Consider the following 57,671-nt stretch of genomic DNA (forward strand, 5'->3'; position numbering starts at 1 on the left):
CGGGGAGGCGGGCGCCGTCGCGTTCCGGGGCCGGGCCGCGGAGGGGCCTGCGCCCGCTCGTGCTCTGCCCCGCGGGTGGGGGCAGAGCACGAGCGCCGGCAGGAGGAGTCCCGCTGGGCGCCCACCCGGGCCCGGGTGCCGTCCCGGGTGGACCCGTGCTCTGCACCCACCCGTGTGCAGAGCACGAGCGCGTGACGGGGAGGTGGCGCCCCCGCGGGGAACGGCACCGGGAACGACGGAGCCCGCGTCCCCTCGAACGGGACGCGGGCTCCGGGCCTGCGGGGGAGCGGGACTCAGAGCGCCCCGGGGCGGGCGGCGATGCCGGCCAGGGTCTCGTCCATGTCGCGGTCGCTGTCGGCCGTGCCGGCGTGCACCAGCAGGATCGGCGTCAGGTCGTCGGCGGCCGGGACCGGACCCGCACCGGCCGGGGCGAGCAGCAGGGCGGGCAGCGTCTCGGTCTCCGCGGCGACCTGGACGCCGGCCTTGCGCAGCGAGTCGGCCACGTTGCGCCGGACGCCCCGCCGGCCCTCCGCGGCCCGCAGCTGCAGCGGCACCCGGCGACCCACGGCGGCGTGCGCGGCCAGCCGGAGCGCGGCCCGCCCGGAGGCGTCGCCGTCCTGCAGCACCGCGACCGGCCCGCCCGGCTGCAGGCCCGCCTCGCCCAGCTCGCCCGAGACGGTGACCACCGAGCCGCGCAGGGACGGCGGCCAGGGGGTGCCGGCGCCGTCTGCGGCGAGCGCGCCCTCGACGATGCCCCAGCCGCTGCGGACCAGGACGACGTCGGCCTGGCTGCTGCCGGCCAGGTCGGCCACCTCCGCCCACGGGTCCTCGCTGAACCGCGACGCGACCGATGCCTTCAGCCCTCGCGCCTCGACGATCCGGGCGAGGGTCCGCAGCTCGTCGGCCACGGTGGCCATCAGCTCGAGGTCGGCGCCGAGACCGGTGGACACCTCGGGCTTGGGACGGGACCGGCGGACCACGCGGGTCAGCACGACCTGCGCGGGCGACTCGCGGCCCACCAGGTCGCAGGCCAGGTCCACCAGGGCGGCGTCCCGGTCGGGCTCGTCCACGACGACCAGGACGGTGTAGGCCTCGGTGAGCCCCAGCTCGGCCCGCTCGGCCGCGGCGATGTCCCGGTCGAGGATGCGCTTGGGGTAGACGAGGTTGAGCAGCGGCGTGGCCATGCCCGTCGTCACCAGCGCCATGATCACCATGAGCGTGAACATCTCGCCGTCGAGCACGCCCTGCTGGACGCCGATGTTGAGGATGACCAGCTCGGTCAGCCCGCGGGTGTTCATCAGCGTGGCCAGGGCGGTGGACTGGCGCCGCGGGACCCGCATCGCCCGGGCGGCGGCGAACGCGCCGACGAACTTGCCGGAGATGGCGACCAGCAGGATGAGGCCGAGCTCGCCGAGGCCGGCCAGGTCGATCGCACCGACGTCGACGTTGAGGCCGGTGATGACGAAGAAGACCGGCAGCAGCAGGAGCACGCTGACCTGCTCGAGCCGGTCGATGATCTCGTGGTTGAGCCGGGCGGCGCCCTTGCGCGGCATGACGACGCCGAAGAGGAACGCGCCGAAGATGAAGTGGATGCCGATCTCCTCGGCCACCCAGGCGCTGGCGAGGATGCCGATGAGGACGCCGGCGAGCATCTCCGGGGTGAGCTGCCCGAGCCGCTCGTAGCGGGTGACGAGGACCCGCAGCAGCGGCTTGACCACCAGGAACATCACCAGGGCGAACGCCACCGACAGGCCGAGGATCAGCACCACGCCGCTGAACGAGGAGGCGGCCACGATCGCCACGACGACGGCCAGCAGGCACCAGGCCAGGACGTCGTCGACGGCGGCGCAGGCCAGCGCGAGGACGCCCGTGGGGACGCGGTGCATCTGCCGCTCGGCGAGGATCCGCGCGAGCACGGGGAACGCGGTGATGGACATGGCCACGCCCATGAACAGCGCGAACCCGAGGAAGGGGATCACCGAGGTCGACCCGTCGGTGGCGGTGAAGACGTCGTGCTGGGTGTGCAGGTAGGTCGCCAGCAGCACGCCCAGCGCGAACGGCAGCAGGATCGACGCCAGCGACACCGACACGGCCACCTTCTCCCGGCCGCGCATGAACGACAGGTCCACCTCGAGACCGACCAGGAACATGAACAGCACCAGGCCGAGCTGGGCCAGCACGTTGAGGAAGGGCCGGATGTCGGTCGGGAACAGCAGCAGGTCCAGGTCGCCCGGCAGGGCGCCGAGCAGCGTCGGGCCGAGGAGGATGCCGGCGACGATCTCACCGACGACGGCCGGCTGACCCACCTTGACGGCCAGCCGCCCCATCAGCCGGGCGATGACCATGATCACCGCGAGGTCGACGAAGACGTAGGCGATGATCTCTGCGACGGGGCGCGCTTCCACGTGTTCTCCGGGCGTAGCTGTCCGCGCCGCGTGGGACCGCGCGGGGGTCGGGTGGGATGGCGGGAACCGGGCACCCGGGGCCACGCCGGGCGCGGATGCTAGCCGCGGCGGTCCGGCAGTAGGGGTCCCGCGCGCGCGGCTTCTCGGCAGGCGCGAACCGGTTCCCGGACGGCGGGTCCCCCGGCACACTGTGCCGCTGCCGCGCACCGCGGCGTCCCGGCGCGGCCGGGGAGACAGCGTTTCAGGAGGACATGCATGGATGCCGTCGGCCTGGTGGGCGCGGCGCCTGCCACCATCGCGGACTACCAGGTGGTCCGCGTGCTCGGTGAGGGCAACAACGGCCGCTTCTACCTCGCCCGCCCACCGGCACGGCTCGGCCTGCCCGACGAGTACGTCGCGGTCAAGGTCTTCACCGGCACCCACAGCGAGCAGGCCTACGAGCGGGGCGTGCGGGAGCTGCGCGCGTTCGCGCAGGTGGCCTCGCCGTACCTGGTCCGGGTCTACGACGCCGTGCTGCAGGACAGCTTCCTGTACGCGATGGAGTACTGCCCCCTCGGCTCGCTGGCCGCCCCGGCGCGGCCGCTGAGCCGCGGCGAGGTGCTGCGCGCGGTGGCGCACGCCGCGCACGCCGCGCACGCGCTGCACGAGGCGGGCCTGACCCACGGTGACATCAAGCCGGCCAACGTCCTGCTCACCGAGGACGGCGGCAAGCTCTCCGACCTCGGCCTGGCGCGCTACCTCGCGCCGGGCGTCACGCTGACCGGCATGGCCAGCGCCGCCTCGGTCGAGTTCCTGGACCCGGCGCTGCTGCGCGGCGACCGGCCCTCGCGGGCGACCGAGGTGTTCGCGCTGGGCGCCACCCTCAACCGGGCGCTCACCGGCACCGGCCTGTACGGCGAGCTGCCCGACGGCGAGCCGCTGCTGGCCATCCGCCGGGTGATGAGCGCCGAGCCCGCGATCGCCCCCGGCCTGACCGACGAGGAGGCCGCGCTGGTCTCGGCGTGCCTCGCCCCGGTGGGGCAGCGCCCGGTGACCGCGCTGCAGGTGGCCGAGCGGCTGGACCGGATGGCCGCCGAGGCGCTGGGCGCCGCCCGCGCCTGACCGGTACCCGACGCGACGAGGGTCCCGTCCCCACCGGCCGGTGGGGACGGGACCCTCGTCGCGTGCGGGGCCGGGAGCCGGTCAGCGCTGCGTGAAGTCGCTGTGCGTGCTGTCGGTCCACCAGGCGTACAGCGTCCCCAGCCCGGCCTGGCCGCCGTTCTGGATGGCCACGATGCCCTCGGCGGCCAGGTCGTCCTGCGTCCAGTACAGGATCGCGTTGTTGTCGCCGTCGACGAAGCAGCCGAGCCGGCCGGCATCCACCCCGTTGATCGTGTACTCGTCGTAGCCCTGCCCGGTGGCACAGTCCGGCTGTCCGGTGAAGGCGCTGACGCCCTCGCGCGTCATGTCCGCGAGGAAGACGGAGTCGACGGTCGCAGCGTCCTCGTACAGGTAGAACGACGACGCCTCGGGGCCGGGCTGGGTCGCGGCGGCGCCGCAGTTGACCGCGGCGACGTCGCCGTCCCCGGCCGGGTCCGCGGCCTCGCAGGCCGCCGGGTCGAAGTCGCCCGGGATGATCGCCAGCAGCTGGTCCTGGGCGTCCGTGGAGGTCCCGCCGCCGGTGCTGCCGCCGGAGGTGTTCCCGTCCGACGTGTTCCCCGTCGACGTGTTCGCGTCGGAGGTGTTCCCCGTCGAGGTGTCGGTGTCGTCGGCCCGGACGTCGTCGCCGCCGCTGAAGCCGCCGGCCAGGGCGATGACCCCGACCACGACCGCGATCAGCGCCACCGCGGCACCCACGATCAGCAGTGGCAGCTTGCTCGAGCCCCTCGCGCCGCCCGAGGCCGAGGAGCCGGCCGGCGGCGGGAACCCGGGCCCGGCCGGCGGCGGGAAGCCGGTGGGCGGGCCGGGGTTCGACGGCGGGCCGTAGCCGGTCGGCGGGCCCGGGTTCGACGGGGGGCCGTAGCCGGTGGGCGGGCCGGGGTCGGACGGCGGGCCGTACAGCGCCGCGGGCGCGCCGGGGTGCGACGGCGCCCCGTAGCCGCCGGCGGGACCGGGGTTCGAGAAGCCCACGGTCTGCGGGTGGACCGGCAGCGGGGCGACCGACGTCGGCGGCGCGGCCTCGGACCGCACCGTCACGCCGGCCGAGCTCAGCGCCGCCCGCGCGGCCGCGGCGAACTCGCCGCACGTCGCGTACCGCTCGTCGGGCTCCTTGGCCAGGCCCTTGAGGACGACGTCGTCCAGGCCGCGGGGCAGGCCCGGCCGCAGCGCGGACGGCGGCTGCGGGGTCGTGTTGAGGTGCGCGTACATGAGCGTGGCCAGGCCGTCGCCGGTGAACGGACGCCGGCCGGTGAGGCACTCGAACAGCACGCACGCGAGGGCGTAGACGTCGACGCGCTGGTCGATCGGCTTCTCGAGGAACCGCTCGGGCGCCATGTAGTCGAAGGAGCCGAGCGCGGCGCCGGTCTGGGTCAGCGCCGGACCCTGTGCGTCCGACGTCGACCGGGCGATGCCGAAGTCCACCAGGTAGACGAACTCGTCGTCGCCACTGCCGGTCAGCAGGACGTTGGAGGGCTTGACGTCGCGGTGCACCAGGCCGTCGGCGTGCGCGGCGTCGAGGGCCCGGGCGGTCTGGCTGACGACGCCGACCGCCCGCTCGGGGCTCATCGGCCCCTCCTCGGCCAGGACCGCGGCGACGTCGCGGCCGGGCACCAGGCGCATGTCCAGGAACAGCCGGCCCTCGATCTCGCCGTAGCGGTGGATCGGGACGATGTGCGGCTCGTTCAGCCGCGCCGCCAGGTGCGCCTCGCGGCGGAAGCGCTCGCGGTAGCCGCGGTCCGCGGCCAGGTGCTCGGAGAGCACCTTGAGCGCGACCGTGCGGTCGTGCTCGGTGTCGAAGGCGCGGTACACCTCTCCCATCCCGCCGCGGCCGAGCAGCGCCTCGATGCGGTAGGGGCCGAACTGTTGCAACTCCACCGGTGATCCTCCGTGTGCCGCAGCCCGGGGCGCTCGTCGGAGCCGGGGCCGGGTGCGGGTCGACGGCGGAGTCTAGGGACGGGTCCGCGACCCGACCAGCGTCTCGGCCGTGGCTCGTCGGCCGGAGGGACGGGGCGGACGCCGGGCGGCGGACCGTGACCGGCGCGTGACCCGGCCGCGGAACTGCCGCGCGCGAACCTGTGGTCGGGACGGCGGAGTCTCCCTATCTTCCTCTCGCTCTCGGGCCCCCAGCGCCCGTCCCCACGAACGGAAGAAGCAGATGAGTCAGCCCCCCGGCCAGTACGGCGCGCCGAGTCAGTACGCGCAGCCCGGTCAGTACGGCGCGCCCGGTCAGTACGGCGCCCCCGGCGGCTACGGCGCGCCGGGCGGCTTCGGCCCGGGCGGCGGCCCCGGCTTCGGCCCCGGCGGCTACGGGCAGCCGCCGCAGAAGAAGAGCGTCCTGCCCTGGGTGATCACCGGGCTGGTCGTGGTGCTGGCCGGCGTCGGCGTGCTCCTCTTCTTCCTCCTCCGCGGCGACGACACCCCCGCCCCGGCGGCGCAGGAGTCCTCGACGTCGGCGGACGCCTCCGACGACGGCGGTGAGGACGGCGACGAGGGCGCGGACGGCGGCTCCGACACCGGCTCCGACACCGGTGCGGACACCGGCTCGGGCATGGGCATGGACATGGGCGGCCCGGTCGGTGTGCCGCCGGGCGCCGGCACCCCCGGCAACGGCGGGGGCGGCAGCACCGGCACCCCGATGGGCAACGACACCGGCGGCGCCGACGCCGGCCAGATCCCCGGCTCCTCCGACCTCGCGCTCGCGTGGGTCCAGGCGGTGTACGACTTCGACTACGCCACCGCCTACGGCCTGTCCTGCGCCGAGCTGCAGGCCGCGGCCCAGCAGGGCTCGGCCGGCACCGAGTACGCCCCCGACGAGTACCTGACGCTGTACTTCTACAGCCAGGTCCTGGGCGGCCACACGATCGCCGAGGGCGGCCTGGTCAGCATCGAGTACGACGCGGCCAACGCCGTCGACGTCGCGACCTTCGAGCTGACCCTCGACGACGGCACCACCCAGAGCGTGCAGGTGTGGGTCGGCCAGGACCTCACGGTCTGCAACTTCGGCTGACGCACCCCTCCGACGGCCGGTCCCCGCAGCGTGCGGGGGCCGGCCGTCGGCGTCCGTGCCGCCGGTCGTGCGGCACGATGGGCCGGTGTTCGCGGTGACCCGGCTGCGCGTGCCCGAGACCGAGGCGGCCCGCCTCGCCGACGCCGTCGACGGGCTGCTCGCGGCGCTGACCGCCCGGCCCGGCTGCCGCGGCGGGGAGGCCGGCCGCTGCGCCGACGACCCGACGCTGTGGGCGCTGGTCACCCGCTGGGAGGGCGTGGGCGCCTACCGCCGCGCGCTGTCGGCCCCGGAGGTCAAGGTCGCCGGCGCGCCGGTGTGGGTGCACGCCCTCGACGAGCCGGGCGCCTACCTGCCCGCCGACGGGCCCGGCGCGCGCCCGGCCGCGCAGGTCCCGGGTGCGTAGCCTGCGCGGGACAGTCCACACCGGGCCGGGAGGGGCGCGATGAGCCAGCCGCCGCAGGACGACGGGACGCCGCCGCCCGACCGCACCCGCGAGGTGCGCCTCCCCCCGCCGCCCCCGCTGCCGCGCCCGGACCAGCCCACCGGGCCGGTGTCCGGCGGTCCGGTGCCCGGCGGTCACGACCAGCGCGACCCCACCCTGCGGCTGGGCGCCCCCGGCCAGCAGATCCCGCAGCAGCAGACCCCGCAGCAGCAGACCCCGCAGCAGCCCCCCTACGGACAGCCGCCGTACGCCCCGCCCCCGTACGGACCGCCGCCCCAGGGCCGGCCCCAGCCCGGCTACGGCCAGCCGCCCCCGTTCGGACAGCCGCCCGCCGGTGCGCCGGGGTACGGGCCGCCGGGCTACGGGCCGCCCGGCTACGGACCACCCGGGTACGGCGCCCCGCCGCCGCCGCCGCGGAGGAGCCGGGGCCCGCTGGTCGCCCTGCTCGCCACGCTCGCCGTCCTCCTGGTCGGTGGCGGTGTGCTCGCCGCGGTCCTGCTCTCCCGGGACGACGACGGCGACGGCCCGGCCACGACGGCGACGTCGGCGAGCACGTCGGCGTCCACCCCGTCCTCGTCCACCTCGTCCTCGTCGTCGCCCTCGTCCTCCTCGCCGGGGTCGTCGTCCGGTGAGGGCGGCTTCGGCGGCGGCGCCGGCACCCCGACCGGAGGCGGCGGCGGAGGAGCGGGCGGGGACCTCAACGTCCCCGGCAGCCCGGAGTTCGCCGCCTCGTGGGTGCAGTCGGTGGTCGACCGCGACGCGGCCGCGGCCTACGACGGCCTGTGCGCCGACGGGCAGGGCCAGTTCCCCGACGGGCAGGCGGTGCTCGCCGACTTCGACACCTTCCTCGGCGGCCGGATCACCGAGGGCTCGGCCACCGGCGCGACGGCGGCCGACGACGTCGACGAGGTCACCTTCGAGGTGACCCTCGACAGCGGCCAGCCGGCCACGTTCGTCGTCACCGTGGTGGACGAGGGCGGGCCGGCCGTCTGCGGCTACACCTCCCCGTAGGCAGGGCGGCCGCCGCGGCCGGGGGCCGCTCAGGCGGGGCGTCTACCGTGGGCGGGTCAACCGCCGACCGCCAGCCGGATGGAGCACCGAGCTCGTGAGCGCCAGCAACACCACGCACGACCCCGCCCGCCTCGACAAGGTGGTCAACCTCTGCAAGCGCCGGGGGTTCGTCTTCCCGTCGGGGGAGATCTACGGCGGCACCCGCTCCGCCTGGGACTACGGGCCCCTGGGCGTCGAGCTCAAGGAGAACATCAAGCGGCAGTGGTGGCGCACCGTCGTGCAGAGCCGGGACGACATCGTCGGCCTGGACTCCTCGGTGATCCTGCCGCGGCAGACCTGGGTCGCCTCCGGTCACGTCGGCGTCTTCACCGACCCGCTGACCGAGTGCCAGAACTGCCACAAGCGCTTCCGGGCCGACCACCTCGAGGAGGCCTTCGAGGCGAAGAAGGGGCGGCTCCCGGAGAACGGCCTCACCGAGGTCACCTGCCCCAACTGCGGTGTCACCGGCCAGTGGACCGAGCCGCGCGACTTCAACATGATGCTCAAGACCTTCCTCGGCCCGGTCGAGGACGAGTCGGGGCTGCACTACCTGCGCCCGGAGACCGCGCAGGGCATCTTCGTCAACTTCGCCAACGTCATGGGCGCGGCGCGGAAGAAGCCGCCGTTCGGCATCGGCCAGATCGGCAAGTCCTTCCGCAACGAGATCACCCCGGGCAACTTCATCTTCCGCACCCGCGAGTTCGAGCAGATGGAGATGGAGTTCTTCGTCGAGCCGGGCAGCGACGAGGAGTGGCACCAGTACTGGATCGACGAGCGGACCCGCTGGTACACCGACCTGGGCATCTCCCCGGACAACCTGCGGCACTTCGAGCACCCGAAGGAGAAGCTGTCGCACTACTCGAAGCGCACCGTCGACATCGAGTACCGCTTCGGCTTCCAGGGCTCGGAGTGGGGCGAGCTCGAGGGCATCGCCAACCGCACCGACTTCGACCTGTCCACGCACACCGAGCACTCGGGCGTGGACCTGTCCTACTTCGACCAGGCCAGCAACACCCGCTGGACGCCGTACGTCATCGAGCCGGCGGCCGGCCTCACCCGCTCGCTGATGGCCTTCCTCGTCGAGGCCTACACCGAGGACGAGGCGCCCAACGCCAAGGGCGGCGTCGACACCCGCACGGTGCTGCGGCTGGACCCGCGGCTGGCGCCGGTCAAGGCCGCCGTCCTGCCGCTGTCGCGCAACGCCGACCTCTCGCCCAAGGCGCGTGACCTGGCCGCGACGCTGCGCCGGAACTGGAACGTCGACTTCGACGACGCCGGCGCCATCGGCCGCCGCTACCGCCGCCAGGACGAGATCGGCACGCCGTTCTGCCTCACCGTCGACTTCGACACCCTCGACGACGACGCCGTGACCGTGCGGGAGCGCGACTCGATGGGCCAGGAGCGCATCGGCCTGGACCAGGTGGAGTCCTACCTGGCCGCCCGGCTCCCCGGCTGCTGAGCGCACACGTCCGCGGAGGTGCCCGGGGCACCTCCGCGGACGGGCGCGACGGAGGAACGCGGGCCGGCGCCGGCCCGGGCGGCAGCGCGCCCCCGCGGGTGACCCCGGCCACCGGGCGCGGCCACCTACCCTGGACGGCGTGACGAGCACCCTGGCGCCGGCGGTCGCCCCGCTGCGGCTGGGGCCGCTCACCGTGGACCCCGCGGTGGTCCTCGCGCCGATGGCCGGCATCACCAACCCCGCGTTCCGCACGCTGTGCCGCGAGTTCGGGGCCGGCCTCTACGTCTGCGAGATGATCACCACGCGGGCGCTGGTCGAGCGCAACGAGAAGACGCTGCGGATGATCCGGGCCACGCCCGAGGAGGCCGCCGCCGGCTTCTCCGTGCAGCTCTACGGCGTGGACCCGGCCACCGTCGGGCGCGCGGTGGAGATGCTCGTCGACGAGGAGGTCGCCGGCACCCGACCGGCGCACGTCGACCTGAACTTCGGCTGCCCGGTGCCCAAGGTGACCCGCAAGGGCGGCGGGTCGGCGCTGCCGTGGCGGCGGGTGCTGTTCCGCGACATCGTGCGGGCCGCCGTCCGCGCCGCCCGCGACGTGCCGGTGACGGTCAAGACCCGCATCGGCATCGACGCCGGCCACGTCACCTACCTCGACGCCGGCCGGATCGCGCAGGACGAGGGCGCTGCGGCGATCACCCTGCACGGGCGCACCGCCGACCAGCTCTACAGCGGCACCGCGGACTGGGCTCCGATCGCCCGGCTGGTGGAGACCGTGGACATCCCGGTGCTCGGCAACGGCGACGTCTGGGAGGCCGACGACGCGCTGCGCCTGGTGCGCGAGACCGGGTGCGCCGGCGTCGTCATCGGCCGCGGCTGCCTGGGCCGGCCCTGGCTGTTCGGCGACCTCGCCGCCGCCTTCGCCGGGGAGTCCCGGCGGGCGCTGCCGACGCTGCGCGAGGTGGCCGCGGTCATGGTCCGGCACGCGCAGCTGCTGTCGGAGGCGCAGGGCGAGCTGCACGGCTGCACCGACTTCCGCAAGCACGTCGCCTGGTACCTCAAGGGCTTCGCGGTGGGCTCCGACGTCCGCCGCGCCCTGGCGATGGTCAGCTCGCTGGACGAGCTGGCCGGCCTGCTCGACCGGATCCCCGACCAGCCCTACCCGACGGCCGTCCTCGGCGGCCCGCGCGGCCGCACGAGCAGCCCCCGGCCGGTGGCGCTGCCCGAGGGCTGGCTCGACGACCGCGACGACCCGCGCCCGCCGGCCGGCGCGGAGCTGGAGACGAGCGGCGGATGAGCGGCCCGTACCTGTACGACGAGGGCCCCGAGGCGCTGCACACCGGCACCCCGCGGCGCCGCAACGGCCTGCTGCTGGCCGTCTTCGGCGGCACGGCGGCACTCGCCGTCGCCATGGTCGTGGCCCTGCCGCTGGTGAAGGGCACGGGGGAGGAGCAGGCCCGCGAGGCGGTCGGGGTCTTCCTGGCCGCGCTCGAGGCCGGCGACACGGGGACCGCCGGCGACCTGCTGTGCCAGGCCGAGCGCGACCGCGGCGACGTCGGCGACGTCCTCGCCGGGTACGAGCACCCCGGCGACGCGGAGGTGGTCGGCGTCGCGGAGGGCCGGCTCGGGGACCAGGACAGCCAGGAGGTCCGGGTCCGCCGGGACGACGGCACGGAGGCCACGCTCACCGTGGTGCTGGAGGACGGCCCGCGCGTCTGCGGCACCTCCGGCTGAGCGCGCGGGCGCCGCGAGCGGATCCCTTCTCGGAGTGCCACCGGGCTGTCACCATGTGCGCCGCCCGGCTGGAGGTCCACCGGGCCAGCCCGAGAGGAACCGCGTTGACGCAGCCGCCCCACCCGCCCGTCGCCCCCGCCGCGCCGTACGCCCAGCCCGGGCCCTACGCCCCCGCCGCGCCCTACGCGGCCGCCGGTGCCGTCCCCGCCGGTGCCGTGCCGGCCGGTGTCGCGCCCGCCGCCGCCCCGGCCCCGCAGCCGGCCGCGCCCACGCAGGTGGCCTTCCCCGGCCAGGTCCAGCTGCCGCCGCAGCCGCAGTTCGCGCCCACCCCGCAGCAGGCCGCGCAGGTGCAGCGCGGCGCGCTGGCCAGCGGCTTCCCGCGCTACGTCCCGCCGCCGCCGTCGCCGGTCAACCGCACCGGCCTCTACGTCGGCACCCTCGTCGTCGTGCTGACGCTCCTGTTCGCGGTCCTCGGCTTCGTCCTCGTCTCCTGACTCCCGCCGCCTGACCCCCGGCCGGCCCGGCCCCCTCTCCCGCCGGGCCGGCCGTCCGCTGCGTGAGGCCGCTCACCTCCGTGTCCCACGACGAGACACGGGCTGGCGTGTCCCCGTCCGGTGAGTGACGATCGCTGCCTGGCTCCGGGTGGACGTATGAGACGTCTACCCCCCACCGGGGACCCGGGGCCGCGCTCGCCGGAGCGGCCGACGGGGACCCCGCGACGCCGCCCCGGCAGCGGACGGGCGGCCGGCGAGACGAGCGCGGAGGTGCACGGTGGGCAGCGTCACGAGCACGACCACCTGGGTCTACGACTTCAGCGAGGGCAACAAGGACCAGAAGGACCTGCTCGGCGGCAAGGGCGCGAACCTCGCCGAGATGACCAACCTCGGGCTGCCCGTGCCGCCCGGGTTCACCATCACCACCGACGCCTGCCGCCACTACCTCGAGCACGGCAGCACCCCGCCCGACCTCGCCGACCAGGTGACCGAGCACCTGACGGCGCTGGAGAAGGCGATGGGCAAGACCCTCGGCGACCCCGCGGACCCGCTCCTGGTCTCGGTCCGGTCGGGGGCCGCGGCCTCGATGCCCGGGATGATGGAGACCGTCCTCAACGTCGGCCTCAACGACGAGTCGGTGCAGGGGCTGGCCGCCCAGTCCGGCAGCGAGCGCTTCGCCTGGGACTCCTACCGCCGGCTGATCCAGATGTTCGGCAAGACGGTCCTCGACATCGACGGCGAGCACTTCGAGGACGCCCTCGACGAGGCCAAGCGCGAGCAGGGCACCGACCTGGACCTGGACCTCGACGCCGAGCACCTGCGCGACGTCGTCGGCCGGTTCAAGGCCATCGTCCGCGAGCACACCGGCCGGGACTTCCCGCAGGACCCGCGCGAGCAGATGGACCTGGCGATCAACGCCGTCTTCGACTCGTGGAACAGCCCGCGCGCGATCCTCTACCGCCGCCGCGAGCGCATCCCCGGCGACGCGGGGACGGCGGTCAACGTCTGCTCGATGGTGTTCGGCAACCTCGGCGCCGACTCGGGTACCGGCGTCGCCTTCACCCGCGACCCGGGCAGCGGCGCGCAGGGCGTGTACGGCGACTACCTGCAGAACGCGCAGGGCGAGGACGTCGTCGCCGGCATCCGCAACACCGTGCCGCTGACCGAGCTCGAGCGCATCGACCGCGGCGCCTACGACGAGCTCATGCAGACGATGGCCCGCCTGGAGTCGCACTACCGCGACCTGTGCGACATCGAGTTCACCGTCGAGCGCGGCAAGCTGTGGATGCTGCAGACCCGGGTGGGCAAGCGCACCGCCGCGGCCGCGTTCGTCATCGCCACCCAGCTGGTGGACGAGGGCCTCATCGACATGGACGAGGCGGTCCGGCGGGTCACCGGCGACCAGCTCGCCCAGCTGATGTTCCCGCGGTTCGTCTCCGGGGGGGACGCCACCCGGCTGACCCAGGGCATGAACGCCTCGCCGGGTGCGGCGGTCGGCAAGGCGGTGTTCTCCTCCGAGACCGCCGTCCAGTGGGCCGACCGGGGGGAGAAGGTCGTCCTCGTCCGGCGCGAGACCAACCCCGACGACCTCGCCGGGATGATCGCCGCCGAGGGCGTGCTCACCAGCCGCGGCGGCAAGACCTCGCACGCGGCCGTCGTCGCCCGCGGGATGGGCAAGACGTGCGTGTGCGGCGCCGAGGAGCTGCAGGTCGACACCGCGAACCGGCGGTTCACCGCGCCCGGCGGCGTCACCGTCGAGGAGGGCGACCTCATCTCCATCGACGGCTCCACCGGCCGCGTGTGGCTCGGCGAGGTGCCGGTGGAGGACTCCGCCGTCGTCCGCTACTTCGAGGGCGAGATCGGCCCGGACTCGCCCGAGGCCGACGACCTCGTGCGCAGCGTGCACCGGATCCTCACCCACGCCGACGAGGTGCGGCGGCTGGACGTGCGGACCAACGCCGACACCCCCGAGGACTCCGCCCGCGCCCGCCGCTTCGGCGCCCGCGGCATCGGCCTGTGCCGGACCGAGCACATGTTCCTCGGCGACCGCCGGCAGCTGGTGGAGAAGCTGATCCTCGCCGAGACCGACGAGGACAAGCAGGCGGCGCTCGACGCGCTGGCGCCGCTGCAGAAGCACGACTTCGTCGAGATCTTCGAGGCGATGGACGGGCTGCCGGTGACCGTGCGGCTGCTCGACCCGCCGCTGCACGAGTTCCTGCCCGACCTCACCGACCTCTCGGTGCGGGTGGCCGTCGCCGAGGCGCAGGGGCACCCCGACGAGGCCAACCTGCGGCTGCTGGCCGCCGTCCGCCGGCTGCACGAGCAGAACCCGATGCTCGGGCTGCGCGGCGTCCGGCTGGGCCTGGTCGTGCCGGGGCTGTTCGCCATGCAGGTGCGGGCCATCGCCGAGGCCGCGTGCGAGCGCAAGTCGGCCGGCGGGGACCCGCGGCCGGAGATCATGATCCCGCTGGTCGGCGCGGTGCAGGAGCTCGAGGCGATCCGCGAGGAGTCCGAGCAGGTGCTCGCCGCGGTGTTCGAGGAGTGCGGCGTCGACCTCGACGTCCTCATCGGCACGATGATCGAGGTCCCCCGGGCGGCGCTGACCGCGGAGGAGATCGCGCAGTCGGCCGAGTTCTTCTCCTTCGGCACCAACGACCTCACCCAGATGACCTGGGGCTTCTCCCGCGACGACGTCGAGGCGGCGTTCTTCCACGCCTACCTGGACAAGGGCATCTTCGGCGTCTCCCCGTTCGAGTCGCTGGACCGCCCCGGCGTGGGCCGGCTGGTGGAGGTCGGCGTGCAGGGCGGCCGCGCGGCGCGGCCGGACCTCAAGCTCGGCGTCTGCGGCGAGCACGGCGGCGACCCCGACTCGGTGCACTTCTTCCACGAGGTCGGCCTGGACTACGTGTCCTGCTCGCCGTTCCGGGTGCCGGTGGCCCGGCTGGAGGCCGGCCGGGCGGCGCTCGGCGGGGAGCGCGCCGGGTCCTGACGGCGGCGCGGCACGCCCGTCCCACCAACCACACCCGGCGCACGGCCCGTGTCATCCTCGACCGGTGACGCGGGTCGGGGCACTGGTGACACGGGTGTTCGGCGCCGTCGTGCTCGCCGCCCTGCTGCTGGTCGCCTCCACCGCCGCCGCCATCTGGTGGACCGCGCGGCAGGACGCGCGGCCGGCCTCGGACGCGATCGTCGTGCTGGGCTCGGCTCAGTACAACGGCGTCCCGTCGTCGATCTTCGAGGCCCGGCTCGAGCACGCGCTGTCGCTGTGGGAGGACGGCGTCGCGCCGGTCGTCGTCACCGTCGGCGGCAAGGCGGCCGGCGACCAGTTCACCGAGGCCGAGGCCGGGCGCGACTACCTGCTGGGCCAGGGCATCCCCGAGGAGTCGCTGCTCGCGGTGCCCGAGGGCGTGGACACGCTGGAGAGCATGCGGGCGGTCGGGACGGCGTTCGGCGAGCGCGGGTGGACCAGCGCCGTCGTGGTCACCGACCCCTGGCACGCCATGCGCGCCGAGCGGATGGCCGAGGACGCCGGCATCAGCGCCGAGAGCTCGCCGACCCGGCAGGGCCCCGCCGTGCAGACCCGCAACACCCAGTTCCGGTACATCCTCCGCGAGACCGCCGCCTACCTGCTCTACCGCGTGACCGGGGAGAGCGTCGCCGGCGCGCCGGGCATCGGCTGAGGAGGGCGCATGCTGGAGCCGGGGAGGGCGGGGGAGCGCGGGACGGCGAAGGGCGAGGTGCCCGTCCTGCGCGACGGCGCCGTCGCCCGGCTCCGCGTCAGCGGCTGGAAGGAGGCCGCCACCGCCGTCGTCGGGGACCGCGAGTGGGTCCTCGGCCGGCGCAGGGGCGGGGTGCTCGCCGGCCGGTGGGCGGCCGAGCCCGCGGACGCCGCCCGCTTCACCGCTCGGCAGGTGTCGGTGTGGCGCGGCACCTGGCGGGTCGACGCCGACGGCACCGCGGTCGACGTCGTCCCGGCGTCGTGGTGGCGGGGCACCTACCGGTTCGCGGTGGGGGAGCGGGTGGTGGCCGGGAGCGGCTCCACCGGCGGCTGGTCACCCCGGCCGACGCTGACCGCGGACGACGACCTGCCGCTCGACGTCCAGGTCCTGCTGCTGTGGCTGGTCCTGGTGCTGCAGCGGCGCACCTACGGCGCGGCGGTGGTCGCCGTCGCCGCCGGCGGCGCCGCGGCCGCGGGCAGCGGCTGAGCCCACAGCGGGCGAGGGCCACCACTCGCCGTCGTCGCGACGGGGGATGATCGGTGCGGGACGCGCACGGGCGTCCCGGCAGCAGCACGACGGAGGAGGCCCATGGCCGGCCGGGGACGCATCCGAGCGGCGGACATCGCGCTGGTGCGCGAGCGCAGCCGGATCGACGAGGTGGTCGGCGAGCACCTGCAGCTCAAGCGCGCCGGGGGCGGCAGCCTCAAGGGCCTGTGCCCGTTCCACGACGAGAAGTCGCCGTCGTTCCACGTCACCCCCTCGAGGAACCTCTACCACTGTTTCGGCTGCGGGGCCGGGGGCGACGTCATCAGCTTCGTCCAGCAGATCGACCACCTGAGCTTCACCGAGGCGGTCGAGCGGCTGGCCGCCCGCGCCAACATCGACCTGACCTACGAGGACGACGGCGGCCGGCCCACCGGGGCGCCGGACCGGGCGCAGGCCGGGCAGCGCGCCCGGCTGGTCGCCGCGAACACCGAGGCGGCCAACTTCTACGCCGAGCAGCTGCGCAGCCCCGAGGCGTCGCCCGCCCGGCAGTTCCTCGCCGACCGCGCCTTCGACCGGCAGGTCGCCGTCGACTTCGGCTGCGGGTACGCCCCCGGCGGGTGGGACGCGCTGACCCGGCACCTGCGCGCGAAGGGCTACAGCCAGCAGGAGCTGGTGACGGCGGGGCTGGCCAAGGAGTCCTCGCGCGGCACGCTCATCGACCGGTTCCACCGCCGCCTGGTCTGGCCCATCCGCGACATCACCGGCGACGTCATCGGCTTCGGCGCCCGCAAGCTCATGGACGACGACCCCGGCCCCAAGTACCTCAACACCCCCGAGACGCCGCTGTACAAGAAGAGCAGCGTCCTCTACGGCATCGACCGGGCCAAGCGGGACATCGCGAAGAAGCACCAGGCCGTCGTCGTCGAGGGCTACACCGACGTCATGGCCTGCCACCTGGCCGGGGTGACGACGGCGGTGGCGTCCTGCGGCACCGCGTTCGGCCCCGAGCACATCGGCGTGCTGCGCCGGCTGCTCATGGACCAGGACGAGTTCCGCGGGGAGGTCGTCTACACCTTCGACGGCGACGCCGCGGGCCAGGCCGCCGCGCTCAAGACGTTCAAGGAGGACCAGCGCTTCGTCGCGCAGACGTTCGTGGCCGTCGAGCCCGACGGGCGCGACCCCTGCGAGCTGCGCCAGGCGCACGGCGACGCCGCCGTCCGGGACCTCGTGGCCCGGCGGACCCCGCTGATCGAGTTCGTCCTGCGGACGACGCTCGCCGAGTACGACCTGGACACCGTCGAGGGTCGGGTCGCCGCGCTGGACCGGACGGCGCCGCTGATCGCCCAGGTCAAGGACCACGCGCTGCGCCCGGCCTACGCCCGCCGGCTGGCCGGGCTGATCGGCGACACCGACGAGGGCGAGGTGCTCGAGCGGGTGCGCCGGATCACCGGCGGGGAGGTGGCGTCCTCGCGGTCGCGGCCGCGGGTCCCCAAGCGCACCCCGGACGACGCCGCGCTGGCCGTCGAGCGGGAGGCGGTGAAGGCCGCGCTGCAGGTGCCCGAGATCGCCGGGCCCTCGTTCGACGCGATCCCGCCCGAGGCCTACACCGACCCGGACTACGCCGCCGTCGCCGCGGCCGTGATCCAGGCCGGGGGCGCGGCGGCCGCGCAGGTCACCGGGCCGGAGTGGCTGGACCTGGTGGCGGCGCACTGCGAGCGCGAGACCGCCCGCGCCCAGCTCACCGCGCTCGCCGTCGAGCCGCTGCGGTCGGTGGGGGAGGGCGACGCCGGCTACGTCTCGGCGGTGCTGGCCCGGCTGCAGGAGATGGCCATCGTCCGGCAGGTCACCGCGCTCAAGGCCAGGCTGCAGCGGATGAACCCGGTCGAGGAGGGTGACGCCTACATGCGCGCCTTCTCCAAGCTCATGGCGCTGGAGCAGGAGGCCATCTCGCTGCGGCAGCGGGCGATCGGCGGGCTCGCGTGAGCCTCGCCTCCGCCCTGCGCCGCCGGTTCACCCGCCCACCGGAGCCGGTGCGCGCCGTCGTGCAGGCCTCGGCCGACCCCGACGAGCGGGTGCTGGCCTGGGGCGCGCTGGTCCGCGGGCAGGGCTGGCTGGTGGCCACCAGCCGCGGGCTGCGCGTCGTCCCCGCGGACCTGCCGCTGGACGCGGCCGGCGACGTCGGTGTGCTGCGCTGGCACGAGGTCGGCTCGGCCCGCTGGGCGGCCACCAACGACGGCGGTGGCAGCTTCACCGTCAGCGCGCTGACCGAGGTGGAGCCCGGCGTGCAGGCGCGTGAGCCCGCGCAGCGGCACGCGCTGAGCGACGCCGGCGACCTGCCCGCCGTAGTGCGCCGCCGGGTGGACCAGACGGTGGTGGCCAGCCGCCGCTCGCCGCTGCCGAACGGCGGCGGGGTGGTGCTGGTGGCGCGCCGGGTGCCCGGTCAGGCGGCGCGGGAGTGGACCGTCGTGTTCGACGACGACGCCGACCGCAGCGACCCGGAGGCGCGCGAGGTGGCCCGCCGCAAGCTCGAGGAGGCGCTGGCCGCGGAGCAGCCGGGCTGAGGTCGGCTGCTCCGCGGCCGGTGGTCTCAGCCGACCGGCGGCGGGTCGACCGGCAGCGCGGTCAGGTCGGGCGACTCGGTGGCCGTGGTCGGCGGCGTCGTCGTGGTGCCGGTGCTGCGCGGGGACGCGCCGTTGGAGCCGGTGTCCCGGCCCATCCTGGCCTTCACCGAGCTGACGACGTCGTCGGCGCGGGCCTGCGCCATGCCGGCCAGGCCCTGCAGCTGGGGGTTGTCCTTGGCGTCGGACCACAGCCCGCGGATCTGCTCGTAGCGCTCGCGGCCGGCCCGGGCGCCGAGCACGTATCCGGCGCCGAAGCCGAGGAGGAAGGAGAACTTGGCCACGGGGACCTCCGGGGTCGCGGGGCGGACAGGCTTCGTGATCACGCTACGGGGGGACGCGATCGTCCGCGATCCGGAGGGCCTGCGCAGGGCGCCGGAGGGCGTGAGGTACATTCGTGAGGCGCGCGGGTCGCACCCGCCCATCCCCCGTAGCTCAATTGGCAGAGCATGCGACTGTTAATCGCAGGGTTATTGGTTCGAGTCCAATCGGGGGAGCAACACCGCAGGTCAGCGGGCTGGCAGGCGACCCGAGCCCCGGCCGACGACCAACAAACCACTGGGCGGCGTTCCCCCGTCGGCTCGGCCGCGGGCAGCCCCACGTCGCCGTGCCCTAGGGGACCCGGGACCTCGTCACGTCGGGTCATACCGGTACCGCAGGACGCGGTCGAGGGCTGAACGATCCGAGCACCGCGAGCGCTGGTGTCCCTGAAGGCGGCTCCAGAGACACATGGCGTGCGGACGGGACGGCTCACAGTGTGGCTGTCCTGGACCGACGGCGTGTCCTGGTGGGATGTCTGGGCCGCTCCGGGCTACGCGGCAGGGCCGCGCTCGCGATGGTCCCCTGCGGCGACGAGGCGGTCACTGCTCTGCGCGAGCAACGGCGCCGGCCGCTCGATGCGACCTGTCCCTCACACAGGCGCCGGCGCGCTGCCGGGCGCCTCGGCCCGGACGAGCTGCGCGCGCAGCGCGGCCATCGGGAAGTAGGCGCGCAGCGCGGTGATGAACCCGCCCGCGATGTCGTAGGCCATGGCATAGGGGAACCGGACATCGCGGCCGCTGGCCGGCACGCCCTCCCACGTGTCGACCTGCCGACCGATGAAGACGGCCTCGAGCATCGCCGCACCCTCGCCGGTCAGGAGGCTGACCAACTCTGGGTGGGCGTCGAAGGACCGGGTGTGCATCGCGACGATGTGTTCGCGGACGGCCTCCCGACCTCGGATCTGCACGCCGGTCTCCATGGTCGTCCAAACGACGTCCGGGGCGAAGGACTGGGCGAAATCCCTGCCGTTCCGCAGTGCGTCAAGGTAGCGGTCCATGACCTCGCTGGTCTCGGTCATCGCAGGTCCCCCTCCGTGAGGCTGCTCCGACCACTGCCATGATCCTCAGGGCGGTGACGGCCGACTAGAGTCCCGCGGCCCTCCCGGCGGTTCAGGCGAGACGTCGGCCCCGACCGATCTCGTGGGCCGTGTCCCTTGGTGGGCCGCTCAGGGGCACAGGGCGGTCGCTCGCTGCGAGCCCCTGGCAACTGCTCACGGCAGGCATACGGGCTTAGAAGTCGTTGCATTGGTTCGTCGGGAGGCGTCGGGCGCAGATGAGCGTGACTGCGAGCCGGGCCAGGACGGTGATGCTGACGGCGGTGCGGTCGTGACGCAGGGCCAGGCGTTTGTTGGACAGCAGCCAGCCGAGGGCGCGTTCTACGACCCAGCGGTGCCGGCCGAGTCGGGCTCTGGGGTCCCGGCCGATGCGGGCGGCGATGCCGCGGCGGCGCAGGTAGCGGCGTACGCGCGGGTTGTCGTAGCCCTTGTCGCCGTGCAGCTTGACCGGCCGCCGCCGTGGGTGGCCGCGGTCGCCGCGGTGGATCGCCGGCATGCCGTCGAGGATCGGTTCGACGAAGAGGCTGTCGTGCCGGTTCGCGGCCGAGACCAGCACGTTGAGCGGCAGCCCAGCGGGTCGACGAGCAGGTGGTACTTGCTGCCGGCCTTGCACCGGTCGGTGGGGTTGGGCCCGGTCAGCGCACCCCCTTTTCGCCCGGAGGCTGACCGAGTCCGGGCTGGCCCGCGACCAGTCCAGCCGGTCCTGCTCACCGAGCCGGTCGAGCACCGCCTGGTGCAGCCGGTCGAAGACGCCGGCCTCGGCCCACTCGTGCATCCGGCGCCAGCAGGTCCAGCCCAAGCCATAGCCGAGCTCGGCAGGGAGCTCGGCCCAGCCGATGCCGGTGGTGAGCACGAACGCGATGCCCTCGAGCACGTCCCGATCGGAGGCCCGGGGCCGGCCGGTGCGGCCGTGCACCGCCGGCGGCCGGGGCGGGATCAGCGGCTCGCCCAGTGCCCACAGCTCGTCACTGATCAGCCGCGGCGGCGGGGAAGACGCCGGCAAGGACATGCGCCGCAGCCTGCGGCGGCCCGTCACGACGGAACAGGACCCCACGACCTACTCTCGCACCGTCCTCTAGACCTCGTGTCGGAATGATCCCCTTCTCAACCGCGAGCGCATCCCCGCGCTGACAGGGCAGTGTGCTGACGCCGACCGCGAGGACGTGCACCGGCTGTTGCCACTGACCGACCTACGCGTGCCGGGCATCCTCATCTGTTGCCCTGCAGGGCACTTCTCGCCGCCGCTCCGTCCACCCACGCCGGACGGGGCGCAAATCGTCGTGGGCCCGCACGTCTCAGGTGGGACTGAACGTCTCCGCCGACCCGGGAGGAGCCGACGGTGGCTCCATCGCCCCTCCACCAGCGAGCAGGACGCGTCCGTCGGCGAGCAGGGCCGTCGCAGGAGACCTGCGGGCGACGCGCATGTCGTTGGTCCGGGTCCACGTGCCCGTCACTTCGTCGTAGAGCTCGGCGTAGGCCACTGCGCCCCAGTCGTCGCGTCCACCAGCGATGAGGATCCTGCCGTCGAGTAGCGGCACCAGGTCGAATCCGCTGTCTCGGCCGAAGACCAGGTTCCCGGTCGCTGTCCATGTCCCGGTGGCCACCCGGTACACCTCGGCGCTGCTCAGCACGCTGCTCGGTGCGCCCGCTGGGCTGGAGCCGCCGGCGATCAGGACGTCACCGCTGGGCAGCCGTGCGATGCCGGGGCAGCACACGTCGTCGTCCGATCGTCCGTCGCTCATCGGACCGGTGGTCGTCCAGGAGCCCGTAGTGGGGTCGTACAGCTCGGCGCTGGTGAATCCGTCTTGCCCGGCGTCTCCGCCGACGGCGAGGACGCGGCCGTCGAGGAGCCGGATGGCGCTGTGCTTGGTGCGGGCTGTGGCCAGTGAGCCGGTCGTCGACCACTGACCGGTTGCCGGGTCGTAGAGCTCGGCGGAGGCGAGTGTGGCCAACCCGGTCGACGTGCTCGTGACACCGCCGGCGACGAGAACCCGGCCGTCGGCGAGCAGCACGGCTGTGTGCCCGTACCGGGCGGTGCCCATCGCGACGGTCGGCGTCCACTGACCGGTCGTAGGCGAGAAGAGTTCCGTGGTCGCCAACGGTGTGGACGATGCAGTGAACCCGCCGGTACGCAACACCCGGCCATCGGGAAGCAACGTGAGCCCGAAGTGGGACGCAACGGCGCCGATGGCCTCCACCGACGTCCAGGTAGACGTCACCGTGTCGTAGACCTCGCAGACCGACAGGCCCGAGCCGCTCGCGCCCGGGGCGACTCCGCCGACGACGAGCACCCGGCCGTCGTGCAGCCGCACGCTGGTCGCCTGTTCGCGATCGGTCGGCATGGGAGTCGTCAGTGCCCACCGGTTCCCGAGGGTCGGCGCCTGAGGCGTGACGGGAACGGAGGGCGACGACGACGGGCCGGCCCCGGCGCCGTTCACCGCGGTGACGGTGAAGGAATAACTCTGGCCGTTGACCAGGCCGGTCACGTCGATCCGTCCGTCAGGTCCCGCCGGGCGGATCTGGCCGTCAGACCCGACGACGACGTGGCTGGTCACCTGGGCGGCACCGTCGTCGTCCGACCACGTGAGGCGAACGCTCGCAGGACTGGCGATCGCGCGCAGCCCTGTCGGCGCCGACGGCACCGCCAGCACGTTGGCAGCGGGGACATCGGCGCTGGGGGTGTCAGCCGCTGGGACATCGACACAACTGCCCGAGGTGCCCGAGGTCATCGGTCCTCCATGCTGCTTGTTCGAGCGGCGGTGCCGCTGTGTGGATTGTCATCGCGACTGTCGGTCGCCCTGGACTGTGCGAGGCTCTGCTGCCGCGCCGGATCACTGCCCGTGGTCGTGAGGCGATCGCCAACGGCGACGCCGTCGCCCACCGACGACTCTTCGCCCCATGCGTCACGGCGGCATCACGTCAATGTCACGGGCTGGGTGCCCACCTGGGGGTGCCCCCTGTCCGCCCCGCCGCGGCAGGCCGCACCCCCTTGCTGGTGACCGCGCCGGCTTGAGCTGCGCCAGTGGTTGTGCTGACGGCCCCGTGCCGCCCTCGTCCGCACGAGGCCGGGCTCGCGACGGCGCAGAACAGGAGCCTCGCGCCTGCCAGGCAGGATGTGCAGCACCGTGCGGCTAGCTCACGACGACGGTTCCGGGGACCCGGGGCGTCGGGCGGCCGGATCCGGCCCGCCTCATGACCATCCGTGGTCACCGAACACGGTCTGGCCACCGGAGCAGGCGGGCGCTCACCGCTTCCCCGCTGCGCACCGCGCCTTCCATGTAGCCGTTCCATTCGGGCGCACACTCAGCGCCCGCCCAGTGGATGCGGCCCACCGGCGCGCGCCACGCCTCGCCGTAGGACGTCCAGACCCCGGTCGTGAAGTGGGCGCCGTAGCAGCCGCGGGTGAACTCCTCGGCCATCCAGTCACGCTCCACATACCGCGTGGGATGTGCGGCCTGGGGACCGAAGTAGCGCGCGAAGCAGCCCAGGACCTGTCGTCGTCGTTCAGCCTCGGACAATCGCGCGGTCAGCCGCGCCCCCCTGCCCTCGAGAAAACCCATGAGCACTCCGGGACGCCCGGCGGGCGGGGAGTTGTCGAAAGTGATCTTGAGGAGCAGTACCGCAGGTCAGGGCTCTGTGGTCGGGATGCTTCACTGAGTCAGCCTTGACGAGCCCTGACCTCGCGGGTCAGGCGCCCGGCGAGCACGTGAGGCCCCTCCCGCGCTGCCCCCCGCCGGTCGCGGGCCGAGGAACACCCCCCGGTTCCGCTCCTGCGGCTGGGGCGTGGTGACGCGGTGGTGACGCCCCTGCCGCTACACCTCGACCCATGCCGCTGACCTCTCGGGTGGGAGCTCTCAGACTGCGACGGGCGACGACCGACCTGGCCGCTGAGGACTCTCTCCCGGTCGAGCCGGCCTTCCCGGTCGGTGCGGGCGAGGGCGCGCAGGCGAGTTCGGTCCCGTCGCGTGGGTTCGTCGCGGCGACGGGGACGTTGACCCACGCCGAGCCTGACGCGCTGGTGGATCAGGTGCCGGTGCTCTCGGGGGACAGACGCGTCCCCCTGCAGCTGGGGTCGTCGATGCACGCGGCATCAGCACGCCCCGAGGCGTCGGGTCGCCGTGCCGGCGCCCGGCCGCGACTGCGGCGGCCACGGCCGGGGTGATCGCATGTCGAAGTCGCGTAGAGGGATCGTGTGCATGGCCGCGGCGGTGCTGGTGGCCGTCGCCGGTTGCGGCGGTGGCGGGGACGACGGCGACCCGGGTGCCGCTCCGGCCACGACGACGTCATCCGCGCCGGCTCCGACGACCGCGCCGACACCGACCGATCCGGGATCACCTCCGTCCGAACCCACAGCCGACCCGGACACCCCCGGCCCGGACACCCCCGAGCCGGAGACACCGGGGGAGTCGCCGACCGGACCGGGTGCTCCGGCGCCGGACTCCCCGCAGCAGCCGACCGAGCCGGGCTCGTCGGCGCCTCCGGCTCCCCAGACGACCACTCCGTCATCACCCCCGCTGTCGTCGCCGTCGCCTCCGCCGTCGCCTCCGCCGCCGCCTCCGCCGCCTCCGCCGCCTCCGCCGGCTGAACCCCCACCTGAGCCGGCAGCGCCTCCGCCTCCCCCCGAGCAGACGGGTCCGGAGGCCCCGGAGTCGCCGGCGGAGGAGGAGCCAGAGGCCCGGACGGTCGGACTGCCGATCGGGGGCCAGCCGGAGGAGGACGGCACGGAGGAGAACGGCACGTCGGATCTCTGTGTGCCCGTGAGCTACCTGGGCACGCAACTCCCGCCCGGCGTCCAGATCCAGGCCGGCACTCCGGTCGTCACCGACGAGTCGTTCACCGTGAAGGAGGGCGGGTGCTCGAACACAGGAGGCCCGCTGTGCGAGGGGTTCGTCTTCACCCCCGAGAACACGGACCCGAACGATCGGGAGACGTGCCTCGTCGCCGTCCGCTACGACGCCCCAGTAGTTGACGAGCCGGCAGAGCCGGCAGAGCCGGCAGAGCCGGCCCCGGAACTGGACTCGGCGCTCCTCCGGCTGAGCGGTCGCCTGCACTGTCCGGCGGACCTGGATCCACCCTGCACGGCACTCGCCCTCAGCATCGATGGGGACGACCAGGACATCAGGCTCGAGCCGCCCGAGCCGCCGGAATGACCACCCCGTCCCCTGATCCGGCCTCGTCCCTCGGCCGGCTCGGGCAGGTCGCGGGGTCGGTCGCGCAGGTCGTCGCGCCGCTCAGCGTCCTCACCGCGCTGCTCTTCTACTTCGGCTACGCCTCCTCACGGGCGCGGTACCTGTACTTCGGCGTCGACGTCGACACGATCGGGCTCAGCACGCAGGACTACGTGATGCGCAGCCCGGAGCCGCTGCTGACCCCGCTGCTGGTCCTGGCGCTCCTGGCCGTCCTCGTCGCGGTCGTCCACGAGCGGGTGCACCGTCGCGTGCAGGCCGCCCTCGCAGAAGCGAAGGACGCCGACCCGAAGGTGGCCGCGCGCGGGCAGGACCGCGTGGACCGGGGGAGTCGGAGAGCACGCGCCGCCGTCGTCACCGGAGACGCCGTCCTGCTCGTGGGCGTGCTGCTCCTCCTCGCCTTCCCGCTGTTCGGTGACTGGGCGTACTACACGCTCGTCACGCCGCTGCTCATGGCGGCCGGCACCGGACTCGCGCTCTACGGACGGCGGATCACGCGGATGTTGGAGCCGGGGAGGGCGCCGTCGGGGCTGGTGACCGTCGTCCTGTCCGTGCTCCTGGTGATCAGCGTCTTCTGGGCGACGGCGACCTTCGCGGAGTGGTCCGGACGGGGCGCGGCGCGTGAGGTGGCGCGGCACATGGACCGCCTCCCGGCCGTCATCCTCGACACCACCGAGCGGCTGCACCTGTCCTCCAGCGGCGTCCGCGAGACGGCGCTGGATCCGGGCGAGGGGCAGACGTTCCGCTACCGGTACCGGGACCTGCGGCTGCTGATCCAGGGCGAGGACCGGGTGTTCCTCGTCCCCGAGACGTGGGACGCGAGCAACTCCACGCTGATGGTGCCCCTGGACGACTCGGTGCGGCTGCAGTTCCGCTTCCTCAACGACCCGCCGTGAGGACGGACCACTCGGAGCAGCGGTGCCGTCGCGTCGGCGGGGAACGGCGCCCGGACCCCTCCCAGCTGCACGGCGAACGGTGACGCTCCGGTGACGGAGGAGACGGATGCTTCTCCACCGCCGACCGGTGCCGGAGGGTCGGCGACCGGTGGCTGACATCGGTCGGTGCTTCGAGGAGGTGGCACCCCGATGAGCTCCCCGCCGAGCGACGGTGCCGGTCCTGGACCGGAGGACCCGCAGGAGGCACCCGCGCAGGAGGCTCCGGCACAGGGCTCGTCGGCGGAGGCGGGCCCGCCGGGTGGGGACGCCCCGCGGCCGGGACCCGAGGACGGGGAGGGCCCGGCCCCGACGCACGGGTGGACGCCGTTCTCCGCGGAGCTGACCACTCGGGCATGGCGGGAAGAGGCCCTCGCGCGGGCCACCGAGGTCGAGACCCTGTCGAGATGGATCTGCCACCTCCCGCGGAACCGGCGGGGGGTGTGCGACGACGAGGCCGATCGTCACCTCGCCGTGGCGATCGAGGCCCACGTCCGGACCGTGCGGTCGGCCGCTCGGTCCGGTGGCCCCCTGATGCGCAACGGGGCCCGCCTCGGACGGGTCGCGAGCAACCTCTCTGCCGCGGAGGTCGACCTGCTGCGTCGCGCGCCCTCGGAGTACGTGTGCGGGGAGGTGCCGAGCCTGGAGGCCCACGTCCGGCGGCACCTCCCGGTGGACGACCCGCGCCGTGTCCGCATGGAGGCGATCGCCCGCGAGGTCACGGACCGCAGGGCCACGGGACGGGGCGACGGGGGAGGACTGGACCAGGAGGACCGCGAGACCGTGATCGCTGCCACGCGGGCCGCGAGTTCGGCCGCCGAGCGCGAGCAGCAGCGGATCCGGAGCTTCCGCACCATCGTCGCCGTGGCGACCCTCTTCCTGCTCGTCATCGCCGGTCTCGTCGCGCTGCTGGGAGCACTCCGCCCGACGCTGATCTCGCTGTGCTTCACCCCGCAGCCCTCCGGGCCCGACCAGGTGCCGCTCCTGGTCTGCCCCACCGGGCAGACCCCGCTCGGCGGCCGCGACGTCGACGACGTCATCCGGGACACCGTCAGCTCGTGGGACGTCCTGCTGATCGAGATCGTCGGCGTGGTGGCGGCCGGGGTCACGGGCGCCGTCGCCCTGCGCCGGCTCCGAGGGTCCTCGACGCCGTTCGGCGTGCCCGTGGCGCTGATCGCCCTCAAGCTCCCCACGGGGGCCCTGACGGCCTTCCTCGGCCTGCTCCTCATGCGGGGTGGGTTCGTCCCCGGGCTGACGGCGCTGGACACGACACCGCAGATCATCGCCTGGGCGGTCGTCTTCGGTGGCAGCCAGCAGCTGTTCACCGGGCTCGTCGACCGGCAGGCGCAGACCGTCCTGAACTCGGTCGGTGGCAAGACCTACGCGCCCACCGGCGGAGGGTGATCGCGCTGCGAGCCGGCCCGGCCGGCCCGCTGGTCGCGTCGGCCGCCCCGGATCCCGGGAGGCCGTGACCACGCGCCCGGCACCGCGGCCGCCGCTGGTCCTCCGCCCGGGTCCTGGGGCTCACCCGCCTCCGGCCAGCGCGATCGTGACCAGCAGGTCCCGGGCCAGCGCGGGACGGTCGATGAAGGGGTTGCGGTTGCCCTGGCGGTCGAAGACGGCGGCGTTGCGGTGCCGCTCCCACTCGGTGACCGGCTCCTCCTCGTGCCAGGCCAGCAGCACCCGCCGCCGCGGCAGTGGCATCTCGCCGGGCTCGACCTCCCCGGGATAGCGGAGCAGGAAGTAGAAGACGGCCCGCGCGGCCGCGCCCTTGCCGTGCGCCGGCTCGAACCCGCCGGCCTCGCTCTTGCCGCACTCGTCCCGCACCGCCCGCGGCGGCGCGCTCGGCGTGGTGGGCTCGGGGAAGTCCGCGAACTCGGCGAACGGGGTGTTGCCGCGGAAGCTGTTGCAGCGGGCCTCGCAGGCGAACAGGTGGTGCAGGTCGCCGCGCATCGGCTCCCGCTTGGCGAACCAGCTCTGCGGGACCACGTGCTCGCAGTTGAACGGCAACGCCGCCTCCACCGCGGCCGCCACCTCCGCATGCGTCGTGGCGTCGGCCGGCGTGCCCAGTTCGGCGAGCCGCGTGGCCAGCTCCCGGGCGCGGGCCCCGGCGATGGCCAGATCGGCGCGGATCAGCGCCTCCGGCTCCCACTCGTGGCCGGTGTACAGGCTGCGCAGCATCCCGGAGGGCTGCAGGTCCACCCACGGGTACAGCTCCCGCGCCGGCTTGTACGCGGGCCGGCGCGCGTGCGAACGCGTCACCAGGTCGGCGTACTCCCCGAGCGCGACCCCGCCGTAGTAGGCGTCGGCGGCCGCGGCGTCGGCCTCGGCGTCGTAGTAGACCCGGTCGCGGGCTCCCGCGAGCTCGGCCAGGGAGGCCTCCACGTCGGCCGCCGTCAGTCCCGACACCTCGACGCCCGCGTCCGTGCTCACCCGACACCACCTACACCCGGCCCGTCACCGCGGTGTCACCGCGCACCCCGCGACCGGGGACGTGCCGGCCGGGTGGGACCCGGTCGTGGTGACGCCGCGGTGACGCCCCTGCCGCTACACCTCGACCATGACGCAGACCTCCCGCGTGGCCGTCCTCCGACCGCGACAGGCGATGGACGACGTGGCCGCTGACGACGCCCTGCCGGTGGAGCTGACCATCCAGCTCGGTACGGGCGAGGCCGCGCTGGCGGGCTCGGTGCCGTTGCACGAGTTCATCGCGACGGCGGGGACGCTGACCCACGCCGAGCGCGTCGTGCTGGTCGACCAGGCGCTGGTGCTGATGGAGGACAACTACGTCCACCTGCCCCTGAAGTCGGCGATGCACGCGGTGGACCCGGTGCAGCGGTTGCGCCTGCTGCGGGCGCGGCTGGGGCAGCAGACGGACGCCACGATGGATCCCGAACGGGTCTTCCACGCCGAGCTCACGGAGGTCTTCCACTCGGTCCGCGACCTGCACACCAACTACCTGCTGCCGGCGCCCTTCACCGGCCAGATCGCCTACCTGCCCTTCCAGGTCGAGCGGTGCGTCGACGGGACGCGGCGGCAGTACGTCGTCAGCAAGCTGGCGGCGGGGATCAGCGACCCGACCTTCCGGGTCGGCGTGGAGGTCCTCCACTGGAACGGCGTCCCGATCGAGCGGGCGGTGGCGGTCGCCGCCGACCGCTTCGCCGGCAGCAACCGCGCCGCGCGCCTGGCCCGCGGCATCGAGTCGCTGACCATCCGGCCGCTGAAGCTGCACCTGCCGCCGGACGAGGAGTGGGTCACCGTCACCTACCTCGACGCCGGCGGCGGGCGCCGCGAACTGCGGGTGCCGTGGCTGGTGGCCCCCAACGTCCCGCCGATGGCCGACGCCGACGCCGTCACCCCGGCCGCCGCGTCCCTGGGCCTGGACCTGCTCACCGACGAGGTCGGCCGCGCGCAGGCGCTGCTCTACGCCCCCCGGGCGGTCGAGCAGCAGTTCGGTGCCGAGGGCGTCGACCTGTCGACCGAGCCGGCCGCGCCCGGGAGCGACGTCCCGACGTCCATGCCGCTGGTCTTCAAGGCCCGCAGCGTCGTCACCGGCTCCGGCACCTTCGGCCACCTGCGCGTCTTCCGGTTCAACGTCCCGGACCCGGACGCCTTCGTCGCCGAGTTCGTGCGCCTGGTGGAGCTGCTGCCGCAGGAGGGGCTGATCCTGGACGTGCGCGGCAACGGCGGCGGGCACATCTTCGCCAGCGAGTTCACCCTGCAGACCCTCACCCCGCGGCGGATCGCCCCCGAGCCGGTGCAGTTCATCTGCACGCCGCTGAACCTCGCGATCACCCGCCAGCACGCGACCAACCCCATCGGCATCGACCTGGGGCCGTGGGTCCGTTCCATGGAGCAGGCGGTGCAGACCGGCTCGATCTTCTCCGCGGGGTTCCCGATCACGCCCGAGGCCGGTGCCAACGCGATCGGGCAGCGCTACTTCGGGCCGGTGGTGCTGGTCACCGACGCCCGCTGCTACTCGGCGACCGACATCTTCGCCGCGGGCTTCCAGGACCACGGGATCGGGCCGGTCCTCGGGGTGGACGACAACACCGGCGCCGGCGGGGCGAACGTGTGGACCCACGGACTGCTCAAGCAGTTGCTCGACCTGCCGGCGCCGAACCCGGAGAGCCCGTACGTCGCGCTGCCGAAGCAGGCGGACATGCGCGTGTCGATGCGCCGCACGCTGCGGGTCGGGGCGCTGGCGGGGACGCCGGTGGAGGACCTGGGCATCACGCCGGACGAGCGGCACGAGATGACCCGCCGCGACGTGCTGGAGGGCAACCCCGACCTGATGGAGCACGCCGCGGAGATCCTCGCCGGCCTGCCCCGTCGCCGGCTGGACGTCGCAGCGTCCCTCGCCGGCGGCACGCTCACGCTCGAGGTCGACGTGGTCGGCGCGGACCGGCTCGACGTCCACGTCGACGACCGGCCGCGGGCCAGCACCGACGTGTCCGACGGGCACCGGACGCTCACGGTGGACGGCGTCCCCGGCGCACGGGTCGTGCGGGTCGAGGGGTTCGCCGCCGGATCCCTGGTCGCCGCCCGGACGCTGCGCGCCTGAGGGACGACGTCGCCGGTGACCACCGGATCGTGAGGGTGGACGTGGACCAGCTGCTCGTCGTGCTCGAGTCGTCGGAGCCGGACCTGACGCGCGCCGTCACGGGTCTCGCCGTCGAGCTGGAGGGACGCGCGACGGTGTTCGTGCCGGTACCCGCCGTCCGGCCCGAGGCGCGGACGGCGCCGGTCTCGCCTCCCGTCGCCGTCGTCGCGCTCGACGACCGCGGCGCGGGCGCCGACCTGGGGGAGTGGGTCGGCCGCTACCTCGACGGGACGCCCGCGGCGACCCTGACGTGCTCGGCGGGCGGGAGGTCCGTGCGGCTGGACGGCGCCACGCGGTCCTCCGCACGCGACGCCGTCACCGACCTGCTCGGCACCTGACCCACCGGGGGGCGACATGGAGCACCTGATCACCGCCGCGGCGGCCCGCCCCGTGCCGCCCGGCCGCCGTGGTGTGCACCGGACCGTGTTCGGCGACCGCGTGCTGTGGTGGGGACCCGACGGGGCGCTGGGCACGGCGGCACAGCGGGCGGCCGGGGAGCTGCGGCTGGTCACCCAGCTCGGCACCCTGTTCCTCGACGACCACCCGGACGTGCCGGTGGTGCTCGACGCCGGCCGCCACCTCGTCGTCGACGTGCCCGTGGCGTGGCCCGATCGGCCCGACCCCACCTGCGGCTACCGCGTACAGCCCCTGCCGGTCGACGCCGCGGTCGTCGCCCGGCCCGCGGCCCCCGCCGCACGGCGCGCCCCGCTGCCGTGGGTCGCCGACCTCGTGCAGCGCGTCCACCCGGGCGCCCTCGGGGCCGACATCCGGACGCTCGCGGCCCTCCCCACCCGGCACTCGACGAGCCCGGGCCTCGCCGAGGCGACCCGTTGGGCGCGGGCGCGTCTCGACGCCCTGGGCTACCGCACCGCCGTCGTCCCCGTGCCGCTGCCCGGCGGAAGCGACACCGTCTCGCTCGTCGCCGACCGCGACGGGACGGGCCCGGCACCGCGGCGGGCCGTGCTCGCCACCGCGCACCTCGACTCGGTCAACACCCGCGGTGGCCCCGCCGCGCCGGCGCCGGGAGCCGACGACAACGCGAGCGGCAGCGCCGGGGTCCTGGAGATCGCCCGCGTCCTGCACGACCACCCGGCGACCCACGACCTGCGGCTGGTCCTGTTCGGCGGCGAGGAGCAGGGCCTGCACGGCAGCACCGCTTACGTCGCCTCCCTCGACCCGGCCGAGCGGTCCCGCATCGCCGCCGTCGTCAACATGGACATGGTCGGCTGCCGCAACACCCCGGAGCCGGGGGTGCTCCTGGAGGGCGCCGCGCCGGCGCAGTCCCTGATCGACCGGCTGGCCGAGGCGGCCGCCGCCCACACCGGACTGACGGTGCAGACGTCGCTGGACCCGTTCGCCAGCGACCACGTGCCCTTCCTCAGGGCGGGCATCCCCGCCGTCCTCACCATCGAGGCCTCCGACCGGGCCAACGCCGCCGTGCACACCGCCGCCGACACCGACGACCGCATCGACGTCGGACTCGCCACCGAGATCGTGCGGATGAACGTCGCCGCGATCGCCACCGAGCTGGGCAACGAGGGAGGACCGACCATGACCACGTCCACCGAACTCCAGGAGCTCGGGCTCCTCGAGTCGTCACCGGGGCCGCTGCCGCGGCAGCTGTCGGGCCGCTACGCGTTCAACGGCGGTGTCGCCGACCGTGCCGAGCCCGAGGACGACACGCAGCCGGTCCTCACCGACCTCGCGTTCGACCGCGAGGGCCGGCAGCAGCTGCGCAGGCCCCGGTTCACGCTGCACGTCGACGTCGACGGGACCGACCCGCTCGAGGTGGTCAGCGGGACCGTCCTCGTCAGCGCCGCGGCACCGGGCCCACCCGCCCACTTCATCGGCCGGGTCACCTCGCAGACCCCGGGCCTGCACCGCCACGACCTCGTGGTGACCGACCTCGTCCTGCCCTGGGGGGCGCTGGTCGTCGACCGCATCGAGATCGGTCTCCTCCGGCACCCGCCGGCGGCGCCCCCGGTGGCCGAGGTGGTCTTCGTGGCCGCCACCGGCACGAGGTTCGGCCCCTACCGGGCCCGGCAGGTGTCCCGGTGGTTCCGCGAGGTGGAGGTCGAGGTCGACGTCGAGGACGGCGCGGTCGCCGCGGAGCCCTACGACACCCACCTGCACCCCGACCGCCCCGCCGACCTGCCGCGGGAGGACCTCACGCTGGAGCGGGCCTTCGCCCGTGCCGGCATCCGCATCACCCGGTCGAACGGGTCGAACACCATCGACACGTCGACCGCGGGCGCCAACGGGCGGTGGAACTACCAGGAGCTCCACGACGCGATGGCCTCGCACTGGAGCGCGTACGCCGACGTGCCCCAGTGGAAGATGTGGGTCTTCCACGCCGAGCTCGCCGACAGCGACGGCCTCGGCGGCGTGATGTTCGACGGTGACATCAACGAGCCGGGCGGCGTCGACCGGCAGGGCACCGCGCTGTTCACCCGCAGCCCGCACTTCCACACCGAGGGCGGCGCCTATCCCCAGGCCAACCCGCCCGCGGCGCAGGCGGCGCGCCGGGAGCTGTTCTTCGACCTGGTGCACGAGACCGGGCACGCGTTCAACCTCGCGCACTCGTTCCAGAAGCAGGCGGTGCTGGGTGAGCCGGGCAGCGGGCCCTGGCCGGCGCCCTCCTGGATGCCGCTCGTCGACGCCCCCCAGTCGCCGTCCTGGATGAACTACCCCGACCTGGCCAGCCCGGGCGGAGGGCTGAACGCCACCTGGTTCTACGACCGGTTCCGCTTCCGCTTCGACGACGGGGAGAACCTCTTCCTCCGCCACGCCCCCGCGCGGTTCGTGCAGATGGGCAACGAGGCGTGGTTCCACAACCACGGGCGGGCCGGGCGCGGGACGCTCGACACGCGGCTGGAGCTGGCCCTGCGCCTGCCGAGCAGTGCGGTCGAGTACGGCGAGGCCGTGTTCTGCGAGCTGCGGCTGCGCAACGTCGGCGACGAGCCGGTGCCGGCGCGCACCGACCTCGATCCCGCCGAGGGCACGGTGGAGCTGGCGGTCACGGGTCCGTCGGGCGAGCGGCGTCCCTTCCTGCCCTTCTACCGGGCCTGCACGCGGCCGCGGATGGAGGTCCTGGCCCCGCAGGAGTCCCGCTACGCGTCGGTGAACCTGACGATGGGGCAGTTCGGCTTCCCGTTCAAGGAGCCGGGCAGGTACCGGATCGAGGCCTGCTGGGTCAACCGGGACGGGTCGACGGCGCCGGCGGTCACCACCCTCACCGTGCGGCCGCCGCGCTCCGAGGAGCACCGTGCGGCGGCCGGGAGGCTGTTCACCGCCCCGGTGGGACGGGTCCTCGCGGTCGGGGGCACCCGCACGATCGACGACGTCGACGCGCTGCTCGGCGAGGTCGCCGACGACCTCGGCGTCCAGCACCCGGTGTCGCTCTACCTCAGGACCGTGCGGACCGTGCCGCTCGCCCGTCCCTTCAAGGTGCTCAGCGCCGACTCGGCCGCGGTCCGGGTGCTCGACCCCGAGCCCGACGAGGTCGAGCGGGGGCTCCGGCCGGTCGTGGAGCAGTTCGAGGCGGCGGCCGACGCCCTGGGCCACATCCAGTACGAGCGCGTCGCCGACGTCTACAGCGCCTGCGCCGTCGAGATGGGCAAGCGGGCCGACGCGCGCACGGCGCAGGACAACATGCTCAAGCTGTTCCAGGCGCGCCGGGTGGTCGAGCCGGTCCTCGCCAAGGTGGAGGCCCGGGTGCACGAGCTGACCTGATCGGTCCCACCGCGCGGGGGCGTCGACGGTGGGCCGGGCCGGCCGCGGGACGGCCCGGCGTGGTCCCGGGTCCAGGCGTCGACCTGCGCGTTGACGCGGGGGTGACGGCACGGTGATGCCCCGCCCCTACCGTCCGCGACCACGGACGGCCGCGCCGCAGACGCCATGGGGAGGCACCGTGACCGAACCCCCGCGCTGGGACGGCGTCCCGCAGTTCCCGGCGGAGTACGGCCCGGTCCGGGATCCCGCCGACGACGCCGACCGGTACGTGCCCGGCACCCCGGGGGCCCGCACGTGGCAGGTGCCGACGTCGCCGGAGCTGGTGATGGACTCGGTGGTCTCCAAGCCGCTGCGGGAGCTGATGGACGGCGGGGGCCCGATCGGCGTGATGATCGAGCTGCGCACCCGGTACGAGGGCGGCATCCCCGCGGCCCGCACCCGGGTCACCCAGCTCCTGGCCGAGCTGGCCGGCGTCCGCGAGGACCAGATCGCCCACAACGGCAGCTACCTCACGGTGACCCTCCCGGCGTCCGTGATCGAGGAGCTCGTCCGGTTCGACGCCGGCCCGGCGGACTCACCGGACGAGCCGGGCCGGGCGCCGCGCGGGGCGATCCACCGTCTCTGGCCCAACTTCCAGATCTCCGCCCTCATCTACCGCTCGGTCGTGACGACGAAGGCCCAGGCGGCACAGCGCTCGTTCCGGGCGACCGGCCGGGGCCTGGTCTGGGCCGTCCTCGACTCGGGCATCCAGGGCGACCACCCGCACTTCGCCCTGCACCGCAACCTCGAGGGGCTGCCGCACAAGTCCTTCGTGGACGCCGACGACAAGATGGCCCTCGTCGACGAGGCGGGCCACGGGACCCACGTCGCGGGGATCCTGGCCGGGGAGGTGGTGGCGCCCGAGGGCGGCTCCGTCACCGCCACCACCTGGTACCGCGACAGCGCCGGCAGCGTGCAGGTCGCCCCGCTCCGGCTGCCCTCGATCGCCGGCATGGCACCCGAGTGCCGGCTCCTGTCCTGCCAGGTGCTGCGGCCCGACGAGTCCGGCGACATCACCGGGCTGATCGCCGCCCTGCAGTACGTCAACACGCTCAACGACGGCGGCCGCGACCTCGTCGTCCACGGGGTGAACGTCTCCGTCGGCCACCCGTTCGACCCGACCTGGTTCGCCACCGGGCTCACGCCGGTGTGCCGGGAGGTCGACCGGCTGGTCCGGTCCGGGGTGGTCGTCGTGGTGGCGGCGGGGAACTCCGGCTACGGCTACGCGCGCGACCCCCGGAACAACGTGTTCCGCCTCGGGTTCGACATGACGATCAACGACCCGGGCAACGCCGCGCTCGCGATCACGGTCGGGTCCACGTCCTGCTCCCCGCACCAGAACGGCGTCTCCTACTTCTCCTCGAAGGGACCCACCGGGGACGGGCGGATGAAGCCGGACCTGATCGCCCCCGGGGAGCGGGTGGTCAGCGCGGCCGCGGGGAAGCTCGCCGTCCGGGCACGGGAGGCGCTGCCGGACTCGGCGTACATCGAGAACTCCGGCACCTCGATGGCGGCTCCGCACGTGTCCGGTGTCGCGGCCGGCTTCCTGTCGGTCCACCCCGAGTTCATCGGCCACCCCGAGCAGGTGCGCGCCGCGCTGATGGACACCGCCACCGACATCGGGCGGTCGAAGCACTTCCAGGGCGCCGGCCTGGTCGACGCCATGCGCGCCATCCAGTCCGTCTAGACCCGGACCGAGCGTCCCGAGGGGGATCCCGTGGAGTGGCCCTACGCACCGGTCGAGTTCACGAAGCAGGGCGCGGTGGCCCACGACGCCCAGGTCGACCGGGCGCTGCGGCTGGTCCGGTCCGGCCGCCACCCCGCCACCGACGTGCTGCTGATCGCGCACGGCTGGAACAACGACGTCGCCGGCGCCGAGCGCCTGTTCACCGAGCTCGCCGACAACGTCGCCGACCTCGCCCGCACCCGCGCGCCGGACCGGCGGTGGGTGGTCGTCGGCCTGCTCTGGCCCTCCGTGCAGTGGGCCGACGACGACCGGGTCGCCGGCGGAGGACTGTCCGCCGCCGGCGAGCTGCCCGCGCTCCTCGACGCGATCACCGAGCGGGTAGAGGACCAGGCCGCCGCCGACGAGCTCCGGGAGCTGGCCGGCGCGCTGGACGCCTCGAGCGAGGCGCGGGACCGGTTCCTCGCCCGGCTGCGCGACCTGCTCCCGCCCGAGCCGGACGTCGGGGACGACGACCCCGTCCCCGACGCGCTGCGCGACGGCGACACCGAGGAGGTCTTCGCGCAGGCCGGTGCGGCCGAGCTGGACGTCGACGCGTCGGCCGAGCCGGCCGGCGCCCCGGGTGCGGGCACCGGCCTCCCGCCCGGGGTGCCCCCCGACTTCCTGACCGCGAGCGGGACCGCCGCCACCGGCCTGTCGCTGCGCGACCTCGGCCCCGTCCGGGTGGCCCGCCAACTGCTCAACCTCACCACCTACTACACGATGAAGGACCGTGCCGGCCGCGTCGGCGCGCGCGGTGTCGCGCCGCTGCTCACCCGGCTCTCCCGGCTGCCCGATCCGCCGCGCCTGCACCTCGCCGGGCACTCCTTCGGAGCCCGCGTCGTCACCGCGGCGGCAGCCGGCACCGAGGCGCCGATCGCCTCGGTGACCCTCCTGCAGGCCGCCTTCAGCCACCGCGGCTTCAGCGGGAGCACCACCCCCCGGGGCGCCTTCCGCGGGGTGCTCACCGGCCCGCAGCTGGTGGGGCCCGCCGTGGTCACCCACACGCACAACGACAGGGCGGTCCTGCTCGCCTACGCCATCGCCTCCCGGCTCGCCCGGCAGGCGAGCAGCGGGCTCGGCGACGCCGACGACCCCTACGGCGGCCTCGGCGCCAACGGCGCCGTGGCGACCGCCGAGGCCGACCGCCGCACCCTCGGCGACGACGGGACCCGGTACCGGTTCGCGCCACGGCGGATCACCAACCTGCTCGCCGACCGGCACGTGGCCGGCCACGGCGACGTCCGGAACCGGGCGGTCGCCAACGCACTGCTGGAGGCGATGCTCACCGCTCCGGTCGTGAGCCCCCGGACGGCCCCGGCCGAGGAGGCCACCTCCCCGGCGCCGGCACCTCAGGGTGGCGCGACCCCGTGACCGCCCCTCCGCCGACCACGCCCGTGCCGCGGAGCCCCGCCGAGGGGGGTGCGGACCCGATCTGGACCCCGCTCACCTTCCCCAGCGGCCTCACGATCAAGAACCGCGTGCTCCGCAGCAGCATCTCCGGCCGCATCGACGACTACGGCGGCACCGGGACCACGGCCCGCGTCAACTGGGAGGAGCGGTTCGCCCGGGGCGGGGTCGGGGCGCTGGTCTCCGCGCACGTGCCCGTCCACGTGCGCGGCCGGGTCCTGCCCAACTACGCCTTCATCGACGACGACGACAAGATCCCCTTCTGGCGGGCGGTGGGGGAGCGCGTCCACCGGCACGGCTGCGCGTTCCTCCTGCAGCTGAGCCACGGCGGCCGCCAGCGGGACGTCGCCGGCGTGGAGAACGCCGTCCACCCCGCCCTGAGCTCCACGAGCCGGCCCGATCCGGTCCACGGCCTCCCGGCCCGGGCGATGACCGAGCGGGAGATCGGCGAGGTCGTGGCGATGTTCGGGCAGGGCGCCCGGCGGGCGCGCGAGGCCGGACTCGACGGCGTGGAGCTGCACGCCTGCAACGGCTACCTGTTCACCCAGTTCCTCAGCCCGGCGATCAACGACCGCACCGACCGGTACGGCGGCCCCCTGGAGAACCGCGCCCGCTTCCTCCTCGAGGTGATCGCGGCGATCCGCCGGGAGGCGGGGGCGGACTTCCACCTGCAGGTCAAGCTCAGCGCGGTCGACCACGCGGACGCGCTGTTCCCCTGGCACCGGAAGGGCACCACCCTGGCGGACTCGGTCCGGGTGCTGCGGTGGGCGGAGGAGGCCGGCGCGCACGCCGTCCACGTGTCCACCGGGAACTTCTTCCCCCACCCGCTCAACCCCGCGGGGGGCTTCACCCCCGGGGACCTCGTCGGGACCTACGACACCATGCTGTCCTCGGGCCGGAGCACGCTGCGCAACTACGCCCTGTGGCGCTTCCGGCCGACCCGCCCGCTCATGCGCCGCCTCTGGACCCGCACCGCGCCCGAGGACCCCGAGGGCCTGCTGCTGCCCGACGCCGCGGAGGTGCGCCGGCACCTGTCCATCCCGGTGATCGTCACCGGCGGGTTCCAGACCGCCTCGGTCGTGCGCGAGGCGATCCGGTCCGGCCGGTGCGACGCGGTCAGCATCGCGCGGCCGCTGATGGCCAACCCCGACCTGGTGCGGCAGTGGGCCGCCGGCGCGGACCGGCCCGAGCGGCCGTGCACCTACTGCAACCTCTGCCTCTTCCACGTCCTCGAGGACCCGCTGGGCTGCTACGACGTCCGCCGGTACGACGGCGACCACGACCGGATGATCGCCGAGGTCATGTCGATCTACCGCCCGGACGGGTGGTCGGCCGGTGCCGGACGACCGGCACCGGCCGGATCGGCGTCGACGTAGCCCCCCGCCCCGCACCGGTCCTCCCGTTCCCCCAGGAGATCCGATGAGCACCGACACCCCCGGTCCGGCCGGCACCCGCACGGCCGGCACCGCCATCCCGCGACCCCGCGCCGAGTCCGCCGGCGGACCGCCGGCCGCGTCCGCTCCCGCGGCACCCCGGCCGGTGCCCGGGGCCGGCCACCGGTGGACGCCGCTCTGGCGGGTCTACGACCGGCTGGCCCGGCTGGTCGACCACCGGGTGGGCTGGGACCGGCTGCCCCGCGGCCTCGGCCTGGCGGTGCTGGCCGGGCTCCGGAACACCCTGCGGCGGGAGAACCTGGCCGACCCCTCGACCCGGGTGCCGGTCGTCGACGCCCCGCCGGTTCCGCCGCGCACACCCCAGCACCTGGTCGCCCGCAGCGTCGACGGCTCGTACAACGACCTCGACCACCCCGACATGGGCCGGGCCGGGGCCCGCTTCGGCCGCAACGTCCCGCTCGACAGCGTGCTGCCGGTGACCGACGACGAGCTGCTGCGGCCCAGCCCGCGGGAGGTCAGCCGCCGGCTGCTCACCCGCGAGGTGTTCCGGCCCGCGGAGACGGTGAACACCCTGGCCGCCGCCTGGTTGCAGTTCATGATCCGCGACTGGTTCAGCCACGGGCAGGCGGACACCTCGCGGCTGGTGGAGATCCCGCTCGAGCCCGGTGACGACTGGTGGGAGGACCCGATCCGGATCCCGCGGATCCACCCCGACCCCACCCGGCCCGCCGGGGCCGACGGGCCGGTGACCTCGGTCAACGAGGTGACCCACTGGTGGGACGGGTCCTCCCTGTACGGCACCACCCCGGAGGAGCAGCGGCGGGTGCGGACCGGCCGCGGCGGCACGCTGCACCTCACCGACGACGGGATGATCCCGCTGCCCGAGGACCCGGCGCTCGACCCGACCCGCGTCCCGGGGTGGTGGACCGGCCTGGGCATGTTCGCCACGCTGTTCGCCCGTGAGCACAACGCCGTCTGCGACCGGCTCGCGGCCGAGTACCCGGACTGGGACGACGAGGAGCTGTTCCAGCGGGCCCGGCTGGTGGTCGCGGCCCTGCTCGCCAAGATCCACACGGTGGAGTGGACGCCGGCCGTCATCAGCCACCCCACGGCGGCCTCCGCCCTGAGGATCAACTGGTTCGGCATCGCGGGGGAGCGGATCGCCCGGACGTTCGGGCGGCTGAGCGGGAGCGAGGTCGTCAGCGGGATCCCCGGCTCGGAGACCGCGCACTTCGGCGTGCCCTTCTCGCTCACCGAGGAGTTCACCAGCGTCTACCGCATGCACCCGCTGCTGCCGGACGAGTTCGACATCCGCGCGGCCGACGGCGACCGGCCCCTGGACGTGCTCCCGTTCCCGGCGCTCGCCGGCCCGCGTTCCCGCGAGGTCGCGGACCGGTTCGCCCTGGGCGACCTGTTCTACTCGTTCGGCACCTCGCACCCCGGGGCGATCGTGCTGCGGAACTTCCCGCGCTCCCTGCAGTCGTTCGAACGGCCCGACGGCAAGGTCGTCGACCTGGCCGCGACCGACGTCCTGCGCATCCGGGAGCTCGGGACGCCGCGCTACTGCGAGTTCCGCCGGCTGATGCACCTGGCGGCGCCCCGCAGCTTCGCCGATCTCACCGACGACGCCGATCTCGCCGCCGACCTGGCGGACCTGTACGGCGACGTCGAACGGGTCGACCTCATGGTGGGCCTGTTCGCCGAGAAGCGGCCGGCCGGGTTCGCCTTCAGCGACACGGCGTTCCGCGTCTTCATCCTGATGGCGTCGCGACGGCTCAACAGCGACCGGTTCTTCACCCGCGACTTCCGTCCGGAGATCTACTCGCCGGCCGGGCTCGCCTGGGTCCGGGACAACGACATGCGCACCGTCCTGCTGAGGCACCTGCCCCAGCTGCGCCCGGCACTCCGTGGCGTGGACAACGCCTTCGCTCCCTGGGTGCGGACCGGCGCCTGATCCCCTCCCGGCAGCCCTCCCCTCACGCCCCCGGTGTCGCTCCGGCGGCGTGAGGGGAGGGCTGCCGTCCCGGAGCGGCCCGCTCCCACCGCCGGCCGGATCGCCGGGGACGGCGTCCTCACCGTTCACCCCCGCGGCACCATTGACTTCATCAGGTCGGGGGAGTGCACTCACGCATCGTCAGGGGAGAGCATCGACCTCCCCTCGGTCGGTGGCGTGAACTGGCCGTTCATCCCATGCGGTCTCACGCTGCGTGACCGACCAGTCGAAGGGTGGCCGTGACCGAGGAACGAAGCGCCGCACTCCTCGTGCGGGTCTGGCTCGAGGGCGCGACCGACGAGTTCCGGGCCCGGGTGACGGCGGTCGGTCTCGGTACGTCCGAAGAGGACCGGACGGTGGCGCTCGCCTCGTCGCCGCGTGAAGTCGTCGATGCGGTCGGTGAGTGGCTGCAGGATTTCCTCGGTGACGGAACGCGACCGATTGACAACTGAAGCCGTCAGCTCGGACCCTGGGCGCTCCGAGGCTCCTGCTCCTTCGCCCCTCCTCCGCAGAAGGTGCCCCTGGGGGTGACACGCCATGCCTGTGGTCGTGACTCCACGGATCTCCCTGCTCGACGGGTTCACCATCCACCTCGGGAACGGGCCCGGCCACGGAGGGGGTGACGACCTCCCGCGAGGGGTCCAACGCCTGGTGGCGCACGTCTGTCTGTCCGGTCGCCCACCGCGGGCCACCGTCGTCGGACACCTGTGGCCCGACGTCTCGGAAGCGCACGCGCACGGCAGCCTCCGCACGGCGCTGTGGCGCCTGCAGCGGGTGGCTCCCGGGCTGGTGCACGCGTCCGGTGACGTCCTCTCCCTCGCCGAGGGCGTCCGGGTCGACGTGCGGGAGCTGGGGGAGTGGGCTCGGCGGGTCCGGGACCCGACCTGCGCCCTGGCCGACGTCGCCGTCCCCGACGTCGGCCTGCGGGGCGAGCTGCTGCCCGGCTGGTACGACGACTGGGTCCTCCTCGAGCGCGAACGGCTGCGGCAGCTGCGCATGCACGCGCTGGAGGAGGCGGCCACCCGGCTGGCCGCGGCCGGGCAGTACGGCGATGCCCTGCAGGCCGCCTATGCCGCCGTGCGTGCCGAGCCGTTGCGGGAGAGCGCTCACCGCGTGGTGATCCGCGTGCACCTGACCGAGGGCAACGTCACCGAGGCGCTGCGGGCGTACGAGCAGTTCAGGGACGTCCTCGCCGGGGAGATGGGTGTCCAGCCGAGCGACAGGATGACGCGGCTGGTGGTGGGGCTGCGTCCGGCTGTCGGCTCGTCGCGGGCTGCCGGCGGTGCCGCGCCCGTGGCGCCGCGCTGACCGCTGCCACCCGGCACCGTCCGCCACGGATCCGCCCGGCACCGCGTCGTCTCCGCCCGGCCGTCCGACCCGACCGCACCGAGCAGGTCACCGGCGTCAGCAGCCGGGGAGCGACCGCGGGACCCGTCGGATCAGATGTCCCGGACGTGCAGGTGGAACGCCCGGTTCTGGGGGTTGCCCGCGGCGTTGAAGGTCCTGACCTTCAGGATCTCGGGGCTGCCCATGTCCCCGAGCTCGGCCGTGACGAACCCGGCGGTCTGGTCCGTGTCGTCCGCAGGGGCGAGAGTCGGCTGCCACAGCCAAGCGCTGATGTCCTCCGGGAACGTCACGTCGTACTCGCCGACCGCCACCCGGTCGGGGTCGATCCCCGGATCCGACCTGCGGGCCGATCCGCCGGACACGTTCACGACGATGGCGTAGCTCTTCACGGCTGCCTCCCCATCCCCTCCGCCGACCTCCGGGATCCTGATGACCTGCCCGACCCTGATGACGTCCGGGTCGGTGATCTGGGGGTTCACGGCGAGGATCTCGGCGACGGTGACGCCGAACTTCTTCGCGATCTTGTTCAGGGTGTCGCCTGCCACGACGGTGTAGTCGAAAGTGGCCACTTCGTCCTCCTGAGAGTGCCCTCTGTGATGAGGTCGGTGACGCTCGGGCGTCCACCCCGGTCCCTGGTGCGCTCACCCGGCCGGAAGCCGGGTGACTTCCTCGGTCGTCGACGTCCAGCCCCCGATCTCCCCGGGGGACCGCAGCGGACGTGCGGCGCGGTCCGCAGCCGGGATGCCGCAGGACCCGTGGGTCAGCCGGCCAGCATCCCGCTGACCAGGGCGCGCCAGGTGATCGGACCGACGATGCCGTCGACGACCACCTCGGGGTGGTCGAGGGACAGCGACTTCTGGAAGCTCCGGACGGCCTCGTCGGTCTCGGGCCCGAAGACGCCGTCGATCTGCAGGTCCTGGCTCGGGTCGTCCGTGCCGCTGCGGAACCGGAACTCCCTCCTGCACCCCCCGGACGGCGTCGCCCCGGCTGCCCTTCCGTACCCCGATGACCAACGCCGACCAGGTACGGGGCCCCACGACGCCGTCGACGGAGGTCTTCCGTGTGACCTGGAGTGCTCGTACTGCGGCGTCGGTCCTCGGCCCGAAGACGCCGTCGACCTCGAGTCGGTGACCGTGGGCGCGGAGGAGGTGCTGCACCGTCCGGACCGGGTGCTCCGGATGGCCCTTCTCCACCGACGGCCACGGGAGGACGGACTCGGCCACGTGATCCCCCTCCTCCAGGGAGGCTCAGCCGCTCAGAGCGAGGGGACCCGTGCGACGCCCGGAGCAGCCGTCTCCGTGCCTGCTCAGTGTCCGGCCACCACGTCACCGGACCGTCACCCCGGCATCACGGGAGCCGGAGCGCGTCCCGGGCGGGGCGTCGTGCCGCCCGCAGCCATCGGCCACCCTGCCCGGGCCGCCCGCCGTCCCGGCGCCGACGGGCCCGTCGGGACGCCACCGAACGGTCCGGCGGCAGTGGTCCCCTCCCGCGGCGCGAGATGCATTCCCCTGGTCGCCCGGACCTCCTACCGTGATCCGGAGCCAGTGGTCGTCACGTCGTGATGACGGAGGCGCACGATGACCATCGCCCCGGCGCCCATCGTCAGCCGCCCGAGCGGGATGCCCCCGGTGACGCGGGGTGCGCGGCTCTCGAACCTGCTGCGGACCACGGACCACAAGACCATCGGGTTGATGTACCTGGTGACGTCGTTCGCCTGGTTCATCGTCGGCGGCTTCATGGCCATGCTGATCCGCGGTGAGCTGGGCCAGCCCGGGCTGCAGTTCCTCTCGCCCGAGCAGTACAACCAGCTGTTCACCATGCACGGCACGATCATGTTGCTGTTCTTCGCGACGCCGCTGTTCTTCGCGTTCGGCAACCTGATCATGCCGCTGCAGATCGGTTCCCCGGACGTGGCGTTCCCGCGGCTGAACGCCTTCTCGTACTGGCTGTTCCTGTTCGGCAGCCTGATCGCGGTCGCGGGTTTCTTCACCCCCAACGGCGCCGCGGACTTCGGCTGGTACGCCTACACCCCGCTGTCCGACGCCGTCCACTCCCCGGGCGTGGGCGCGAACCTGTGGATCGCGGGCCTGGCGGTCAGCGGCCTCGGGACCATCCTGGGGGCGGTCAACTTCACGGCCACGATCGCCTGCCTGCGGGCGCCGGGCATGACGATGTTCCGGATGCCGATCTTCACCTGGAACACGCTGGTCACCAGCGTGCTGGTGCTGTTCGCGTTCCCGATCCTCACGGCGGCCCTGATGGCGCTGCTGGCCGACCGCAACCTGGGCGCCGTCGTCTACACGGACGAGAACGGCGGGCCGATGCTGTGGCAGCACCTGTTCTGGTTCTTCGGCCACCCCGAGGTCTACATCATCGCGCTGCCGTTCTTCGGCATCATCACCGAGGTCATCCCGGTGTTCTCGCGGAAGCCGCTGTTCGGCTACAAGGGCATGGTCGGCGCGACGCTGCTCATCGGCGGGCTGTCGATCACCGTCTGGGCGCACCACATGTACGCCACCGGCGCGGTGCTGCTGCCGTTCTTCGCGTTCCTGACCTACCTGATCGCGGTGCCGACCGGGATCAAGTTCTTCAACTGGATCGGCACCATGTGGCGCGGCCAGCTGACGTTCGAGACGCCGATGCTGTGGTCGGTGGGTTTCCTGGTGACCTTCCTGCTCGGTGGCCTCACCGGTGTGCTGCTGGCCAGCCCGCCGCTGGACTGGCACGTCAACGACAGCTACTTCGTCGTCGCCCACTTCCACTACGTCGTGTTCGGCACCGTGGTGTTCGCGGCCAACGCCGGCATCGCCTTCTGGTTCCCGAAGCTGTGCGGCCGGATGCTCGACGAGCGCCTCGGGAAACTGCAGTTCTGGATGACCTTCATCGGCTTCCACGGCACGTTCCTGGTCCAGCACTGGCTGGGCACCGAGGGCATGCCGCGCCGGTACGTCGACTACCTGCCCACCGACGGGTTCACCGCGCTGAACACCGTCTCGACGATCTTCTCCTTCGTCCTCGGCGCCTCCATCGTGCCGTTCCTCTACAACGTGGTGATGTCGTGGAGGTACGGCCGGCTCGCGCTGCGCGACGACCCGTGGGGCCACGGCAACTCGCTGGAGTGGGCCACGTCCTCGCCGCCGCCGCGGCACAACTTCACCGAGATCCCGCGGATCCGGTCGGAGCGCCCGGCGTTCGAGGCGCACTACCCGCACCTGGTCGAGCGGCTGCACGCCGAGGCGCACGTCGGCAAGCGGCAGGAGCCCTACGGCGGTGTCAGCGAGCTGGTCAGCGGCACCGGCCCGCGTCAGGGTCCCAACGACCCCGACTTCACCTGACCCGCCGGCCCGGACGGCGCGCCGGTCCCGGGCCCGCCGGGCGGGCCGGTCAGTCGACGGCCCCGGGGACGACGGCGAACATCCGCTCGCGCACCGTCTCGCGCAGCCGGAGCGTCTGCTCGATCCGGAGGAACTGCTCCTCGGACGCCGGCAGCCCCAACACGTCGGAGAGGAAGCGGGGCAGGTCTGCCCGGTAGTCGTGCTGCGTCGCCCCGAAGGGCCCGGACGTCTGCGCGTTCTTCATGTCCACGAGGCTCTGGAAGAACGTCGTCACCGGCCGCCACCGCATCGCCGGGGGGACGCCGCGGGGACTGCCGTCGGCGACGGGCTCCGGGCGGGGCCGGGCGGGGCCCAGCCAGTCCGGCGGGTACCAGAGCAGGTCCGGGCCGAACCTGGTGACGCCGTCGTTGTCGTGGCTGAGCAGGACGAAGCGGGGCCGACTGCCGCGCTGCTCCACCAGGTCGGCGTACTGCGCGTGGTCGTTGACGACGGCCACGGCGTCGGGGTCGACGTCGAGGCGGTCGCCGCGGGTGACCTCGTGCATCCACCCGCTGCCGTACGGCGTGCCGATCCACAGCGCCCGGTCGATGCCCATCGCGTCGGGCCCGAGCGTGCCCCAGTGCAGGAACACGTCCTGGCTGGTGTGCGCGCCGAGGCTCTCGCCGAACACGACGACGCGCGGACGGGGACCGGGACGCTCGCGGAGACGCTGCAGGATCCGCAGCCACAGCAGCCGGTTCTGCTCCCGTGCCCGGGCGACCATGCCGAGGGACAGCGGCGACGGGCGGCGCGAGTACTGCAGGGCAACGGTGGCCACGTCGCCGAGCGCGAGGTACTGCAGCGCGGCCACGGCGACGTAGTTGACGTAGCCGGTGCCGGTCGGCGAGACCAGGACCAGCAGCGACCGGTCGAACGCGCCGGTCCGCTCCAGCTCCGCCATCGCGAGGTCCACCCGTGCCCGCGGGGTCGGCGCGTTGTCCAGCCCCACGTACACCTGGACGGGGGTGGCCCGGGCGGGCGCGCCCATGACGGTCGGGATCGACAGGTCCGGCACGCCGTCCGGACGGTCCGGGAGTGGCTCGGGGCGGACGGAGGCGAGCGCGTGCAGCCGGCCGTCGCGCCCCATGCCCTCCCACGCGACGAGGCTGCCGGGGCCGCCGCTCACCGTCGGCGGCACCCAGCGGTCGTCCGCGCCCGCCTCCAGCACCGGGACGTCGACCGAGGTCCTCGCCTCGATCCGCCGCATCGCCCGGTGCCAGACCACGGAGGCGGCGAGCGCCATGCCGGCCAGGAAACCCGCGTGGCCCGCCGGCCGCCAGACCTCCGGCGGCCCGGGCAGCACCGCGGCCAGCCGGTGGGCGACGAGGTCGACGAGGGCGTGCTCGCCGTAGGCGACGCCGGCGAAGGAGCCGACGACCCCCGTCGCGACGCCGAGGGACGACAGCGGCGGCGGGGCCTCCGCCCCGGCCGTGTCCGCGGCGTCCTCACCTGCGCGCAGCCGGTCGAGCACGTAGGCGAACGCCAGACCGAGGGGGACCGACAGCGGGACGGAGGCGAGGCGTCCGTGCAGCCGGAGGCGGTCGTCGAGCGCCTGCGCACCGATGCGGGCCCCACCCAGCAGCGCGCTGCCGAACCCCGTGGCACCGAGCCGCCAGGCCGCCTGGCGCAGGACGCCGCGGAGCGGGTCGCCGGCCCGCGGCGGGAGGGCCCGGAGCGCCGCCAGCCCGAGCGGCACGGCCGCGCAGTCGACCGCGATCGTCCCGGCGCCGCGCACCGACGAGGAGGGCGTCCCCCTGAGGAGCAGCCGGGCCGTGGCCTCCAGCGCGTCCTGCGTCCCGGCGGAGAGCAGGTAGTGCAGGCCCGTGGCCAGCCCGGTCACCAGTCCCTGGTCCGCCGCGCTGCGGGAGGAGAGGGAGGGGGCGAACGTCCCGGGCGCCATCGCCGCTGCCACGACCAGACCGACGTCGGGCGCGGTGCTCCTGGCCGTCGGGCCCCCGGTGCGCTGCCGTCCCGACCGTGACCGTCCCGTCCGGGCCCGTGCGCGTGTCATGCCCGCATGGTGGGGCGACGGGGCGGGCCGCGGTTCATCCTCCCGGTAGGAGCCGGGCGATCCGGGAGACTCCCGGAGTCCGTGCACCGACGAGCGGAGCGGGCATGACGGTGGAACCGACGACGAGGCCGTCGGGCGCCGGGACGGACGCCGGCACCGGCCGGCTGCGGCAGCCGCCGGGGGCCGACCCGGTGGCGGCGGAACGGGGGAGGCGACGCGGATGACCCTGTCCGCCGCCCGCCGCGCGCGGTACCGCAGGGTCTCCGGCGAGGTCGTGCTCGTGCTGGCGGCGGTGCGCGTGGCCGACCAGCGCCTGCACCCGCCGTGGTGGGTCCGCGCGCTGGAGGGGGCCGGCCTCGTCGCCTGGGCCCGGCGGGAGGGGCTGACCTGGTCGCAGCTCGGGCTGGACCCGGGCCGCGTGCGGGCCGGAGCCCGGTGGGGACTCGGCGCGGGCGCCGTCGTCGCCGGCGCCTACGTGGTCGGCCTGGTGGTGCCGGCCGCCCGACCGGCGTTCCAGGACGTGCGCCACGACCTGGTCCTCCCGGAGGCGCTGGAGAAGGCGATCGTCGACATCCCGTTCGGCACGGTGACGCTCGAGGAGCTCGCCTTCCGGTCGGTCCTCTGAGGTGTGCTCGCGCGGCACCTGCGGCCGTGGCGGGTGCTGGCCACGACCTCGGCGCTGTTCGGGTCGTGGCACGTCCTCCCCTCACTGGACCTGGGGGAGACCAACCGCGGCGTGTCCGGGGCGGTCGGCGGTGCGGGGAGAGCGGTCGTCGTGGCGGCGACCGTCGGGGTCACCGCGGTCGGCGGACTGGTCTTCGGTGAGCTGCGCCGGCGCAGCGGCAGCGTGCTCGCCGGCGCGGTCGCGCACTGGGCCACGAACGCCCTCGGGGTGCTGGCCGGGCTGGTGGCCTGGCGCCTGGAGCGGCAGCGGGCGCCGTGGCGCCGCGGACCCCGTGCAGCCTCCGTGCAGGCAGTCGACCCCACCGTCGGCGCCTGACACACCCCACCCGCCGGCGCTCGGGTCGGCCGGCGGTGTACGACGATCACCCCGTCGACCGGCGGCCCCCACCACGCCGGTCGGGAGAGGGGACACCCGTGACCAGCACCCCGGTGCCGCTGTGGCAGGACGAGCCGTACCGCCCGCGGTCCCCGCTGGCGGGGGAGGTGCGGGCGGACGCGTGCGTCGTCGGCGCCGGCGTCGGCGGGCTGGCGACCGCCCGGCGGCTGCTCGACGCCGGCCTGTCGGTCGTCGTGCTCGACCGGAACGAGGTGGCGTCGGGCGCGAGCGGCCGCAACGGCGGCTTCTTCATCGCCGGTGCCGCGCCGATGTACCACGAGACCCGCCGGCTGTGGGGGCGCGAGCGGGCGACAGCGGTGCACGCCGCGACGCTGGCCGCCCAGCGGGAGGTGCTGGAGGTGGCCGAGGCGGTCGGTGCGCGCCCGCACTTCCGGGTCGACGGGCTGCTCCGGCTCGCCGTCGACGCGGCCGAGGCCGACGACGTCCGGGCCAACGCGGCCGCGCTCGCCGAGGACGGCTTCCCCGGACAGCTCGTGGCGGGCGACGACCTCCCCGGCCCGCTCGCCCGGCCGGAGCGGGCCGGACTGCTGTTCCCGCACGACGGGTCGGTGCACCCGGTCCGCTGGCTGCGGGCGCTCGCCGCCGCGCTGGAGGCGCGCGGGGCGCGCGTCTTCGAGCACTCGGCGGTGGTCGCGCCGCCGGCCGCCGAGGGGGACGGCGTCGTCGTGCGGACCGCGGCCGGGACGGTGCGCTGCGACCGGGCGGTCGTGGCCGTCGACGGCGATCTCGCGGCGCTGGTGCCCACGGCGGCGGCCGTGCGCCCGCGGCGGCTCAACATGCTGGCCACCGCGCCGCTCGCCGAGCGGGTACTGCCGTTCCCGGTGTACGCGCGGTACGGCCACGAGTACGTGCACCAGACGGCGGACGGCCGGATCGCGCTGGGCGGGTTCTCCGACCTCGACGGGGACGCGAGCTGGACCGACCGCGCCGAGGTCTCCGCGCCGGTGCAGGCGCGGCTGGACCGCTGGCTGCGCGAGGAGCTGCGGGTGGACGCGCCGGTCACCCACCGGTGGGCCGGCGTCGTGGGCTTCGCCGAGGACCCCCTGCCCCGGTGCGGGCCGGTGCCCGGCACCGACGGTCGGGTGCTCGCGCTGGGCGGCTACAACGGCACCGGCCACGTGCAGGCGTGGGTCGCCTCCGGCGTGGTGGCGGACCTCGTCGTCACCGGCGCGAGCTCCTCCGCCGGGCTCTACGCCCCCGTCGACGCCTGAGCGCCGAGCAGCCGCCGGTGGACCACGGCGCCGGGGCTGAGGGCGAGCAGGGCGTCGGTGAGCGCGTCGGCCGCGGCGTGCGCCTCGTCGTCGGTCATCGGGTCCAGCACGTCCAGGACGAACAGCGCGCTGGTGGTGGCGGTCGTGATCCGGGTGCGGACGCCCTGGCGCCAGTTCCAGCGGCGGCAGGTGACCCCGGCGTCGTCGCGCCACACCACCTCGCCGGGTTCCGGGTGCTCGACGGCGGGCTCGCCGCCCGCGGTGGTGTCGAAGGGCTCGCTGCCGTCGGCGCGGACCAGCCGCGGCGGGCCGGCGTAGGCGGCGCGGTCCTCCCCGCCGAGCGGCAGCAGGTGGGCGACGGAGACGGCGTTGTAGACGTCGGTGATCCGGTCGATGCGCGGCAGCCCGTCCGGGTCGAGACGGCGCAGCAGCGCCTCGACGCTGGGCCGGGTGCGCTGCGGCTTGGCGCCGAAGGCCCGGTAGGCCTCCCGCCAGGCGGCCGGGTGCGGCAGCTCCTCGGGCCTGCGCCCGTCCAGTCGCGCCCGCGCGGTGGCCTCGGCGGCGGCGAGGACGCGCTCGCTGGCCGCGTCGCCGGGGCCGCCCTGCAGCCCGTCGGCGGTGAGCAGCAGCGCCCGGTAGTCCGGGCGCAGGGCGAGCACGGCGTCGTCGACGGCGGCCGCGGCCAGCCACTCCTGCGGGTCGGTCATCTGCGTCCTCCGGTCACGTCGGGCTGGAACACGGTCAGGGTGAAGCGAGCGGGGCCGGCCGCGTCGGCGGGGGCGGCGTAGCCGTGGGGGACGTCGCCGGCGAAGGCCGCGGAGTCCCCGGCGTCCAGCCGCTCGGTGCGGTCCCCGACGCGCAGGTCGACCGGGCCCTCGAGCACCAGCAGCAGCTCCCGGGTGCCGGCGCTGTGCGGCTCGCTGCCGTGCTCCTCGCCCGGGTGCAGGGTCCAGTCCCACAGCTCGACGACGTCGGGCGGCTCGGTGCCGGCGACCAGCAGTGCCCGCCCGCCGTGCGGGCCGCGCCACAGCACCGGTGCCTCCCCGGCCGTGGTGACGGTCAGGGTGCGGGGGCGCTCGACGTCGACGAGCACGGGCAGGCCGACGCCGAGCGCGTCGCTGATCCGCAGCAGGGTGGCGATGCTCGGGTTGCCCTCGCCGTGCTCGATGGTGATGACCATGCGGCGGCTGACGCCGGAGCGGTCGGCCAGCTCGTCGAGGGTCCAGCCGCGGGCGGTGCGGTGCTGCCGGACACGCCGGCCGATCAGCTCGTTGACCGCGGGCGCCTGCGCCATCCCGCTCCCTCCCCGTACGCTGCCTTCGATAGTGCAACATACTGCACCAGAGGAGGCGGTGTCCGTGGAGCTGCGGGCTGAGACCCGGCTGGCGGTCCTGGGGCGGGGGAGCGGGGCGCCCGGGCAGCCGCTGAACGTCCCGATCGTGCCGGCGTCGAACTTCCGCGCCGCCCCGGCCGGGACGGCGGGGCGGGAGTACTCCCGCGACGACGGCACGCCCGGCTGGGAGGCGTTCGAGGATCTGGTCGGCGACCTCGAGGGCGGTGCCGCGGTGGCCTTCTCCTCCGGGATGGCGGCGATCGCCGCGGTGCTCGAACTGCTGCCCGTGGGGGCGCGGGTGGTGGTGCCCCGGGACAGCTACACCGGCCTGCGCGCCCTGCTCGCGGACGGCGTCGCGGCCGGCGGGCGCTGGGCGGTGCGCACGGTGGACACGTCGGACGCCGGCGCGCTCGCCGCCGCGGCCGGCGACGCGGACCTGGTCTGGCTGGAGACGCCGAGCAACCCGCTGCTCCAGGTCGTCGACGTCGCCGCGGTCGCCGCCGCGAGCGGCGCGCTCGTCGCCGTGGACAACACCTTCGCCACCCCGCTGCTGCAGAACCCGCTGCGGCTCGGCGCCGACTTCGCCGTCCACAGCGCGACCAAGGCGATCGGCGGCCACTCCGACCTGCTGCTCGGCGTGGTGGTGTGCCGCCGCCCGGAGGACCGGGCGCGGCTGGCCCGCCGGCGCGAGGTCGCCGGGGCCACGCCGGGCGCGCTGGAGGCGTTCCTCGCGCTGCGCGGCGCCCGCACCCTCGCCGTGCGGCTGCGCCAGGCGCAGGAGTCGGCGGGGGAGCTCGCCCGCCGGCTGGCCGCGCACCCCGCGGTGGCGCGGGTGCGCTACCCGGGCCTGCCCGGCGACCCGCACGCCGCCCTGGCCGCCCGGCAGATGCGCGGGCCCGGCTCGGTGCTCGCCTTCGAGGTCGCCGACGCCGCCACCGCGGACGCGGTGTGCGCGCACGTCCGGGTCGTCGCGTCCGCCACCAGCCTCGGGGGCGTCGAGTCGACGGTCGAGCGGCGGGCGAAGCTGCCCGGGCAGGAGCACGTGCCGGCCGGGCTGGTGCGCCTCAGCGTCGGGATCGAGCACGTCGAGGACCTGTGGGCCGACCTCGCCGCCGCGCTGGAGGCCACCGCCTAGTACCGGGTACCGCCCGGGGAGGTGGGTACCGGCGGGACGGGTCCAGACCGTGACCCGGCACCACGACCCGGCCGCAGGTCCCCGACGGACCCGGCCGAGGAGTGGAGGGATCCCGTGGCCGACAGTCTCCCGCCGGTGGTCGAGCGCATCCACGAGGAGGTGCTCCGCCGCAACCCCGCGGAGCCGGAGTTCCACCAGGCGGTCCGCGAGGTGCTCGAGTCGCTCGCCGTGGTGCTCAGCCGGCACGGCGAGTACACCGAGATGAAGACCGTCGAGCGGATCTGCGAGCCCGAACGGCAGGTCATCTTCCGGGTGCCCTGGCAGGACGACTCGGGCGAGGTGCAGATCAACCGGGGGTTCCGCGTCGAGTTCAACTCGGCGCTGGGTCCCTACAAGGGCGGGCTGCGCTTCCACCCGTCGGTCAACCTCGGGATCGTCAAGTTCCTGGGGTTCGAGCAGGTGTTCAAGAACGCGCTCACCGGCATGCCCATCGGCGGCGGCAAGGGCGGCTCCGACTTCGACCCCAAGGGCCGGTCGGACGCCGAGGTCATGCGCTTCTGCCAGTCGTTCATGACGGAGCTGTACCGGCACCTCGGCGAGTACACCGACGTGCCCGCCGGCGACATCGGCGTGGGCTCCCGGGAGATCGGCTACCTGTTCGGCCAGTACAAACGGATCACCAACCGCTACGAGTCCGGGGTCATCACCGGCAAGGGCCTGGGCTGGGGCGGCGCGCTGGTCCGCACCGAGGCCACCGGCTACGGGGCGGCCTTCTTCGCCGAGGCGATGATGGAGACGGCCGGGGAGTCGTTCGACGGCCGGCGCGTCACCGTCAGCGGTTCGGGCAACGTCGCCGTCTACGCGATCGAGAAGGTGCACCAGCTCGGGGGCACCGTGGTCGCCTGCTCGGACTCCAGCGGCCACGTCGTCGACGAGAAGGGCATCGACCTCGAGGTCCTCAAGCAGGTGAAGGAGGTCGAGCGGGCCCGGATCGGCGAGTACGCCGAGCGGGTCGGCTCGGCGTCGTTCGTGGCCGGCGGCAGCGTCTGGGACGTGCCCTGCGACGTCGCGATCCCCAGCGCGACGCAGAACGAGCTCGACGGCGACGCCGCCGCGGTCCTCGCCCGCGCCGGCTGCCGCTACGTCGTCGAGGGGGCCAACATGCCGGCCACGCCCGACGCGGTCCGGGTGTTCCGCGAGGCCGGGGTCGCGTTCGCGCCCGGCAAGGCCGCCAACGCCGGGGGCGTGGCCACCTCCGCGCTGGAGATGCAGCAGAACGCCTCCCGCGACCGCTGGACCTTCGAGCACACCGAGGCCCGGCTGGAGGAGATCATGCGCGGCATCCACGAGCGGTGCCACGCCACCGCCGAGGAGTACGGCTCCCCGGGTGACCTGGTCCTCGGCGCGAACGTGGCCGGCTTCCTGCAGGTGGCCGAGGCCGTCCACGCGCACGGCCTGGTCTGAGGCGGGGCGAGGGTGACGGCCCGGTCTCCGTTGCCCTCGGGCGAGCGCCGGGTCTAGCGTCCGCGGACGTCAGCACGGGGGACCCGTCCCACCCCTCGGGAGCCTGCCATGCTGGACGACAGCCGCGTCGCGGCGAACATCCCGGCGAGCGACATCGACCGGGCGCGCACCTTCTACGCCGACAAGCTGGGCCTCACCCCGGTCCGCGAGCTCATGGGCGAGGTCCTGGAGTACGAGACCGCCGGGGGTACCCGCTTCGGCGTCTACCGGACCGACTACGCCGGGCAGGCCGGGCACACCATCGCCCAGTTCCACGTCGACGACGTCGAGGCCCAGGTGAAGGAGCTCAAGTCCCGCGGCGTCGCCTTCGAGGTGTACGAGGACATGCCCGGCGTCGAGTGGAGCGGGGAGATCGCCTCGATCCCCGGCATGGGCCGCGCCGCCTGGTTCACGGACAGCGAGGGCAACGTCCTGTGCATCGACCAGGAGGACGGCCGCGCCTGACGCGGGTCACCCGGCAGGACCCCGGGCCGCTCCACCGGGCCCGCGTCCACCGGCCCGGCCCCGGACGCGGCACGGCCCGCCTCCCCGGCAGGGGAGGCGGGCCGTGAGGGGGTCGTGCGTCAGCGCGGGTCGCCGGCCAGCTCCGGCTCGCGCCCGGGCTCCGGGTGCCGCTCCAGCGCGGCGCCCTCGACGTCGAGCACCGGCAGCCAGCGCAGCCAGCGCGGCAGCCACCAGGCGGCTTTCCCGAGCAGCGCCAGCGCGGCGGGCACCAGCACCATCCGGACGACGAACGCGTCGAACAGGATGCCGATGGCGAGCGCGAAGGCGATCGACTTGATCGTCGCCTCGCCGGCCGGGACGAACCCGGCGAAGACGCTGAACATGATCAGCGCGGCGGCGACGACGACCGGGGCGGCCTGCCGGAAGCCGGTGCGGATCGCCTCCAGCGGCGGGGTGCCGTGGCTGTGCGCCTCGTGCATCCGCGACACCAGGAACACCTGGTAGTCCATGGCCAGGCCGAACAGGATGCCGATGACCAGGATCGGCGTGAGGCTCAGCAGCGGCCCGGTGGTGTCGAGGTTGACCACGTCGGCCAGCCAGCCCCACTGGAACACCGCCACGGTCGCGCCGAGCGAGGCGCCGATGGTCAGCAGGAAGCCCAGGACGCCGACCAGCGGCACCAGCAGCGACCGGAAGACCAGCACGAGCAGCACCAGCGCCAGCCCGACGACGAGCAGCAGGTACTTCGGCAGCGCCTGGTCCAGGCTCTGCGCGACGTCGACGCTGACCGCCGTCGCGCCGGTGACGTAGGCGTCGACGCCGTCCAGGTCGGCCAGCTGCGCGCGCAGGTCGGCGACGAGCTGCTCGGTGGCCTGCGTGGTCGGGCCCGACTCCGGGATGACGGTGAGCAGCGCGGCGGTGTCGTCGGCGTTCGGGACCGGCGGCGCGACCAGCGCGACGTCGTCGAGGCCGCTGACCGCACCCGCGGCCTGCCCGGCGGCCTCGGCGGCCCGGTCGCCCTCGAAGAGCACGGTGATCGGGCCGTTGAAACCCTCGCCGAAGCCCTCGGCGAGCAGCGCATCGGCGCGGGCGGCGGAGGTCCCCTCGGCCGGCGACTGGATCAGCGTGGTCTGCATGGAGGCGACCGGGATCGCGATCACGCCGAGGCCCACGATGGCCAGCAGCAGCGAAGCCGTGCGGAACCGGGTGACGGTGCCGACCCAGCCGCCGAGGAGGCCCCGCGTGCGGGCCGGCGCCGGGATCCCGCCGGTCGCCGCGGCACGGCGCTTCCGGGGCAGCACCCGGTGCCCGAGCAGGGCGAGCACCGCCGGCACCAGCGTGAGCGCCACCAGCACCGCGACGACGATCGTCGCGGCCGCGGCCAGACCCATCTGGGTCAGGAACGGGATGCCGGCGACGAACAGGCCGGCCAGCGCGATGACGACGGTGAGGCCGGCGGTGACCACCGCGGAGCCGGCCGTGCCGACGGCCAGCCCGATGGACCGGCGGACGTCGGTGCCCCGCAGCAGCTCCTGCCGGTGCCGGGTGACGATGAACAGCGTGTAGTCGATGCCGACGGCCAGGCCGAGCATCGCGGCGAGGATCGGTGTGGTCGAGGACAGGTCGACGAAGCCGGTGGCGATGGTGATGCCGAGGACGCCGACGCCCACGCCGACGAGCGCCGTCAGCAGGTTCATGCCGGCCACCGCGAGCGCGCCGTAGGTGACGGCCAGGACGACCAGCGCGACGACGACGCCGAGGACCTCGGCCGGGCCGCCGACGGCCGGCACCTCCTCCAGCGCCTGCCCGGTGACCTCGACGGTCAGCCCGGTGTCACGGGCGTCGGCGACGGCGTCGCGCAGCGCGTCCTGCTCCTCGGGGGTCACCCCGCCGGCCTCGGCGTCGTAGGTGACGGTGCTGTAGCCGACCGTCTGCTGCGGGTCGACCGACGGCGCGGCGGGGTCCAGCGGGTCGGTCGCGGACACGACGCCGGGCAGCCCGCCCAGCGTGCCGGCCAGATCGGTGACCGCGGCGGCGTTCTCCGGCGTGGTCAGCATGGCGCCCTCGGGGGCGGCGACGACGACCCGCGCGGACACGCCGCCGGCGCCCGCGCCGAACTCCTCGCCGATCCGCTCCAGCGCGGTCGTGGACTCCTGGCCGGGGATGGAGAAGCTGGTCGACGTCGGCCCGGAGAGGGTGACCGCGCCGACGCCGCCGGCCACGAGGACCAGCAGCCACACGGCGAGGACGGCGAACCGGTGCCGCGCGGAGGAGGTCCCGAGACGGGACAACAGGACTGCCATGGACGATCAGGCCTCCGCCTGGGTGGGGTGGGAAGGGGTCGCGCGCGGACGGCGGTGGCCGAGCGCGTCGAAGCAGGTCGCGACGACGTACGGCCGCCACGCCGGGGTCAGGTCCGCCTGGCGGGCCGCCAGGGTGAGGACGGCGAGCGCTCCGAGCGCGCCGACCACGCGGACGCACCGCTCGGGTCCGGCGGTCTCCGGGTCGACACCGAAGGCGGCCAGCGCCATCGCGCCGGCCCCCTCGGTGAGCGACCCCTCGGCGCCGGGCTCGCCCTGCGTGGCCGGCGCCAGGAGCAGGGCGACGACGCCGGGGTGGGCCAGGGCGACGTCGACGAGCACCTCGACGGCGCGGCGGTCCCGGGCCGGGCCCAGCGGCAGGTGCGCCACCTGGTCGAGCACCCGCTCGCCGAGCGTCTCCGCCTGCGCGAGCACGGCCTCGTGCAGGGCGTCCTTGCTGGGGTAGTGGTGCAGCAGCCCGGCCTTGGACAGGCCGACCGCGTCGGCGACGTCCTGCACCGACGTCTTGGCGTAGCCGCGCCGGGCGAAGAGGGCGGCGGCGCGGTCGAGGATCCCCTCGTCGATCTGCTGCCGGAACGGTCGGGCCACGGTGCCAGGCTACGGCCGACCGACCGATCCGGTCGGCGGACCGCCCGATCCGGTCGGCGTGGATTCGCTCACAGCGTCCCGCTGGCCGGGAGTCGCTCCCGGCTCCCCGCGTACGCCGGGCGAGGATGACGACATGACGACACGCAGGAGGGTCGGCCCGGCGGACGCGCGCTCGTGGCTCCTCGTCAACGGCGCCCGTCCCGAGCTCTTCGCGGAGCGGTACGCCTCGCGCGCCGACCAGGTGGTGCTCGACATCGAGGACGCCGTCGACCCGGCCCGCAAGGACGAGGCCCGCGCCGTGGTCGTCGACTGGCTGCGGGACGGCGACCGGTCGACCTGGGTGCGGATCAACGACCACTCGACGCCG

At 74.6% G+C, this 57,671-nt stretch carries 48 protein-coding genes, 1 tRNA gene and 1 pseudogene (1 of these 50 running past the window's edge); 34 read left to right on the forward strand and 16 right to left on the reverse strand.

The genetic code is table 11. The features are described from left to right. Nucleotides 1–293: 293 nt before the first annotated feature. Nucleotides 294–2,405, reverse strand: coding sequence for a cation:proton antiporter (locus ACI796_RS12930; RefSeq protein WP_456941637.1), 2,112 nt, complete (start codon nt 2,403–2,405; stop codon nt 294–296). Nucleotides 2,406–2,660: 255 nt separating this feature from the next. Between ACI796_RS12930 and ACI796_RS12935 the strand changes: the two genes are divergently transcribed. After that, nucleotides 2,661–3,506: a protein kinase domain-containing protein gene (locus ACI796_RS12935; RefSeq protein ID WP_456941638.1), complete on the forward strand. Its 846-nt coding sequence runs from the start codon at nt 2,661–2,663 to the stop codon at nt 3,504–3,506. Between the two features lie 81 nt (nt 3,507–3,587). Here the strand turns inward: ACI796_RS12935 and ACI796_RS12940 are convergent, their stop codons facing one another. After that, complete coding sequence (locus ACI796_RS12940; protein ID WP_456941639.1) at nt 3,588–5,417, reverse strand: serine/threonine-protein kinase; 1,830 nt, start codon at nt 5,415–5,417, stop codon at nt 3,588–3,590. A 280-nt stretch (nt 5,418–5,697) separates the two neighbouring features. On the opposite strand from ACI796_RS12940, the gene ACI796_RS12945 reads away from it, so the two are divergent. The 12 genes from ACI796_RS12945 to ACI796_RS13000 all read left to right on the forward strand — a co-directional run bounded on the left by ACI796_RS12945 (nt 5,698) and on the right by ACI796_RS13000 (nt 18,491). Continuing rightward, on the forward strand, nt 5,698–6,549 hold the full coding sequence (locus tag ACI796_RS12945; RefSeq protein WP_456941640.1) for a hypothetical protein: 852 nt from the start codon (nt 5,698–5,700) through the stop codon (nt 6,547–6,549). An 85-nt stretch (nt 6,550–6,634) separates the two neighbouring features. Continuing rightward, nucleotides 6,635–6,952: an antibiotic biosynthesis monooxygenase family protein gene (locus ACI796_RS12950; RefSeq protein ID WP_456941641.1), complete on the forward strand. Its 318-nt coding sequence runs from the start codon at nt 6,635–6,637 to the stop codon at nt 6,950–6,952. Nucleotides 6,953–6,991: 39 nt separating this feature from the next. Further along, complete coding sequence (locus ACI796_RS12955) at nt 6,992–8,002, forward strand: hypothetical protein (RefSeq protein ID WP_456941642.1); 1,011 nt, start codon at nt 6,992–6,994, stop codon at nt 8,000–8,002. A gap of 94 nt (nt 8,003–8,096) precedes the next feature. Continuing rightward, nucleotides 8,097–9,500, forward strand: coding sequence for a glycine--tRNA ligase (locus tag ACI796_RS12960; RefSeq protein WP_456941643.1), 1,404 nt, complete (start codon nt 8,097–8,099; stop codon nt 9,498–9,500). 139 nt (nt 9,501–9,639) lie between these two features. Then, complete coding sequence (dusB, locus tag ACI796_RS12965; RefSeq protein ID WP_456941644.1) at nt 9,640–10,794, forward strand: tRNA dihydrouridine synthase DusB; 1,155 nt, start codon at nt 9,640–9,642, stop codon at nt 10,792–10,794. Next, nucleotides 10,791–11,231, forward strand: coding sequence for a hypothetical protein (locus tag ACI796_RS12970; protein WP_456941645.1), 441 nt, complete (start codon nt 10,791–10,793; stop codon nt 11,229–11,231). The genes dusB and ACI796_RS12970 overlap by 4 nt, the downstream gene beginning before the upstream one ends. Nucleotides 11,232–11,335: 104 nt before the next feature. Beyond that, nucleotides 11,336–11,725 carry a hypothetical protein gene (locus ACI796_RS12975; protein WP_456941646.1) on the forward strand — a complete coding sequence of 130 codons (390 nt, stop codon included), beginning with the start codon at nt 11,336–11,338 and terminating at the stop codon, nt 11,723–11,725. A 277-nt stretch (nt 11,726–12,002) separates the two neighbouring features. Continuing rightward, the gene (gene ppdK / locus ACI796_RS12980; RefSeq protein WP_456941647.1) at nt 12,003–14,714 is read left to right on the forward strand and encodes a pyruvate, phosphate dikinase; all 2,712 of its coding nucleotides are present in this window, start codon (nt 12,003–12,005) and stop codon (nt 14,712–14,714) included. A gap of 64 nt (nt 14,715–14,778) precedes the next feature. Beyond that, nucleotides 14,779–15,405 carry a YdcF family protein gene (locus ACI796_RS12985; protein WP_456941648.1) on the forward strand — a complete coding sequence of 209 codons (627 nt, stop codon included), beginning with the start codon at nt 14,779–14,781 and terminating at the stop codon, nt 15,403–15,405. Nucleotides 15,406–15,414: 9 nt separating this feature from the next. Continuing rightward, a complete protein-coding gene (locus ACI796_RS12990; RefSeq protein WP_456941649.1) occupies nt 15,415–15,930 on the forward strand; it encodes a hypothetical protein in 516 nt (171 codons plus the stop codon). A gap of 102 nt (nt 15,931–16,032) precedes the next feature. Further along, on the forward strand, nt 16,033–17,913 hold the full coding sequence (gene dnaG / locus ACI796_RS12995) for a DNA primase (RefSeq protein WP_456941650.1): 1,881 nt from the start codon (nt 16,033–16,035) through the stop codon (nt 17,911–17,913). After that, on the forward strand, nt 17,910–18,491 hold the full coding sequence (locus ACI796_RS13000; RefSeq protein WP_456941651.1) for a hypothetical protein: 582 nt from the start codon (nt 17,910–17,912) through the stop codon (nt 18,489–18,491). Before dnaG ends, ACI796_RS13000 begins: the two co-directional genes overlap by 4 nt. A 26-nt stretch (nt 18,492–18,517) precedes the next feature. Here the strand turns inward: ACI796_RS13000 and ACI796_RS13005 are convergent, their stop codons facing one another. After that, nucleotides 18,518–18,832 (reverse strand): hypothetical protein, encoded by a 315-nt coding sequence (locus ACI796_RS13005; RefSeq protein ID WP_456941652.1) that lies wholly within the window; start codon nt 18,830–18,832, stop codon nt 18,518–18,520. A 140-nt stretch (nt 18,833–18,972) separates the two neighbouring features. On the opposite strand from ACI796_RS13005, the gene ACI796_RS13010 reads away from it, so the two are divergent. Further along, nucleotides 18,973–19,045: transfer RNA gene (locus tag ACI796_RS13010), tRNA-Asn, on the forward strand. Nucleotides 19,046–19,458: 413 nt separating this feature from the next. Here ACI796_RS13010 and ACI796_RS13015 read toward each other — a convergent pair. The 4 genes from ACI796_RS13015 to ACI796_RS13030 all read right to left on the reverse strand — a co-directional run bounded on the left by ACI796_RS13015 (nt 19,459) and on the right by ACI796_RS13030 (nt 23,540). Next, on the reverse strand, nt 19,459–19,887 hold the full coding sequence (locus tag ACI796_RS13015; protein WP_456941653.1) for a nuclear transport factor 2 family protein: 429 nt from the start codon (nt 19,885–19,887) through the stop codon (nt 19,459–19,461). 211 nt (nt 19,888–20,098) lie between these two features. Further along, entirely contained in the window at nt 20,099–20,932 is an 834-nt protein-coding gene (locus ACI796_RS13020) for an IS5 family transposase (RefSeq protein ID WP_456941654.1), read from the reverse strand. A 286-nt stretch (nt 20,933–21,218) separates the two neighbouring features. Next, nucleotides 21,219–22,652: a kelch repeat-containing protein gene (locus tag ACI796_RS13025; RefSeq protein ID WP_456941655.1), complete on the reverse strand. Its 1,434-nt coding sequence runs from the start codon at nt 22,650–22,652 to the stop codon at nt 21,219–21,221. A 477-nt stretch (nt 22,653–23,129) separates the two neighbouring features. Then, on the reverse strand, nt 23,130–23,540 hold the full coding sequence (locus ACI796_RS13030; RefSeq protein WP_456941733.1) for a flavin monoamine oxidase family protein: 411 nt from the start codon (nt 23,538–23,540) through the stop codon (nt 23,130–23,132). Nucleotides 23,541–24,680: 1,140 nt separating this feature from the next. Between ACI796_RS13030 and ACI796_RS13035 the strand changes: the two genes are divergently transcribed. From ACI796_RS13035 to ACI796_RS13045, 3 genes are all read left to right on the forward strand, one after another. Further along, on the forward strand, nt 24,681–25,073 hold the full coding sequence (locus ACI796_RS13035; protein ID WP_456941656.1) for a hypothetical protein: 393 nt from the start codon (nt 24,681–24,683) through the stop codon (nt 25,071–25,073). Beyond that, the gene (locus ACI796_RS13040; RefSeq protein ID WP_456941657.1) at nt 25,070–26,005 is read left to right on the forward strand and encodes a hypothetical protein; all 936 of its coding nucleotides are present in this window, start codon (nt 25,070–25,072) and stop codon (nt 26,003–26,005) included. Before ACI796_RS13035 ends, ACI796_RS13040 begins: the two co-directional genes overlap by 4 nt. A gap of 819 nt (nt 26,006–26,824) precedes the next feature. Continuing rightward, nucleotides 26,825–27,445, forward strand: coding sequence for a hypothetical protein (locus ACI796_RS13045; protein WP_456941658.1), 621 nt, complete (start codon nt 26,825–26,827; stop codon nt 27,443–27,445). 120 nt (nt 27,446–27,565) lie between these two features. Here the strand turns inward: ACI796_RS13045 and ACI796_RS13050 are convergent, their stop codons facing one another. Further along, on the reverse strand, nt 27,566–28,474 hold the full coding sequence (locus ACI796_RS13050; protein ID WP_456941659.1) for an endonuclease I family protein: 909 nt from the start codon (nt 28,472–28,474) through the stop codon (nt 27,566–27,568). 127 nt (nt 28,475–28,601) lie between these two features. Here ACI796_RS13050 and ACI796_RS13055 point away from each other — a divergent pair, with 127 nt between their 5' ends. The 9 genes from ACI796_RS13055 (at nt 28,602) to ACI796_RS13095 (ending at nt 42,243) form a co-directional block, all read left to right on the forward strand. Further along, nucleotides 28,602–30,605 carry a S41 family peptidase gene (locus ACI796_RS13055; protein ID WP_456941660.1) on the forward strand — a complete coding sequence of 668 codons (2,004 nt, stop codon included), beginning with the start codon at nt 28,602–28,604 and terminating at the stop codon, nt 30,603–30,605. A gap of 29 nt (nt 30,606–30,634) precedes the next feature. Further along, a complete protein-coding gene (locus ACI796_RS13060; RefSeq protein ID WP_456941661.1) occupies nt 30,635–30,982 on the forward strand; it encodes a hypothetical protein in 348 nt (115 codons plus the stop codon). A gap of 16 nt (nt 30,983–30,998) precedes the next feature. Continuing rightward, complete coding sequence (locus ACI796_RS13065; RefSeq protein WP_456941662.1) at nt 30,999–34,376, forward strand: M28 family metallopeptidase; 3,378 nt, start codon at nt 30,999–31,001, stop codon at nt 34,374–34,376. Between the two features lie 178 nt (nt 34,377–34,554). After that, nucleotides 34,555–36,102 (forward strand): S8 family peptidase, encoded by a 1,548-nt coding sequence (locus ACI796_RS13070; RefSeq protein ID WP_456941663.1) that lies wholly within the window; start codon nt 34,555–34,557, stop codon nt 36,100–36,102. A 30-nt stretch (nt 36,103–36,132) separates the two neighbouring features. After that, nucleotides 36,133–37,512, forward strand: coding sequence for a hypothetical protein (locus tag ACI796_RS13075; RefSeq protein ID WP_456941664.1), 1,380 nt, complete (start codon nt 36,133–36,135; stop codon nt 37,510–37,512). Further along, nucleotides 37,509–38,924: an oxidoreductase gene (locus tag ACI796_RS13080; protein WP_456941665.1), complete on the forward strand. Its 1,416-nt coding sequence runs from the start codon at nt 37,509–37,511 to the stop codon at nt 38,922–38,924. The genes ACI796_RS13075 and ACI796_RS13080 overlap by 4 nt, the downstream gene beginning before the upstream one ends. A gap of 43 nt (nt 38,925–38,967) precedes the next feature. Then, nucleotides 38,968–40,896 carry a peroxidase family protein gene (locus ACI796_RS13085; RefSeq protein WP_456941666.1) on the forward strand — a complete coding sequence of 643 codons (1,929 nt, stop codon included), beginning with the start codon at nt 38,968–38,970 and terminating at the stop codon, nt 40,894–40,896. A gap of 272 nt (nt 40,897–41,168) precedes the next feature. Beyond that, nucleotides 41,169–41,387: a hypothetical protein gene (locus ACI796_RS13090; RefSeq protein WP_456941667.1), complete on the forward strand. Its 219-nt coding sequence runs from the start codon at nt 41,169–41,171 to the stop codon at nt 41,385–41,387. Nucleotides 41,388–41,586: 199 nt separating this feature from the next. Further along, nucleotides 41,587–42,243, forward strand: coding sequence for an AfsR/SARP family transcriptional regulator (locus ACI796_RS13095; RefSeq protein ID WP_456941668.1), 657 nt, complete (start codon nt 41,587–41,589; stop codon nt 42,241–42,243). A gap of 131 nt (nt 42,244–42,374) precedes the next feature. On the opposite strand, the gene ACI796_RS13100 is transcribed toward ACI796_RS13095, so the two are convergent. The 3 genes and pseudogenes from ACI796_RS13100 to ACI796_RS13110 all read right to left on the reverse strand — a co-directional run. Then, nucleotides 42,375–42,851 carry a LysM peptidoglycan-binding domain-containing protein gene (locus ACI796_RS13100; protein ID WP_456941669.1) on the reverse strand — a complete coding sequence of 159 codons (477 nt, stop codon included), beginning with the start codon at nt 42,849–42,851 and terminating at the stop codon, nt 42,375–42,377. A 191-nt stretch (nt 42,852–43,042) separates the two neighbouring features. Further along, nucleotides 43,043–43,195, reverse strand: coding sequence for a peptidoglycan-binding domain-containing protein (locus tag ACI796_RS13105; protein ID WP_456941734.1), 153 nt, complete (start codon nt 43,193–43,195; stop codon nt 43,043–43,045). A gap of 109 nt (nt 43,196–43,304) precedes the next feature. Then, a pseudogene (locus tag ACI796_RS13110) lies at nt 43,305–43,505 on the reverse strand (peptidoglycan-binding domain-containing protein); the annotation flags it as partial. A 354-nt stretch (nt 43,506–43,859) separates the two neighbouring features. On the opposite strand from ACI796_RS13110, the gene ctaD reads away from it, so the two are divergent. Then, nucleotides 43,860–45,617 (forward strand): aa3-type cytochrome oxidase subunit I, encoded by a 1,758-nt coding sequence (gene ctaD, locus ACI796_RS13115; protein WP_456941670.1) that lies wholly within the window; start codon nt 43,860–43,862, stop codon nt 45,615–45,617. A gap of 49 nt (nt 45,618–45,666) precedes the next feature. Here the strand turns inward: ctaD and ACI796_RS13120 are convergent, their stop codons facing one another. Continuing rightward, the gene (locus ACI796_RS13120) at nt 45,667–47,568 is read right to left on the reverse strand and encodes an alpha/beta-hydrolase family protein (RefSeq protein ID WP_456941671.1); all 1,902 of its coding nucleotides are present in this window, start codon (nt 47,566–47,568) and stop codon (nt 45,667–45,669) included. A gap of 319 nt (nt 47,569–47,887) precedes the next feature. Between ACI796_RS13120 and ACI796_RS13125 the strand changes: the two genes are divergently transcribed. From ACI796_RS13125 to ACI796_RS13135, 3 genes are all read left to right on the forward strand, one after another. Further along, nucleotides 47,888–48,292 carry a hypothetical protein gene (locus tag ACI796_RS13125; RefSeq protein WP_456941672.1) on the forward strand — a complete coding sequence of 135 codons (405 nt, stop codon included), beginning with the start codon at nt 47,888–47,890 and terminating at the stop codon, nt 48,290–48,292. A gap of 3 nt (nt 48,293–48,295) precedes the next feature. Continuing rightward, a complete protein-coding gene (locus ACI796_RS13130; RefSeq protein ID WP_456941673.1) occupies nt 48,296–48,667 on the forward strand; it encodes a CPBP family glutamic-type intramembrane protease in 372 nt (123 codons plus the stop codon). 98 nt (nt 48,668–48,765) lie between these two features. Further along, nucleotides 48,766–49,959: an NAD(P)/FAD-dependent oxidoreductase gene (locus ACI796_RS13135; RefSeq protein ID WP_456941674.1), complete on the forward strand. Its 1,194-nt coding sequence runs from the start codon at nt 48,766–48,768 to the stop codon at nt 49,957–49,959. Here ACI796_RS13135 and ACI796_RS13140 read toward each other — a convergent pair. Continuing rightward, nucleotides 49,938–50,666 carry a B3/B4 domain-containing protein gene (locus ACI796_RS13140; protein ID WP_456941675.1) on the reverse strand — a complete coding sequence of 243 codons (729 nt, stop codon included), beginning with the start codon at nt 50,664–50,666 and terminating at the stop codon, nt 49,938–49,940. The two genes, ACI796_RS13135 and ACI796_RS13140, sit on opposite strands and share 22 nt — an antisense overlap. Further along, nucleotides 50,663–51,253 (reverse strand): helix-turn-helix domain-containing protein, encoded by a 591-nt coding sequence (locus ACI796_RS13145; protein WP_456941676.1) that lies wholly within the window; start codon nt 51,251–51,253, stop codon nt 50,663–50,665. The genes ACI796_RS13140 and ACI796_RS13145 overlap by 4 nt, the downstream gene beginning before the upstream one ends. Before the next feature lie 64 nt (nt 51,254–51,317). Here ACI796_RS13145 and ACI796_RS13150 point away from each other — a divergent pair, with 64 nt between their 5' ends. The 3 genes from ACI796_RS13150 (at nt 51,318) to ACI796_RS13160 (ending at nt 54,395) form a co-directional block, all read left to right on the forward strand. Next, nucleotides 51,318–52,427 carry a trans-sulfuration enzyme family protein gene (locus ACI796_RS13150; protein ID WP_456941677.1) on the forward strand — a complete coding sequence of 370 codons (1,110 nt, stop codon included), beginning with the start codon at nt 51,318–51,320 and terminating at the stop codon, nt 52,425–52,427. Between the two features lie 114 nt (nt 52,428–52,541). After that, on the forward strand, nt 52,542–53,891 hold the full coding sequence (gene gdhA, locus ACI796_RS13155; RefSeq protein WP_456941678.1) for an NADP-specific glutamate dehydrogenase: 1,350 nt from the start codon (nt 52,542–52,544) through the stop codon (nt 53,889–53,891). Nucleotides 53,892–53,999: 108 nt separating this feature from the next. After that, nucleotides 54,000–54,395, forward strand: a complete 396-nt coding sequence (locus ACI796_RS13160; protein ID WP_456941679.1) for a VOC family protein — start codon at nt 54,000–54,002, stop codon at nt 54,393–54,395. 119 nt (nt 54,396–54,514) lie between these two features. Here ACI796_RS13160 and ACI796_RS13165 read toward each other — a convergent pair whose 3' ends face one another. Both ACI796_RS13165 and ACI796_RS13170 read right to left on the reverse strand, forming a co-directional pair. Then, nucleotides 54,515–56,698: an MMPL family transporter gene (locus ACI796_RS13165; RefSeq protein WP_456941680.1), complete on the reverse strand. Its 2,184-nt coding sequence runs from the start codon at nt 56,696–56,698 to the stop codon at nt 54,515–54,517. A gap of 6 nt (nt 56,699–56,704) precedes the next feature. Beyond that, the gene (locus tag ACI796_RS13170) at nt 56,705–57,304 is read right to left on the reverse strand and encodes a TetR/AcrR family transcriptional regulator (protein WP_456941681.1); all 600 of its coding nucleotides are present in this window, start codon (nt 57,302–57,304) and stop codon (nt 56,705–56,707) included. A gap of 133 nt (nt 57,305–57,437) precedes the next feature. Here ACI796_RS13170 and ACI796_RS13175 point away from each other — a divergent pair, with 133 nt between their 5' ends. Further along, nucleotides 57,438–57,671, forward strand: partial view of an HpcH/HpaI aldolase/citrate lyase family protein gene (locus ACI796_RS13175; RefSeq protein ID WP_456941682.1) — the beginning only. It continues 603 nt past the right edge of the window; 234 of the gene's 837 nt are visible here — the first part of the coding sequence; its start codon is at nt 57,438–57,440; the stop codon falls past the right edge of the window.

The sequence above is a fragment of the Geodermatophilus sp. SYSU D00525 genome (assembly GCF_054050475.1).

Bases quoted from the DNA above. Each gene is read 5' to 3' on its own strand.
- ACI796_RS12935 (WP_456941638.1), top strand. From the start codon at position 2,661: ATGGATGCCGTCGGCCTGGTGGGCGCGGCGCCTGCCACCATCGCGGAC.
- ACI796_RS12945 (WP_456941640.1), top strand. From the start codon at position 5,698: ATGAGTCAGCCCCCCGGCCAGTACGGCGCGCCGAGTCAGTACGCGCAG.
- ACI796_RS12955 (WP_456941642.1), top strand. From the start codon at position 6,992: ATGAGCCAGCCGCCGCAGGACGACGGGACGCCGCCGCCCGACCGCACC.
- ACI796_RS12970 (WP_456941645.1), top strand. From the start codon at position 10,791: ATGAGCGGCCCGTACCTGTACGACGAGGGCCCCGAGGCGCTGCACACC.
- ACI796_RS12990 (WP_456941649.1), top strand. From the start codon at position 15,415: ATGCTGGAGCCGGGGAGGGCGGGGGAGCGCGGGACGGCGAAGGGCGAG.
- dnaG (WP_456941650.1), top strand. From the start codon at position 16,033: ATGGCCGGCCGGGGACGCATCCGAGCGGCGGACATCGCGCTGGTGCGC.
- ACI796_RS13015 (WP_456941653.1), bottom strand. From the start codon at position 19,887: ATGACCGAGACCAGCGAGGTCATGGACCGCTACCTTGACGCACTGCGG.
- ACI796_RS13020 (WP_456941654.1), bottom strand. From the start codon at position 20,932: ATGTCCTTGCCGGCGTCTTCCCCGCCGCCGCGGCTGATCAGTGACGAG.
- ACI796_RS13025 (WP_456941655.1), bottom strand. From the start codon at position 22,652: ATGACCTCGGGCACCTCGGGCAGTTGTGTCGATGTCCCAGCGGCTGAC.
- ACI796_RS13040 (WP_456941657.1), top strand. From the start codon at position 25,070: ATGACCACCCCGTCCCCTGATCCGGCCTCGTCCCTCGGCCGGCTCGGG.
- ACI796_RS13055 (WP_456941660.1), top strand. From the start codon at position 28,602: ATGACGCAGACCTCCCGCGTGGCCGTCCTCCGACCGCGACAGGCGATG.
- ACI796_RS13065 (WP_456941662.1), top strand. From the start codon at position 30,999: ATGGAGCACCTGATCACCGCCGCGGCGGCCCGCCCCGTGCCGCCCGGC.
- ACI796_RS13085 (WP_456941666.1), top strand. From the start codon at position 38,968: ATGAGCACCGACACCCCCGGTCCGGCCGGCACCCGCACGGCCGGCACC.
- ctaD (WP_456941670.1), top strand. From the start codon at position 43,860: ATGACCATCGCCCCGGCGCCCATCGTCAGCCGCCCGAGCGGGATGCCC.
- ACI796_RS13125 (WP_456941672.1), top strand. From the start codon at position 47,888: ATGACCCTGTCCGCCGCCCGCCGCGCGCGGTACCGCAGGGTCTCCGGC.
- ACI796_RS13140 (WP_456941675.1), bottom strand. From the start codon at position 50,666: ATGACCGACCCGCAGGAGTGGCTGGCCGCGGCCGCCGTCGACGACGCC.
- ACI796_RS13145 (WP_456941676.1), bottom strand. From the start codon at position 51,253: ATGGCGCAGGCGCCCGCGGTCAACGAGCTGATCGGCCGGCGTGTCCGG.
- ACI796_RS13160 (WP_456941679.1), top strand. From the start codon at position 54,000: ATGCTGGACGACAGCCGCGTCGCGGCGAACATCCCGGCGAGCGACATC.
- ACI796_RS13165 (WP_456941680.1), bottom strand. From the start codon at position 56,698: ATGGCAGTCCTGTTGTCCCGTCTCGGGACCTCCTCCGCGCGGCACCGG.